Below are 57,671 nucleotides of genomic sequence, written 5' to 3' on the forward strand. Positions count from 1 at the left end.
ACCTCAGGTAGCCGAGCTGGCCTGCGTTGCGGTGCATCAGGATTACCGTCAGTCCGGACGTGGCGATGCCCTGTTGCGGGCGCTGGAAAAACGCGCACGCGAGCACAAGGTTGAACGCTTGTTTGTGCTGACCACCCAGACGGCACACTGGTTTGCCGAACGCGGGTTCGAGTCAGCCCCTGTGGCTGAGCTGCCTCCCGAACGGCAGAGTCTGTATAACTTTCAGCGTAATTCGAAAGTCTTTTTCAAAACACTTTGAACGGTCGCCAGCGGCCATTCGCAAGCAGGGGAAAACACCGTGACCTTTATGAACACCATCGCCCGGCGCTGGGACCAGGGCACCCAGGTTTGCATCGGGCTCGATCCCTTTATCAACCGGCTGCCCGCCCCATTCCAGCAACAGAGTGACGGCATTCTGGCGTTCAACAAGGCCATCGTGGATGCCACTTCTGATCTGGCCTGTTGCTACAAACCCCAGTTTGCCCATTTCGCGGCCGAGCAAGCCGAAGCTCAACTGAAGGCGACTATTGCCTATATCAAAGCCCGCCATCCGGACGTTCCGGTTATTCTGGATTCCAAGCGGGGCGACATCGGTTCTACCGCAGCCATGTATGCGCGGGAAGCGTTCGAGCATTACGGCGCCGATGCGGTAACGGTAAACCCCTATATGGGGTCCGATACCGTTCTGCCTTTTGCAGAACATGCCGACAAAGGCGTCATTCTGTTGTGCCGCACTTCGAACCCCTCAGCGGCCGAATTCCAGAACTTGCTGATCGACGGTGAACCGCTCTACATCCATGTGGCGCGGCGAGCCCAGCAACACTGGAACCAGAATGGCAATATCGCCCTGGTGGTTGGCGCCACGGCGCCGGAAGAGATGGCGCGCATTCGCCAGGCCGCTCCGGACCTGCCGTTTCTGGTACCCGGCATCGGTGCCCAGGGGGGCGACCTGCCCGGCACGGTACACAACGGGCAAACGGCTCCGGGGCGCGGCCTGATGATCAATGCCTCGCGCAGCATTCTCTACGCCAGTCAGGGCACCGACTTTGCCGAGGCGGCACGAGCCGAAGCGCTGAGCCTGCGCGATCAAATTCAGGCACTGTCCGCTGCTGGCTAGCATTCGAGTACCGGGGCTGGGTTGGCAGGCCGGCACTGGTCCGCGCCGGTTACCGGGTATGCCACTGTGGGGTCGGGCGGAATGCCGCCCACTCAACCCATCCATGGGGCCTAGACCGCATGATATGAATCCCCTCCATGGGATTCACCCTTCGGGCTCGCTGCGCTCATGCTAAAACGCTCCTGGCGTTTTAGTCCATGCTGCGGACTTCCCCACAGAGGCATACCCGGCACCCGGCACCCGGCACCCGGCACCCGGCACCCGGCGCTAGTCTCCTGAACTTGAATGATTTAGCAAACTACCCCAAAGCTTGGCCGTATCCAGAGCCTTCGGTGCACTGTCACCTCGTTTGCCACTCGCCAGATCCTCCAGTGCCCTTAAAATCCTATCGAGGTCATCGATGGTCATCATCGGATGAAAGCTAAGCCGAACCCAGCCGGGTTTTGCGGCCAGTTCGCCGCGATCCAGCTGGCCGGTAATGGCCTGGCTGGTTGCGCGGTCTATGCCCAGCAAATAATGTCCGTAGGTGCCTGCACAGGCACAGCCACCCCGGGCTTCAATGCCGTATTCACGGCTCAACCGCTGCACCGCCTGCTGGTAATGCAGGCCCTCGATGATGACTGAAAAGACACTGAGCCGGTCGCTCTGATCCCGGGCCAGGCACTGAACCCCAGCTATGCGGTCCAGCCCCTGCAAGAAATACTGATTTAACTCATGCTCACGCTGAGCGATGGCGCTCACGCCAATCTCATCTTTCAATTGCGCCGCCATCGCTGCTTTCAGGCTCTGCAGAATGCCCGGTGTTCCGCCCGACTCACGGGTTGCAATGTCCTGATAAAAGCGGTGCTCACCCCAGGGGTTGGTCCAGACCACGGTGCCACCGCCGGGCTGCTCCGGTATCCGGTTGTGATACAGCGCTGCGTTGAACACCAACACACCGCTGGCACCGGGCCCGCCCAAAAATTTGTGGGGTGAGAAAAACACGGCATCGAGTGGTTCATCGTCTGCGGGGTGCATATCGATGTCGACGTAGGGGGCCGCGCAGGCAAAATCGACAAAGCAATGGCCGCCCGCCTGATGCATTAGGCGCGCAATAGCGCGGTACGGTGCCGCCACGCCAGTCACATTGCTGGCCGCCGTGACAGAGGCCATAACGGGCTTACCGGCAGGCAGCTCGCGCAGCGACCCGGCCAGCCAGTCCAGATCCACATCCCCGGTTTGAGTCGGCGGTATGATCACAACCTCGGCCAGGGTTTCCAGCCAGAGAGTATGGTTACTGTGGTGCTCCATATGGGTTACATAGACCCGGGGCCGGTGGGTCAGCGTCGCCAGCACTGCTTCGCGGTGCGTTTCATGAACCCAGAGCCCCAGCATTCGCACCAACTTGGCCAGTGCCCCGGTCATGCCCGTGCCGGTAAACAACAGCACATCGTCATGGGCGGCCTTCACATGCCGACGCATGATCTGATGGGCTTCATCCAGTGCCCGGGTCATAAACCCGCCGGTGAGGCTGTCTTCGGTGTGGGTGTTGGCCATCATCGGGCCAGCGACCTCGATCAAGCGCTGCTCGATCGGGCGATAAAGCCGTCCACTGGCGGTCCAGTCGGCATAAAGCCGGTTACCGGGTATCGACAGAGTGTTGGTTCGCAAACGGGCCCAATCGGGGCTGGTCGTTATGGGGCGGGTACTGTGTGCGGTCATGGGGGTTCCCGTTAGTCATTACCCGACCAGTGTGACGCCTTGAGAGTCCCAATATATTTCATTTTTTGCGCTGAATAAGCTAAATTCAGAAAGCAATTTCTAATATTTAGTTAATTGGAGGTAAATATTGCCCGACACCATCGATATAGCGATTTTAAACCTGTTGCAACAGGATGCGACCCTGTCGGTGCAGGCCATCGCCGACAAGGTCAATCTAACCACCAGCCCCTGCTGGCGTCGTATTCAGGCACTGGAAGACCAGGGGTATATTCGCCGTCGGGTTGCGCTGCTAAACCGGCAACCGCTGGCGCTGGGCGTCGATGTGTTCGTTTTTATTCGTACTCGTGAACACAACGACACCTGGCTGACGGACTTTACCGAGGCGGTGCTGGCTATGCCCGAGGTGATGGAAGCCTACCGGATGAGCGGAGACGTGGATTATCTGCTCAGGGTGGTGGTTAGCGACATCGCCGCCTATGATCGCTTCTATAAGCGGCTGGTCAGCCGGGTGAAACTGGCGGATGTGAGCAGCAGTTTTGCAATGGAGCAATTGAAATACACCACCGCCTTACCCCTATAGCAGTCGCACAGGTTATTGAGTGTGACCTCGGGTAAGCGCCAGAAAGCCACCCAGCGAAATCAGCAAAACCGAAGCGCCGCCCAGAATGGCGACCGGGTACATCAGATTGCCGGCCAAATCGAGCTGGCTGTATTTGATGATCATGATCAGCGATTCGAGCACCAGCGCAATACACACCGTACCCAGAAACCGGGTAATGGTTCGGCGAATGTTGGTAAATACGTTCTCTTCCTGATCAGATTCCGTGTACTCCTTGCTGATACCCGCCCCGAGCTCGAACATGGCCAGCCCGATGATCAGCGAGTTGACCAGGTTGACGGTGATGGACATAAAACTGCGCTGACCGGTCATCACATCAGTGAAAAAATGGAACACACCGCTGATTACCAGTAACGCTGACAGACAATAAAACAAGACGGTAAATACACGAACCATCAACTGCTTACCAACATGACTCAGTGCCTTGAACCCCATGGGGTGAAAGGCACGCGGGACGTCACCAGGGTGCTTTTTCGCCGGCTCAGCGGGTTCATTCGGCGTGTTCAATTCTCGAATCTCATCCGGTGTTAAGTTCAAATCTAGGGTCTGGCTGGTCATACTGTTAAATCCCTTACTGACTGGGTAATTCGTGCGGATGATGCTATAGCAAGCCGGGGGCCGGGCAAGCAGCGTCAGGTAAAGCCGAGTGAGATTCAGGTAAAGGCAAGTGAAGCGTCGCACCCTGATGTGACCAGCTTCACATTAACAGGTGTTTCAGCCTACGGTTTGTCAGACTGTGAAAATTCAGTTGGGGTTCATGAAACAGGCAGATACTCTAGTCATTGCATTACGGGGCGAATCGCACTGCGCCAGGCGCATCCGACCGTAAAACCTAGACTACGGGAGCCATCAATCATGACGTGCCCGACTGGATACCGGCAAGCCATACTCATCACTTGCCTGATGACAGCAACCAGCATCGCCCAGGCCAAAGATGACTTTGTCTGGATATCCTATGGGGGTCAGCTGGGTTTTTTCGAATCGCCCTATGTGGGCGTCGGCTTTATGGCCGATACCTGGGGCGCTGAGCTGGGTCTTGTATTGCGGTCAGACTACTCCGGCAACGTGAACATGTACGAGCCACCACACAGCGACACTGACCGGGTCTCGAACAACGCGGTCGTGGGTTTCCCGCTGCACCTGTCCATATTGAAAGGCTACGCGCCCAACGACCGCATCGCGTTCTACACCTCGCTGGGCTTGCTGGCTTCAACCCGGTGCGACATTGATGAATCCAATGTCACCGGCTATGCCTACTGCGCCAATGAGCGCTCGGAGTTTGAACTGATTCCCGGCGTCAGCGCCCTGTTCACCCTGAATGAGTTCACCCTAGGCATGGGCTACCAGTATGGGATTGGCCCGCTGATCTCACTAGGAACGGATTTTTAAAACTCACTACCCGTAGTACTCCCACTTAAGTGGTATTGGCCCGCACCAGCTGCCGGGTATGCCTCTGTGGGGTCGGCGTGAACCCGTCCGTGGGGCCTAGACTTCGGCATCCATGCCTCAGACTTCCCCACAGAGGCATACCCGGCAGCCGGTACTAGTCTGTTGTGTAAATGCCTAAACTTGAGCTAGAACAACCCATTGGCACCATTGGCAACAAACTGAATCGCCAGCGCTGCCAGTATGACACCGAGCAAACGCTGAATGATTTCATCGCCGGTTTTACCGATGACCCTGCGGATCTGACTGGCCAGCAAACCCGCCGCCAGAGTAACCAGCAGCACCGAAATCACCGCCGCAATGACCCAGCCCTGATTGGCCGGAGAGTCCGCATCGGCCATTAACAACACCGTGATGGTTAGCGTGCCCGGGCCAGCCATCAGCGGAATGGCGAGCGGGTACACCGCTATGTCACCGACGCTGCGATCTGTGGGTTTGTCCGGCAGCGGGGCTGAGGTGATCATTCTGAAGGCTGTATTGAACAGCAGAATACCGCCGGCCACTCTCAGGGCATCCATGCTGATACCGAGCGTGGTTAGCAATCCTTCACCCACCCAGGCGAAGATCAGAATCACCGCTGCGGCGATCCCGGTCGCCTTCAGAATCACCCTGAGGCGTTGCCGAAAGGTTCGACCCAGGGTTAGTGAATAGAAGATCAGCGCCGCGCCAATCGGGTCAATCACCACGAAGTAGCTGGTAAAGGCATTGAGAAACAGCGTTGTATTCATACCCAGTCCAGGATCACCTTGCCGGACTGGCCGCTGCGCATAATGTCGAAGCCTTCCTGAAAATCGGCGACGGGCAAGGTGTGAGTAATCATCGGTTTCAGGTCCAGACCCGATTGAATCAGTCCGGCCATTTTATACCAGGTTTCAAACATCTCCCGACCGTATATGCCTTTCAGCTCAAGCCCCTTGAATATCACCTGACTCCAGTCAATGGCCATCTCTTCACCGGGAATACCCAGCAGCGCCACCTTGCCACCGTGGTTCATCGACGCCAGCATGGAACGAAAGGCACTGGGCACGCCCGACATTTCCAGGCCAACGTCAAACCCCTCGGTCATGCCGAGGCTGGCCATTACGTCTTTGAGGCTCTCGTTGGCCACGTTAACGGTACGGGTAGCCCCCATACGTTTTGCCAGTGCCAGACGGAAATCATTCACATCGGTGATCACAATGTTCCGGGCGCCAACATGACGGGCCACGGCGGCGGCCATCATGCCAATCGGCCCTGCGCCGGTAATCAGCACATCTTCCGCTACCAGGTTGAAACTCAGGGCGGTGTGTACCGCATTGCCGAACGGATCAAAAATAGCGGCCAGTTCGTCACTGACGTCGTCGGGCAACTTAAACGCATTGAACGCCGGTATCACCAGATACTCGGCAAAGGCCCCGGCACGGTTCACCCCGACGCCAACGGTATTGCGACACAGATGGCGACGCCCGGCACGGCAGTTTCGGCAATAGCCGCAGGTAATATGGCCTTCGCCACTGACCCGGTCGCCAATGGCAAAGCCGGTAACTTCCTCGCCCATGCCGACGACTTCGCCAACATACTCATGGCCGGTAACCAGTCCCAGAGGCACGGTGTTTTGCGACCACTGATCCCAGTTGTAAATGTGCACATCGGTGCCGCATATTGCGGTCTTGCGAATGCGAATCAGCAGGTCGTTGTGACCCACCTCGGGCTCATCGACCTCGGTCATCCAGATACCGGCTTCCGGGTACAATTTGGCAAGCGCTTTCATAACGAGGACTCCTTAAATAAGCGACAGTTCACGACCGACCTCGGTGAACGCAGCGATGGCAACATCCAATTGCTCCCGGGTAAGCCCGGCACTCATTTGAGTACGAATGCGCGCGGCACCCTGAGGCACCACAGGGTAACTGAAACCGATCACATACACACCGCGCTGCAGCAACTTGTCCGCCATGGTGCTGGCGACGGTCGCATCGCCAACCATCACCGGAATGATCGGATGATTGGCACCGGCGAGTGTGAAGCCTGCGGCTTCCATCTGTTCCCGAAAGTAGCGGGTGTTGTCCCAGAGTTGCCGGCGAAGGTCACCACCCTGCTCGATCATATCGAGCACTTCCAGGCTGGCAGCCGCAATACTCGGCGACAACGAATTGGAAAACAGATAAGGGCGTGAGCGCTGACGCAACCAGTCGACAATGGGTTTTGCCGCTGCCGTATAGCCGCCACTGGCACCCCCCAGGGCTTTGCCCAGAGTGCCGGTGATGATATCAACCCGATCCATCACCCCATGAAACTCGGGCGTTCCACGACCGTGCTCGCCCATAAAGCCCACCGCATGGCTGTCGTCGACCATAACCAGGGCGTCATATCGCTCCGCCAGATCGCAAATACCGGTCAGGTTGGCGACCACGCCATCCATCGAGAACACCCCATCTGTCACAATCAGGCGGTACCGTGCCGACTGACTTTGCTGCAGACAGTGCTCGAGCTCAGCCAGGTCATTGTTGCTGTAGCGAAACCGGCGTGCCTTGCACAGGCGCACGCCATCAATAATGGAGGCGTGGTTGAGCGCATCAGAAATGATGGCATCCTGGTCATTCAGCAAGGTTTCAAACAGCCCGGTATTGGCGTCGAAACAGCTGGAATACAAGATGGTGTCTTCCATGCCGAGAAAGTCGCTCAGGCGCTGTTCCAGTGCTTTGTGAACATCCTGGGTACCGCAAATGAACCGTACCGAGGCGACGCCGAACCCAAACTCATCGAGCCCCTGCTTAGCGGCGTCAACCAACGCCGGACTATTGGCCAACCCCAGGTAATTGTTGGCACAGAGGTTCAATACTGTCCCTCCGTCGGTCGTCACCTGCGCCCCCTGGGGGGAATGAATGATGCGCTCTGTTTTGTACAGACCCTGAGTTTTCAGATCGGCCAGGGCCTCAGGCAACTGTTGAATGAGTGATCGGGACATGAAACAACTCCGGTAATTGGTAAGGGAACATCCCAGCTCGATGATGCGGCCACCCTGGGGAAACGACTCAAAGGGATGCACATGGGCCGCTGGGTTGATTTGTCTGTAGGTTCTCAGACCCGCCTGCGAAAGGCGACCTGCCGCCCATGAATAGAACACACTGTTCCTTAATGCGCTTGTAAGCCTGCCGCTACAGCCGTAATACCCGGCACTTGAGACCTGATATCTGTATAAAAACCATAAAAATCTAATCTACCACTGTTCTATTTGACCTAAAGATTTGAATTCCATCACAAAAATCGCTTCAATAGCATCCGCTCCATGTCGTACACAATCGCGCATCGCCAGAACAATCCGACAGAACAAAGACTGCGTAGGATCGATACGACAAGAAACCCTGTAGATCAGTGACAAATCAGCGCATGCAGTAGCAATTGTCATGCGGGTCAACTAGCATTGAGTGCGTGAGTGACGTAACGATGGCGTGACATCTTACCCTTTTCAACCCGCCATGAAACTCACACACAGGAATCTTTGGCCGACTGAGATTGCGGTCATCGTGGGACAACGAGGGAACTATGGATCAAAAGCTGGAAGAGCTTGAACAGGCTATTGTTGAAGCCGAAGAAGCAAAACGCCAGTTCGTTAGAGAAAACCCTAATGGGACTGGGAGCAAAGAAGATCGTATGCGCTTGTACAATGATGTCGAACGCGCGCGTAAAGCTTTGCGTGACTACAAACGCATGAACCCCCATTTGCTGTAAATCGCCCTAATTGCCGTTCGGGCACTGCGCCTGCCCTCTGTGTTACTGCACAGCGGGCAGGCGGGCGCACATCAACGCCGCCATGACAGACAAGCCGCTCAACAGTAGGATGACCGCCAGCGGCGACCACAGATCACCGAGCAAACCAAACAGTCCGCCGATCAGCATGATCACACCTACCACGGTATTGCTGACCGCCACGTAGCTGGCCCGATTGGACTCTGTTGCCATATCGACCAGATAGGCTTTGCGGCCCAGTCGAACGCCCCCGTGACAGATCATGATAATCCCATACGCCAGACTCAGACCCGCCAGATGAGCCACGCCGGATAACCAGGCAGCACTCGCCCAGGCCAGTAAGCTTGCCAGCGCAGCCCCGCACGCAGCCACCGCCATAACGCTCTGACTGGAACGGTCACTGAAACGCCCCCAGACGCCCGACGACAACGAGGCTGCCAGCCCGCTAATGATGATCAGTGCACCCAAGCCAAGCCCGCCACCCTCAGACTGTTGGACCATCACCACATAAAATGGCGGCATCAGTGCAACACTGAGCAATGCCGACCGGGATAATACAAAAAACCGGAAGGTCGAATCGGTCCGTAATAGCCCCAATTGCTGCCAGGCAACGGACCAGCCATTACCTCCGCCTTCGGTTGCGCCTGGCGCCTCCTCAATGGCGGTAAACGCCAGCATGGCGAGCCACCAGAACAGCGTCGCCACCAGCAACAGCCCGAGCAGCAGGGCGGGCTTTTCACTCAGGTTTGGGACGCCGGTGAGCACCAGCCCGAACCCCAAGACAGCGAGGCCCGACACCGAGGCACTGTAACCCATCACCGTTCCGCGCCGGCTCTTGGAGACGGCTTTGCCCAGAACATCTTTCGCCGACACCGAACACAGACCTCGTGCCAGGCTATAAAACACCAGACCCAACAGCATCCAGATGCCTGCGACCAGCCCCTCACTGAACAGGGCGGCTACCGCCATGGTTAGCAAGGCCAGAGAGGACACCGCGGCTCCTACCAACCAGACGGGTTTGCGATAGGCCCGCCCGCGAACATAGGCCGCCACCAGCAACTGGGGAATCAGCACTCCCGCTTCGCGTATCGGCACCAGAAAGCCGATCAGAACCAGCGGCACGCCCAGAGCGCTCATTAACCACGGCAAAATGAGGCGGGCGCTGCTCAGCTCATCGGCTATCTTGCTGAAGGTATTGGCCACCAGGTAGGCAAAGAAATTGCGGGGCTGGTGCCGGCAGGCCGTTTCCGGAATGTCTTTGCATACCCTGGCGTCCTCTTCACCGACTACCTGCTCATAGGCCCAGCCCAGCGCACGTTTTACCGGGCGGCCTTCAGCCTGTTCGGAAGGCGTTGATTGCGCCATGTGTGGCCTCTCTCTCTACAACAAGGACAACAGCCAACCACGGCGTCGGCTGGCAAGGAACCGCCAACTCTATCGATTCACCGCCCTCCGGGCCAACCTTAACGGTATAAAGACGGGTGTTAGGCGTACTGGCAGGTCGGGTTGCAAGCATTGGCGTCGGCTGCGCTGGCATGGTTTAATACCCCCTGAAAGACCGTTGTGCTGCACTCTGACCGGGCGTGCAGTTGACTTCGTTAGCGCCAAGCTCGCTTAAAGCAACAGTAAAACAATAACTCACGACTACAACGACACATTGCAGCCGATGATCAAAACTATCCCTCGTGTTTGCCTTGTCCCGATAAAAAAGGATCACTCATGAAAAGCCTCGCGTTCGTGGTCAGGCTCTGTTGCCTGCTGAACCGATTCCTGGGCCAGGTATTTTCCTGGCTGACGCTGGGAATTGTACTGGTATGCTTCACCGTCGTTGTCATGCGATATGTCTTTTCGACTGGCTCGGTCCTGATGCAGGATCTGTATGTCTGGATGAATGGCGTCATGTTTATGGGAATCGCTGGCTACACCTTGCTCCGTGAAGGCCATGTGCGCGTCGACGTGTTTTACCGGACTGCCCCTATTAAACGAAAGGCTCTGGTTGACCTGTTTGGCTGCCTGGTGTTTCTGTTTCCCTTTATCATCACCATCAGTCTGTATGCCTACCCCTATGTCGCCCGGTCCTGGCGCTTCATGGAAGGCTCATCCAATTACGGGGGCATGCCGGGCCTTTATGTTGTTAAGTCGTTCATTATCGTCTTTGCCATTGTGGTCGCAATTCAGGCTTTGGCCATGATCGGGCGCAGCATTCTGGTATTGGCTAACCGACAGGAACTGGTACCTGAAGATTATCGTTACGGGGAGAACGTCTGATGGAAGTAACGTTGTTGGGCGAAATCCTCGCGCTCGTCATGTTCTTTGCCGTTATCGGTGTGCTAATGCTCGGTTTCCCGGTGGCATTTTCGCTGGCTGGCACCTCGCTGATATTCGCGGCCATTGCCCACTTTCTGGGCGCGCTTGATCTGTCGAACTTATCGAGTGTTGCACCACGCTACATGGGCATCATGCTGAACGAGGTACTGGTTGCGGTACCCTTGTTTATTTTTATGGGGATGATGCTGGAGCGTTCCGGCATTGCCGAAAAATTGCTGATTACCATGGGCCGACTGTTTGGCGACCTGCGCGGCGGTCTCGGCTTATCGGTGATTCTCGTGGGGGCTTTGCTCGCCGCCTCTACCGGTATTATTGGCGCCACAGTAGTTACCATGGGCTTGCTGTCCCTGCCTGCGATGCTGAAAGCCGGTTACGACCCCAAACTGGCAACCGGGGTTATTACCGCCTCTGGCACGCTCGGCCAGATCATTCCGCCCTCTACCGTTCTGATTTTCATGGGCGATATGCTCTCGGGCATCAACAGCCAGGTGCAAATGTCGCTGGGCAACTTTGCACCCACGCCGGTCTCCGTCGGCGACCTGTTTGCCGGTGCCTTCATACCCGGCATGATGCTGATGGGCATCTACATGCTGTACATGATCTTCAAGGCCGTGCGTCAACCCGACAGCTGTCCGGCCCTGGTCATGACGGCCGAAGAAAAGTCCCGGTTGCTGAAGGATGTGTTCACTACGCTGCTGCCTCCACTGGTACTGATCATTGCGGTGCTCGGTTCCATTCTGGGTGGCATTGCCACACCAACAGAATCGGCCTCGGTAGGCGCTATTGGTGCCATGGTACTGGCTGCTTTCCAACGCAAACTGACCTACAGCAATTTGCGTCAGGTTATGTACGCGACGGCGAATACCACCACCATGATCTTCATCATTCTGATCGGTGCGACCGTCTTCTCTCTGGTATTCCGAATGATGGGAGGTGAAGAACTGGTCAGCGACTTCCTTAACAGCCTGCCCGGTGGCCAGTTAGGCGCCATTCTGTTCGTGATGCTGCTGATGTTCCTGCTTGGTTTCATCCTGGATACCTTTGAAATCATCTTTCTGGTGTTGCCGATCACCGCACCCATTCTGCTGATGATGGGCGTAGAGCCTGTCTGGCTGGGGGTGATCGTCGCGGTCAATCTGCAAACCAGCTTCCTGACGCCACCCTTTGGTTTCGCGCTGTTTTATCTGAGAGGCGTCGCACCCGATTCTGTCTCGACCATGACCATTTACAAGGGCGCTGTTCCCTTTGTGTTCCTGCAACTGATCGTGATCGTGTTGCTGGTGGTCTTTCCACAACTGGTTACCTGGCTGCCGTCTCTGATCTATAACTAAAAGCCCGCCAATAAGCAGCTTCGGGTTATCGACGTCGATAACCCGCCCATAAAAAAACCCGGCACAGGCCGGGTTTTTTTGAGCCTGGGCTCGTATTACATCTGGAAGTACTTCTGACGGGCGGTCAGGAAGGCACCGTCAACCTGTTCGGTACGGGTGCGCAACAAAGCCAGTGCTTCGAAGTAGCTTTCAGTGGTCTTACGCACCAGGGCGTCATCGCTGTCGCGCAATTCACCCAGAACTTCCTTGGCGGCTTCGGCACCAGCCTGCAATACTTCTTCAGGGAAGTATTTAACCTGAACCCCATGCTGTTCCACCAGAGTGCGCAGAGCGATCGGGTCGTTGGCGTAGAAATCCGAGGCTACCTGGTCGTACTCGGCCTGACAGGCAAACTCGACAATTTGTTGCAGGTCGCGCGGCAATGCCTCGAACTTGGACTTGCTGACCACCGCTTCGGTCGCCAGGCCCGGCTCGATAAAGCTCGGCATGTAATAGTTCTTGGCAATCTGGTAGAAACCCAGTGCCAGGTCGTTGTAGGGGCCAACAAATTCAGCGGCATCCAGTGCACCGGATTGCAATGCCTGGTAAATCTCACCACCGGCCATGTTTACCACACTGGCGCCCAGCTTTTCCCATACCTGGCCGCCCAAACCCGGGGTCCGGAATTTCAAACCCTGAATATCTTCCAGGCTGTTGATTTCTTCGCGGAACCAGCCACCGGCCTGAGTACCGGTGTCACCCGACAAAAAGCCTTTTACGCCAAACTGATCGTAAATTTCATCCCAGATTTCCTGGCCACCCATGTAACGAACCCAGGCCGCCAGTTCGCGGGACGTCATGCCATACGGCACACCGGTAAAGAAGGACGTGGCCCGGCTCTTGTTCTGCCAGTAGTAGGCAGCGCCGTGGCTCATCTCGGCAGACCCTTCAATAACCGCATCAAACGCACCCAAAGGCGGCACCAGTTCACCAGCCGCATAGACCTGTACCGTCAATCGGCCATTGGACATGGCGGTAATACGATCAGCAAGGCGTTGCGCACCCACACCCAGACCCGGGAAGTTCTTCGGCCAGGTGGTTACCATACGCCAGGTAATGCGGTCTTCAGCCAGTGCCGGAGTGCCAATGGTGGTCGCTGCCGCCACGCTACCTGCGCCGATCAAGCCTTTTTTGATGACGTCACGTCTTTTCATGTTCAACTCTCCATCATGGGGTCAGGGAGGTACTCAACACGTGTCTGCTGACTGCTATCTTACCGGAGTGCGAATGCGAGTCAGAGCGACCGGGTTACCGACCTCAATGTTCCAGTTTTTTATTGTGGTTAGTCGGGGAAAACCGACACGGCCGTTTACCTCTATGGGAACGATCCGGCACCGTGTTATCCCGCATCGGAGTGAGCTTGCGAGCCGTTTATAATTTTAATGGCCTGCGACGACTCCAGAACGCCGGGCCTTAGAATACCCCGCAGCCTGCCATATCTCAATTCAGTTTAGCCCGCATTGCCCGGTTTCGCCTGCTCCTTTAGTGGTAACCCGTGAAAGTTGCCCAGCTCCGACTCGTTGAAGGTCACCAGCGGCCTTTGGACTTGCACCGACTTCAATAGCCAGCCAGTATGACGCTACCAGGCCGGGCTTAACCGCAACTGAATACTCTGCGAGCGGTTTCACCGATCCCGGTGACTGGTAAAGCGGTAACAACAATAAAAACAGGATGGACTGCCGATACAGCGTCAGGCGTTGTACAGCGAGCAGAGTCATCAGGCAATTGAGGGATACACATGTCGCTAACCCTAGCTGTTCCCGTTGACCGGGCTCCGGGAGAAACCCGGGTGCCAGTCACGCCCGATACCACCCGTAAACTGATCGATCTGGGGTTTACTGTCCTCATAGAACCCGGTGCCGGGGCCAGGGCACAATTTGCAGATGCCCTCTATGAACAGGCAGGCGCAGAACTGGAAGCCGACGTAACCCGGCTGTACCAACGCGCCGATGTCCTGTTAAAGATCAACGGTCCCCAGGCACAAGCAGAAGGTCTGTCTGGCAGTGAACTTGAAGCTCTGGGCAGCACACCGGAGAAGGCGAAAACCTGGATATCCTTTCTGGCACCCGGTCAAAACGCGCCACTGCTTGAACAATTCAACGGCCAGCACGCGACAGCCCTCTCTCTGGATGCCATACCCCGTATTTCCCGCGCCCAGAAAATGGATGTGCTCAGTTCCATGGCCAATATCGCTGGCTACCGGGCGGTGATTGAAGCAGCCAATCAGTTCGGTCGCTTCTTCACTGGTCAGATTACCGCCGCAGGCAAGATTCCCCCGGCCAAGGTTCTGGTCATCGGTGCCGGTGTTGCCGGGCTCGCCGCCATTGGCGCGGCGAAAAGCCTGGGCGCCATTGTGCGTGCCTTTGACACCCGTAAAGAGGTCAAGGAACAGGTAGAGTCCATGGGCGGTGAATTTCTCACCATTGAACTGGAAGAAGACGGGGCCGGCACGGGTGGCTACGCCAAGGAGATGTCCAAGGCTTTTATTGATGCCGAAATGGCCCTCTTTATGGAGCAGGCCAAAGAAGTGGATATCATCATCACCACCGCCCTGATTCCGGGCAAGCCGGCACCCAAGCTGATCACCGAGGCCATGGTCAAGGCCATGCAGCCCGGCAGCGTGGTGGTTGATCTGGCGGCGCCCAACGGTGGCAATTGTGAGTGCACGGTGAAAGACGAGGTGGTAAAGGCACACGATGTCACCGTCATCGGCTTTACTAACCTGGCCGCCCGGGCCGCCACCCAGGCCAGCCAACTGCTGGCGAACAACCTGTGGCGTCTGCTCGAACATTTGTGTCCGAACAAGGACGGCCAGCTGGTCATTGATCTGACCGATGAGATCACCCGCAGTTGCACCGTCGTGCATGGTGGCGATATCACCTGGCCACCCCCACCGCCCAAGCTTTCTGCGGCGCCCAAACCGGCGGCCCCATCGGCCCAAAAGATTCCGGAGACATCGCCACCGGCTCCCCGCAAAGCCCGGCCCATAGCTCTCTACTGGCTGATTGCCGGGGCTCTTATATTGAGCCTTGGCGCCGTTGCTCCGGCCGATTTTGTCAGCCACTTCACGGTGTTTGTGCTGGCGATTTTCATTGGCTGGCAAGTCATCTGGAACGTCAGCCATTCACTGCATACGCCGCTCATGAGTGTGACCAATGCGATCTCCGGCATCATCATTCTGGGCGCGCTGCTGCAAATCAGTGGCAGTGGCTCCTGGCTGGTCAGCGTGCTGGCGACCATCAGCGTGCTGGTTGCCAGCATTAACATAGCGGGCGGGTTCTATGTCACCCGACGCATGCTGAACATGTTCCGCAAAGGAGACCCGTCATGAACGGCCTGTTATCGATGGCCTATTTGCTGGCCGGGGTATTCTTCATTTTGTCACTGGGCGGGCTGAGCTCCCAGGAGACCGCTCGACGCGGCAACAACTACGGCATCGCCGGTATGGTGATCGCCATTGTTGCCACGGTGGCTTCTGCGGCCGTTGGGGCTTACTTTGTACTGGCGATTGCCGTCGCCATTGGTGCTGCCATAGGGCTCTGGCTGGCCTCAAGAGTGGAAATGACGGCCATGCCGCAACTGGTCGCCCTGCTGCACAGCTTTGTTGGCCTGGCCGCGGTACTGATTGGCTGGGCGGCTTATCTGGACCCCAGATCGCAGTTGGCGGGCGCTGAAAAGGTCATTCACAATACCGAGATCTACCTCGGCATCTTTATCGGCGCCATTACCCTCACAGGCTCCTGGGCAGCCTACGGCAAGCTGCAAGGCATTCTGTCGAGCAAACCGCTGGCGTTGCCGGGTCGTCATGTGATGAATGCCGCTGCGATCATTGTGTCGCTGGCCATGCTGATACTATTTGCACCCGATGGTCATGGCTCAGGCGATGCCACCATGCTCCTGCTGATGACGCTGATCGCGTTGCTGCTTGGTGCCCACCTGGTTGCCGCCATCGGCGGGGCAGACATGCCGGTGGTCATCTCGATGCTGAACAGCTATTCCGGCTGGGCCGCGGCGGCCACCGGCTTCATGCTGGGTAACGATCTGCTGATCATCACCGGTGCACTGGTCGGTTCTTCCGGTGCGATTCTCAGTTACATCATGTGCAAGGCGATGAACCGGTCGTTCATCAGTGTCATTCTGGGTGGCTTTGGTACCGACTCCGGCTCAAGCGCTGATGATGAGGAGTATGGTGAAGCGCGCAGCTCATCGGCCGATGAGGTGGCGAGCTGGCTGCGCGATGCCGATTCCGTGGTCATCGCCCCGGGCTTCGGCATGGCGGTCGCTCACGCCCAGCAGGCCGTCGCTGAGCTCACGTCCACCCTGCGCAAACAGGGCAAAACAGTCCGCTTTGCAATCCACCCGGTCGCAGGCCGTTTGCCGGGGCACATGAATGTGCTGCTGGCGGAAGCCAACGTGCCCTATGACATTGTGCTGGAGATGGATGAGATCAACGATGACCTGCCGAAAACCGACGTCGTACTGGTCATAGGTGCCAATGACATATGCAACCCGGACGCTCAGGAAAAACCAGGATCACCCATCGCTGGCATGCCAGTGCTGGAGGTCTGGCACGCGCACCAGGTAGTAATATTGAAGCGGTCGATGGCAACCGGTTATGCCGGCGTCAGCAACCCGCTGTTCTACCGCGACAACAGCAGCATGCTGTTTGGCGATGCCAAAGAAAGCGTGCAAGCTCTGGTCAGCAAGTTGTAAAAGTCCCTAACCGGAGCCGGTAGGCTCCGGGCTCAGGCCGCACCCTGTTTGCGAGCCAGCAGTTTGGTCAGCACCCGGGACACCTGGGTGCGCCCTTCGGCGTTGATCATCAGCGCCTTGGGCGTCAGCCCTTCCAGGTCGGGATTTGGTGTTGCCAGCCAGGCCTGAGCACCATCGACACTGCCAAGTGCGTTACAGGCATGCAACACCAGCTTGCTGATGTCATCCACCATGCTTTGTGCGGGCGGTTCTTCCGACAATTCCATCCCGACCAACTGCGCATCCGGTATGGCCTGTTGCACCTGCGATTTGGCGTACTCCAGCACATGGGTCACACTGGCGCCTTCCCGGCTGAAGTGAATAGAGAACTCACCACTTGGGTTCGACCCCAGTCCCTCAATGGTAAAATCCGACCCTGGCATCTGCCCGGCAACGGCGGCCGCATCTACCGCCGCCGAGTCCGGCAACTGAAATGTCAGTGTAAAATGGTGCAGCATGTCAGCCTTCTTATTATCGTGAGCATCCCTAAAGCATACCCAAACTCACCGGGCTTTGAAAAACTTTCACGGATGGCCCTTTCCAATCGTCTAAAACAGCGAGCACAGAGCGTTCACGCCCACCAACGCTGACCAAAATCAGGCGGCCTGCTACAATGCCATGATATTTGAGGCATCAGGTCGCTTCGACACGGTCCCGGGGTCATCAATTACCGGAACAAGAAGCCGTGCGGGCTACCCGGCCTACCTTTCCGGGGTCGGCATGAACCCATCCATGGGGCCTAGACCGTAGCATCCCTGCTACGGGCTACCCCGGAAAGGTAGGCCGGGCAGCCCGCACTCAGCCACTAAGCACACGCATCATTCAAAACCCACAACAGCATTGCTCGAAATAAGGATCACACCATGTCTGCCAACGACACTGTTGTCATCAGCGGCGCCGGTCTCTGGAACCCCGAAAATGTACTCACTAACACAGAGTTGGTGCAGGTACTGAACGAATACGCCGACAAGTTCAACGAGGAGCATGCCAGCGAAATAGAGGCGGGAACCCTGGAACCAGTCGCCAAGTCCGACCCGGATTTCATTACCAAAGCCAGTGGCATACGCCAGCGTTACGTCTATGTCAAAGATGGCATCATGGAAGTCGATCGCATGCGTCCACGTATTCAGGAGCGCCCCGATGACCAACTGAGTCACCAGGGTGAAATGGCCGTTGCCGCCGCCAGGAAGGCACTTGCCGCCGCCAATAAGAGCGCCGCTGATATTGATGCCGTGATTGTCAGCTGTGCCTACACCCAACGCTCCTACCCGGCCATTGCGATTGAAGTGCAGGCCGAACTCGGCATCGAGGGCTTCGGCTTCGACATGCTGGTAGCCTGCTCCGCCGCCACCTTCGCCCTGCACCGCGCCTACGAGATGGTCAAAGCAGGAACGGCCAGAGCGGTACTGGTCATCAATCCGGAACTGACCTCACCTCAGGTGAACTACCGCGATCGCGACAGCCACTTCATCTTCGGCGATGTTGCCACCGCCATGGTGGTCGAACGGGGTGACACGGCCGATGCCGAGCATGTTTACGACATACTGGGCATCAAGGCGAAAACGGTCTATTCGAACAATATCCGCTCCAATTTTGGTTTCGTTTCACACGCTTTCGATTCCGACCCATTTGGCCCCGACAAACTCTTCCACCAGGAAGGCCGCAAGGTCTTCAAGGAAGTCTGCCCGATGGCCGCTGATCACCTGGCAGCGCAAATTGAAGCCGTGGGTGCCGACATCGGTCAGGTTCGGCGCTGGTGGTTGCATCAGGCCAATATCAACATGAACCAGCTGATCACCAAGCGTCTGCTGGGCCATGTGGGCACACAGGACGAAGCACCGATCGTGCTCGACGAGTATGCAAACACCGCCTCAGCCGGTTCGATCATTGCCTTTAACCTTCATCATCAGGATCTCAAATCCGGTGATCTGGGGGTGATTTGCTCGTTTGGGGCGGGGTATTCGATTGGTAGCCTTGCTTTGCGCAAGCGATGAGTTTGGCAACATAGAAATAGTACATTACCGGGTAAGGTAAGCTCAGATCTAGTTGCTTGGTCTTAAGGTTTTAATTTGGCAACAGCCTAAGTGCCGGCTGCCGGGTAGGGCTGGACGGGGGAGTCCACTGCATGGATGCTGTGGTCTAGGCCCCATGGACGGGTTCACGCCGACCCCGGCAAGGCCTACCCGGTGGCTGGCACGAACCTAAGCCACTAGAGCCAACCCAGCCAGCGAACTTTTCCTCAGTAGAGCAACGTAAACAACTGTCGCTGGTATTTGACGGCCGTTGGGTCGCCTTTGCCCAGGCTATTGACGATGTCGAGGAAGGTTTTGCGGGCTTCACCGTCTTTAAAGGTTTTGTCTTTGCGCAGAATGCTCAGCAGGGTATCCAACGCGTCAGCGTGGCGGTTGATCTGGCTGTACTGAACCGCCAGTTCATAGGCCAGTTCCAGGTTATCCGGGTCGGCGTCCCGCTTACTTTGCAACTCCTGAATCTCCGGGGACTCAGCGGCTTGATGTAACAACGTCAGTCGGGATTTCAGCGCCGCGTATTCCGGCTCGGTTTGCTCCGTCATGGTCATTTTATCGAGAATGGCTTCGGCGTCTTCGGCACGGTGCAAAGCGACATAAACATCGGCCAGAGCGAACGCAATGGCGGTTTCGCCATCGCTCAGGGTGTAGGCTTCGCGCAGCAGAGGCAGCGCCTCATCGAGCTTGCCTTGAGCGTGCAGCGCCTGGGCCTGATCCAGCAGACTGTCCCAGGGCTTGGGCAGGTATTTCTCAAGGCGCTCCCGAATGGCGGATTCCGGCTCCGCACCCATAAACGCATCGACCGGCTGACCATTCACGATCAGCGCCACCGTAGGCAGGCTGCGAACCCCGAACTGGGCCACAATATTGGGTTGTTCATCAGCATTAACCTTGGCTAACAGAAACTGCCCCTGGTATTCAGCCGCGAGTTTTTCAAGAATCGGCATCAGTGCCTTGCACGGCGCACACCATTCAGCCCAGAAATCCATGACCACCAGGCGGCGCTGGGACTCCTCCACCATGACATGCTGGAAGTTCTGTTCGGTAACGACCACCACGTTGCCGGCATCTTGCCCGTATACTTCGTTCATAACACCCTCGTGTTCAAATCTGGCTTTATCACCCCATTATTGGGACATCACCGCATTTCGCAATACCGGGGTAGCCACGAGACCACCCGGGATGCCATGACAGCGGCGCGACCGACCGTTACAATCCCTGTCTTCACAGACTCCGCTGCCGGCGCTGACCGGTTTACCGTGGAATCTGAGCCTCATTTGAGTCCGGGCCGGTATCGCCATGCTATCCCATAGCCGGTTCACTATGCATCGTATCAGGAGCGCAGTATGAAACGTGGTGTTCTCATCGCCATCACCACCGGGGTCATCGTTGCCCTGGCCAGCGCAGGTCTGGTTGTAACCAGTGCCTCGAACCCCGGGGCGGAGAATCCGTCAAATATCATCGTCAGTGAACGGGAAGACCGGGTATTCCATCAGTATGAGCTCGAAAACGGACTCAAGGTGGTACTGGTATCCGATGAAGACGCCGAGGTTGCCGCAGCCGCACTGAACGTCAGCGTTGGCTCCTGGAGCAACCCGGCCGACTTGCCAGGTCTGGCGCATTTTCTCGAACACATGTTGTTTCTGGGTACCGAAAAGTACCCGAATGCCGATGAGTACCATCAGTTTATCGAACAAAACGGCGGCAACAACAATGCCTATACCGCCGATGAGAACACCCTCTACTACTTTGATATCGACGCCGAGCACCTTGAACCGGCACTGGACCGGCTGGCGCAGTTTTTCATCGCTCCCCTGTTCGATGCCAGCTACATTGAACGCGAAATCAACGCGGTGCAATCTGAGTTTACCGCCAGCTTGCAAGACGATAACCGGCGCCGTGAAGACGCCGTGCGCGAACTGATCAACCCCGAGCATCCGGCCGCCAACCTCGCCATCGGCAATGCCCAAACCCTCGATAACGACCAACTGCGCGAACGGATGCAGGCATTCTATCGTGAGCATTATGTTGCAAACCGCCTGTCGCTGGCCGTGGTTGGCCCTCAGGATATAGAGACACTGAAAGAGTGGGTCGATTCTCGCTTCAATCAGATACGCTCGGTCTCCTCCGAGCCGCTGCAGCTAGAAGTCCCCCAGTTCAGCACCAGCCAGCTGCCCATGCTGATCGAGGTAGAGCCGCGTCGTGAAAGCAGACTGCTCCAGTTCCGCTTCCCGGTCCCTGCAACCGTGGCCGAGCTCGACACCAAGCCTTACACCTACCTGGCGAGTCTGCTCGACCACCAGGGGCCTGGCACCCTGTTTGAAGCGCTGAAGGAGCGAGGTTGGGCAGACGGAATTTCGGCCCGTGCACCCGGCACCAGCCGCAATTCGGATACATTCAGCATCGCCTTGCAACTGACCCCTGAAGGCATGACCAACTGGCAAAGCGTGGCGACAATGATGTTCAGCTACCTGCAAACCATTGAGCAGGAGGGCTTGAACGAGTGGCGCTATGAAGAACTGCAGACCATCAACGAGATCAACTTCGAATTCGCGGAGCAGGTATCCCCCACCGCCACCGCGCAGCATCTGGCAACCCGGCTGATGCACTACCCGGCCGATCAGTTACTGGTAGGCCCGTATCGGCTGGCACAATTCGATGCCGAAGCCATTCAGCGCTGGTTGTCCTATCTGCAACCGGACAACGCCCTGGTCGTATTGATGGCACCGGACGTGGAGACAGACACCGTCAGCGAATGGTACGAAACCCCCTACAAAGCAACTCCGCTGTCGGGCTCGGTGGTCGCCGGATGGCGTGCGCCCGAGCAAGACAACAACCTGACGCTGCCTGAGGAAAATCTGTTCATACCGGAAGACCTGACCGTGCTGCCATTTGCCGGACGCCAGAGCGACCTGATCCACAACACGCCCCTGATCATTGAACAGGCGCCGGGCTTATCCGTTTGGTTTGAACAGGATGAATCCTTCAGAACGCCGAAGCTTGATATCACGGTCATGATGGAATCACCCGAAGCCAATGCCAGCGCCCGCAGCGCCATTGCAACGCAGTTACTCATCGACCTGGTTGACGACGGGATGACCGATTTCCGCTATGACGCGGGCCGGGCAGGCTCCGGTTATGGCCTGTCATCGTCGAAGCGTGGTCTGCAGATTCGGCTCTATGGCTACAGCGACCGGTTGCACGTATTGCTCGACACCCTGCTGGTGGAACTGACTGATCCTGGCGTCAGTCAGCCCCGGTTTGAACAGCTAAAATCCGATCTCCAGCGCCGACTGCGCAATACTCGCGAAGATCCGGTCCTGAACCAGATGGTGCGACGCCTGAACACGGCGCTGATCCGTGATTCCAGAACACCCGAAGCCCTGCTTGAAGCGCTTGAAGACCTGACGCTCGACGACGTGCTCGCGCACCGCGATACGCTGCTGAACAATCAGGCCATGACGATGCTGATTCACGGCAACCAGACCGAAGACGGTGCCCTGCAACTGGCCAATCGCATCAGCGCGATGATCCCGCCCAGTGCCGGTAACGACCCGGTAAGAGTCGACGTTGCCGCCCTGCCCAGCCGGCGTTACCGCCACGAAATGTCCATCGATCACAACGACAGTGCCCTGCTCGGCTACTACCAGGGTCAGGACAGCAGCCTGCGCGAGCGCGCTCTTTTTACCTTGCTGGGCCGCACCATGAGCGCTTCCTATTTTGCAGAAATGCGCACCGAGGAACAGCTGGGCTACATCGTTTTCAGCCAGAATTTCATGGCCGAAGATCTGCCTGGCCTGATCGTCTACATTCAATCACCCGACACCGACCCGGCCTTGTTGCAGCTGTTTTCAGACCGTTTCATGAACCGGTATCTGCAACAACTGCGCAGCCTCGACAGCGATGAGTTCAACCGTTACAAGGCAGGCCTGATCAACGATCTGACCACACCGGAGCAGAACCTCTATGAGCTTAGCCAGACTTACTGGCAGGCCATTATGGACGGGAATCCGAACTTCAATACGCGCCGGCGTCTCGCGTCGGCTGTTGAAGCAATCAGTCTCGATGGCTTTACCCGTTTCTTTGAAAACCAGATGCTCAGAGACGACGCAAAACGCCTGGTTTTGCATCAGGTCGGCCGGGGCATGGAAGAAGCCTACACAGAAAACGGGACTAACCTGGTGGGTTTTTACACGGCCGACAATGTACAAACCATTCAGGAAGCCAGCCGCTGGATTACACCAACTTTTAATAACCTGCCCGAGCGTTTGGATCCTGTCCAATAACGAGTGGCTGGCCTGGTTTTGTGCCGGGGGGCCAGGGTTGGCCACCCGGTTTCTTAATCAAATCTGCCCGGTATCCGGGCAGGACGCAAAGCTGGCCTTAACTGACCAGATCAGTCTCTTGCCAGCTATTCTGTCTGCGCGGCAACACCACCAACACTTCGGTCCCTTTTTCACCATCCAGCACATCCAGATTGCCACCCAGCATTTGTGCCAGCCGGCGCGCCACGACCAGCGACAAACCAGGCCCGACGTCGCGCCCCTCATCAATGACGCTGGTGTAATGGGTAAGCACATTGCTGAGCTGTTCCGCTCCAAGATGGCGACCTTCAGCGCTGACCCGAATGCGCAAGGCCTCGCCAATCTCTGCATCGATGTACCCGATCAGATGAACCTGAACCAGGCCCCCTTCGTTCATTCGCATCAGCGAATACACGACCCGGGTTAACAATGAGTGCAGCCAGTTTACGTCAGACACCAGCGGTAACTGATCTTCCTGATGTTCAAATTTGACCCGGGTCTTGTAGTTTTTCCCGTACCGCTGCCATTCTTCGCAAAACCCTTCCAGTACGGTGAGCAAGTTGATGTTCTCGGCGCGTGGCAATTCCGATTTCAACTCCAGACGAGCCAGCACCTTCAAATCATCCGCATAGCGCTGCATCAGCTCGGATTTTTCGCGAATACGCTCCAGCGCATCGGCCTGACTAGAGGTACATAATGACTGAACCTCGGCCATGGCCGTATTCAGGGCGTTGGCCATGTTCTTTAACGCCAGATCTTTCTCCTGCGCTGATGACAGTACCAGACGCCTCAGTTCGGCGCTTTGCTTGCCTTCATATTCGAATCGTTCGATCCGCAGATGGCTTTCCTGAAGCGTCCGCTTAACCCGGCTAACCTCCCGAAAGGCGTCATCAGCGTGACGCTGGCTACGATTCAGGGCCAGCAGCGACAGGCCCGCTGCCGCCAAGAGCAACCCCACAGGCACAGCTAAAACCGGCAACTCCAGTACCGGCATCGCGAAATACACCAGAGCCGCCAAACTGCCCAGCCACAACACTCCGCTGATGACCCAGAGGGTCGCCACCTGTGACGTTTTATTCACTGCCTTCTCCCAAACCATAACCATTTTAAGTGCCATCCTCGCCAAACCAAGTCGGGGACAGCCATCAGTTGCACGCAGTTTGCCATTAAATTCCGGGTTTGGCAGGTTTCTTAATGGCTCGCGGTTTACAGGCCTGGCCGTATAAATTGCCAATAGCCCGAATCAGGTGCCTGATTATCAACCTCCCTGACGTTGTTTTTGACGGATATTGGGCATAAACTTATTAAAAACTGACCACTTGGACAATAAAATGAATCCGTTACAGCGTGACGCTAAAACTGCGCTCGGGTTGATGGACCTCACCAGCCTGAACGACGACGATACCGATGCCCGCATCGAAGCCCTTTGCAAGCAAGCCAATACCCCCGTGGGTTCGCCAGCGGCTGTGTGCGTGTACCCGGCTTTTATAGCCACAGCGCGTAAAACCCTGGCCGCAGAAGGGCTGAAAGACGTTCTGATTGCCACCGTTACCAACTTTCCGGATGGCAGCGACGACATCGAGCGCGCCGTCTCAGAAACCCGTGCTGCCGTGGCAGCGGGGGCTCACGAAGTCGATGTGGTACTGCCTTACCGCTCGCTAATGGCTGGCAACAGCGAGGTTGCTCACGATTTGGTCGCCGCCTGCAAGGCGGCTTGCGGCGCCGGTTCTCTGCTTAAAGTCATCATCGAGAGTGGCGAGTTGAAAGAACCGCACCTCATTCGCCAGGCCAGTGACATCGCCATTGCAGCCGGGGCTGACTTTATTAAAACCAGCACCGGGAAAGTGGCTGTGAATGCCACGCTGGAAGCAGCCGACATCATGCTGCAGGCCATCCGCGACAGCGGCCGCCAGGTCGGTTTCAAGGCCGCCGGCGGAATCAAAACCACTGAAGATGCCCAGGCCTATCTGGCTCTGGCGGCACGCATCATGGGGCCGGGCTGGGTAAGCCCTGCCACCTTCCGTTTTGGTGCCAGCAGCCTGCTGAACAATCTGCTGGAAACACTCGACCAGGCGAGTTCGGGTTCAACCGAACCGGGTGGGTACTAAGATGTATCTGCCTCAGGAACTGATTCGCCGCAAACGCGATGGTGGCGCGCTCAATGACGATGAGATTCGCTGGTTCGTGAGCGGCATCAAGGATTCAAGCATCAGCGAAGGCCAGGTCAGTGCCTTTGCGATGGCGGTCTACTTCAATGGACTGACGCTCGATGAACGCGTCGCGCTGACGCTCGCCATGCGCGATTCCGGCGATGTCATGCACTGGCCAGACCTGAACGGCCCGGTACTCGACAAACACAGCACCGGTGGCGTCGGTGACCTGGTCAGCCTGATGCTTGGTCCCATGGTCTCTGCCTGCGGTGGCTATGTACCGATGATTTCCGGCCGGGGCCTCGGCCACACCGGCGGCACGCTCGACAAATTCGAATCCATACCCGGCTACAACACCTACCCCGACAACGACCTCTTTGATCGCGCCGTGCGTGAAGCCGGCGTCGCCATTATCGGCCAAACCGGCAACCTGGCACCCGCTGACAAGCGCTTCTATGGCATTCGGGACGTCACCGGCACGGTGGAAAGCATAGATCTGATCACCGCTTCCATCCTGTCGAAAAAGCTCGCCGAAGGGCTGGATGCGCTGGTGATGGACGTTAAAGTTGGCAGTGGTGCCTTTATGCCTACTCCGGAAAAAAGCCGGGCTCTGGCTGAAAGCATCGTACGTGTGGCAAACGGCGCAGGTGTGAAAACGACGGCCTTGCTGACCGATATGAACCAGGTTCTGGCGCTGTCGGCCGGTAATGCGGTGGAAATGTCAGAGGCAGTGGCGTACCTTCGCGGTGACCATCGCGATCCGGTAGTCCACGAGGTCACCATGGCCCTGTGTGCAGAGATGCTGGTATCCGGCCAACTGGCTGACAGCATCGAGGCCGCTCGCCGTCAGTTGCAGTTGGTGCTGGACTCCGGTGCAGCGCTTGAAGCATTTCAACGGATGGTAACGCTGCTCGGCGGTCCGTCCGACTTTACCGACCGGCCCGATGACTTTTTACCCAAAGCCCCCATTATTCAACCAGTCATCGCCACAAGGGATGGCATCGTACAACCCTTGCAGGTGCGCGATATTGGCCTGGCGGTGGTTGCGATGGGTGGCGGACGAACCCGCGCCGATCAGAAGATCGACGCCGCCGTTGGTCTGACCGACATTGTTCGGCCAGGCGTGACGGTTCGCGCCGGTGATGTGCTGGCCATGGCTCATGTTCGCAGCGAAGCGCAACTGGCCGACACCCGGCAACGGTTAACCCAGGCCATACCAATCGCCGAGCAGGCCGTAGCGGCTCAACCGGTGGTACACGACCGGATAGGCCCGGAAGATTTGGATTAACAGGGCCGGTTTCACGCAGCAAACCGACCTGACAGACCATCACAGGGCTTTGTCGCACAAAGCCCGGGAGGAAGACATGGGACGCGCTATCGTACTGGTACTGGATTCATTCGGCATTGGCGCCAGCGCCGACGCCGACCGCTTCGGCGACACCGGAGCCAACACCCTGGGCCACATCGCCCAGTGGTGCGCGCAAGGCAAGGCTGACAAGGGCCGCTCCGGCAAGCTGACCCTGCCCAACCTGACCCGACTGGGCCTGGTCAACGCCGCCACCGAAAGCAGCCAGGGCGCCGTGCCTGAAGGCATGACGCTTGCAGCCGAAACAGTCGGCAGCTACGGCTACGCCCGCGAACTGTCGAGCGGCAAAGACACACCCAGCGGCCACTGGGAAATTGCTGGCGTGCCGGTGCTCTATGACTGGGGCTATTTCAGCGAGCTGGAAAATTCCTTCCCACAGTCGTTACTGGATACTCTGATCGAACGCTGCGACCTGCCCGGCGTACTTGGCAATTGCCACGCCTCTGGAACCGAGATTCTGAAAAAACTGGGCGAAGAACACTGCAAAACCGGTAAGCCCATTGTTTACACCTCCGCCGACAGTGTGTTTCAGATTGCCTGTCACGAAGAGACCTTTGGTCTGGATCGTTTGTACGAGGTGTGTGAAGTCGCCCGCGAACTGGTCGACGAATACAACATTGGCCGGGTCATCGCCCGCCCCTTCATCGGCGACAGCGCCGACACCTTCCAGCGCACCGGCAACCGACATGACCTGGCGGTCGAGCCACCGGCACCGACCGTGCTGAAAAAACTGGCGGAAGAAGGCGGCGAAGTAATTTCCATCGGCAAGATCGCTGACATTTACGCCAATGTAGGTATCACCCAGAAATTCAAAGCCACCGGCCTACCGGCCCTGGTCGATGAAACGCTGACGCAAATGAGCAAAGCCGACGATCGCAGTCTGATATTCACCAACCTGGTGGATTTCGATTCATCCTACGGCCACCGCCGGGATGTTGCCGGCTACGCCGCCGCCCTGGAATACTTCGACTCGCGCCTGCCCGAAATTCTCGACCAGATGCAGGACGATGACATCCTGATCATGACCGCTGATCACGGCTGCGACCCGACCTGGCCAGGCACTGACCACACTCGCGAGCACATCCCGGTGCTGGTGTACGGAAAAACCCTGAAACCCGTCAATCTGGGCGAGCGGGAAACCTTTGCCGACATTGGCCAGACGTTGGCGGAGTTTTTCAAGGTAGGACGGATGGATTACGGCACCAGTTTTCTGAAATCGTTGACTGGGCAGGCTGCCTGACGGCGGTCGATTTCATTACTCCGGCTACGGAGTTTGATCTTGTTGTATTGCCAGGAGTCCGTATCAGCCACCGGTCACACCCCTCCGGGGTCGGCGTGAACCCATCTATGGGGCCTAGATCGCAGCATCCATGCTGCGAACTACCCCGGAGGGGTATGACCGGCACCTGATACTTAGCTTTATACGAATTCCAAAACTTGAGCGACTAGCCCAACCTCTGACGAACAGCTTCAAACAGACAAACGCCAGCGGCGACACTGACGTTCAGGCTACTCACCTGGCCAGCCATGGGCAGCTTGAACAGTCCATCGCATGTATCGCGGGTCAGACGACGTAACCCGGCGCTTTCAGCCCCCATCACTATGGCCACTGATCCGGTTAGGTCCGTTTGATAAATCGATGCTTCAGCTTCTCCTGCCGTGCCATAAACCCAAACTCCCTGCTGCTTAAGAGCCTCCAGCGTTCGCGCCAGGTTGGTCACAACGACGAACGGCACGGTATCCGCTGCGCCGCTGGCGATCTTGACGGCTGTGGGTGTGAGGCTAGCGGATTTATCCTTTGGTACGATGATGGCATCAGCCCCGGCGGCATCGCAGCTGCGCAAGCAAGCGCCGATGTTGTGCGGGTCGGTCACGCCGTCGAGTACCAGTAGTAAGGCTGGGCGGTCCAGACTGGCTACCAGTGATTCCAGATCACCTTCATCCAGCACCGGCGCAGCCAGCGTTTGCACCAGAACACCTTGATGGCGAGCGTCCTGCATCTCGTTACGGTTAAGCAGGCGGTCGAATTCCTCTCTCGCTAGCCAGCGAAAGCGAGCACCCTGGCCCTTGGCCAGATCCAGCAGGCGTTGAATACGCTGGTCTTGGCGACCTTTCAGAAACACGATTTCCCGCACCCGGTCCGGGTGTTGCTCCAGGGCACTCTGGCAGGCATGAATGCCATATACCCAGGACGTTGCGTCACTCATGGTTATTCTTCCCGAAAATCAAACTAACCCAGAAACAGGAAAGCCCGGCGAATCGCCAGGCTTTCCAGACCAAACAACCGTGTTACTCGCTGCTTTTGCGACGACGCGGACGCGACTTGCGCTTACCGCCCGACTTGGCCGACTTCTTACCTTTTTTGGCGTCGTCACCGGCTCCGGTTTTCTGATCCGGCCGTGCCTTGGCTTTCGAGCCTTTGGCAGAACCGGGACGGGACGGTTTCTGGACCCAGTCGCCCGACAATTCAAAGTCGATCTTGCGGTCATCGAGATCAACCCGCATGACTTTAACCTGCAACCGGTCGCCCAGGCCGTAACTGACCCGGGTGCGTTCGCCCACCAGGCAATGCGCCACTTCGTTAAACTGGTAGTAATCGCTGGCCAGTGAACTGATGTGCACCAAGCCATCGACATAGACTTCATCCAGCTGAACAAACAAGCCAAAGTTGGTGACGGACGATACCGTCCCCATAAACTCGTCGCCCACATGGTCTTTCATGTATTCGCACTTGAGCCAGGCCACCACATCCCAGGTTGCCTCGTCGGCACGGCGTTCGGTCAGTGAGCAGTGTTCACCCAACTCGACCATGGCCTGCAAATCGTAGGGATAAATGTCTTTCTGGTTCAGTTTGGACGCACCCTTTACCCGGCGCACCAGAGGGGTACGCTTCCCGGACCGGATAACACTGCGAATCGCCCGATGCGTGAGCAGGTCCGGATAGCGGCGAATCGGCGAGGTAAAGTGAGTATAGGCATCAAACGCAAGGCCGAAGTGGCCCAGGTTATCCGGCTGATACACCGCCTGATTCATCGACCGCAACAACATGGTCTGAATGAGCTGGAAATCTTCCCGGCCTTTCAACTGGTTCAACAACATCTGGTAATCTTTGGCGTGGGGTTTCTCCCCGCCTTTCAGGTCCAACCCCAGTTGACCCAGATACTTGCGCAGGTTTTCCAGACGCTCCGGCGACGGCGTGTCGTGCACCCGATACAACGCCGGAATCTCGAGTTCCTGCATGAAATCCGCCGCACATACGTTGGCGATCAGCATGCACTCTTCGATCAGACGGTGTGCGTCATTACGCTCACTCGGCACAATGCGTTCGATCTTGCGATCGGCATCGAACACTATTTTGGTTTCGACCGTTTCAAAGTCGATCGCACCGCGCTTGCGGCGCTGGAAGCGAAAAATCTTGTACAGCTCGCGCAAAGTAGTGAGGTTTTTCAACACCGCCTCACCGTATTCCTGCAGCATGGTTTCACGCGCCTCGGCGGCGGTTTCCGGCTCCAGCAGTGGCGCGACCTTGTTGTAAGTCAGGCGGGCATGGGAATTGATGAGGCCTTCCATGAAGCGGTAGCTGTCGATGTTCCCGGTAGCCGACACGGTGATTTCACAGACCAGCGTCAGACGATCAACATTGGGGTTCAGTGAACACAAACCGTTCGACAAAATCTCCGGCAGCATCGGGATCACACGTTCAGGGAAATACACCGAGGTCGAGCGTTTGCGAGCTTCGTCATCCAGTGGCGAGCGAATGGCGACGTAGTTGGAGACATCGGCAATGGCAACGAATAAGCGCCAGCCACCACCACGCACCGACTCGGCAAGTACCGCGTCGTCAAAATCACGGGCGGTTTCGTCATCGATGGTGACGAACGCCTTGTCGCGCAGGTCGATTCGATTGCTCTTGTGCGCTTCATCAACCTGATCGCTCATGCCCTCTATGTGGTCCAGCACTTCACGTGGCCATTCGTGCGGTATATCGTGGGTACGCAGGGCAATATCGATTTCCATGCCCGGTGCCATGTGCTCGCCCAGAACCTGTGAAACACGGCCGACCGGCTGACGCCGGAACTGGGGCTGTTCGAGCACGTCGACCACAACGATGTCGCCGGGCTGGGCATCACCTTCATTGCCGGCCGGGATCAGCACATCAATGCTGACGCGGCGGTTCTCCGGTTCAACCCGGCCTATGCCACCGTCGTTGAAATACCGGCCCACGATTTCCCGGGTATTGTGCTCAAGCACTTCGGTAATAATGGCTTCAACACGACCACGGTGGTCGGTACCGCCCTTGCGGACGAGCACGACGTCGCCATCGAAGCAGCAACGCATCTGGCGGTGGTTCAGTACGTAGTCTTTGCCACCCTGGTCGTGGATCAGAAAGCCAAAGCCATCGGGGTGGCCCTGGACGCGCCCTTTCACCAGATCCATCTTGTCGATCAGGCCAAAGGCGCCTTTGCGCGAGCACAGCAACTGGCCATCGCGGACCATGGCAATCAGACGACGACGCAGTGCTTCAATATCGCGTTCGTCGTCGGCCAGTCCCAGCTCATCGCACAGTTCGGGGTGTGTCGCGGGGCCCTGGCGATTTTCCAGGTGCTCCAGAATAAATTCCCGACTGGGAATGGGGTTTTCGTATTTCTCAGCTTCCCGTTCAAGATTCGGGTCAGCGGGTTTCCGTCGGCTGATAGGTCGTAATCCTTGTTGATTAAAATTTGATCATATAATGCCTGTGTCAACCTCGGGTTTATGGGGCCGTTTAATAGGCCAATAGGCTATGGTTGACTAATGCGCGCACAGTATAACGCATTGTTGGGTATCTGAATAAGTTTGTCTGCAGACGGCTGTAACGGCATGGCTACGGGCAATTAAGAGAGGTTGACTTGGGTTCTGTGGCAATCGTCCGCGGTAGATACCGGTGATGCCTACGCGGGGTCGGCGTGAATCCTTCCGTGGAGCCTAGACCGCAGCATCCCTGCTGCGGACTACCCCGCGTAGGCAACACCGGCACCCACCGCTCGCTATGTGCAAAATCCGAAGCTCAACTGACTGAATAAAGTTTCGGCGGACCAACGAAACGGTGCGTGGCTGGCTGTTTCAAGGCATGGGTATAGCCAAAATTGGGGAGGTGCGAGACCTAATTGCCTGACTGGGGGAGGCATCTGGATTTAGACTTCAAGATTGCACTGTGTAAGCAGCAGATGTCGGTGATGCCTCTTCGGGGGAGTCCGCAGCATGGATGCTGCGGCCTAGGCTCCATGGACGGATTCACGCCGACCCCGCAGAGGCATCACCGGTAACCGCTGCGGACCAAAGCCATTGAACCAGCCCGCAGTTGGGTTTACTGAATATCGAACGAGTGGCGAAGTACGATGGTTTCAATTCGGTCCGGGCCGGTTGAAACGATATCGATGGGCGCGCCGATGGCTTTTTCCAGGTAGGCGATGTAATCCCGGGCACGCTGTGGCAGCTGACTCAGGTCACTGGCGCCTACGGTGGATTCGTCCCAGCCTGGCAGCTCTTCGTAGACCGGGGTTACCCGGGCAAAGGCTTCTGCAGACTCCGGCCATTCCACATCGTTGCCAGCTTCGTCACGGTAGCCCACGCATACCTTGACGGTTTTCAAGCCGTCCAGGACATCCAGCTTGGTCAGGCAGATGGCGTTGATGCTGTTGATGCGAATGCTGTGCTTGACCAACACGGCATCGAACCAGCCGCAGCGCCGTGCACGGCCTGTGGTCGTACCGAATTCATTGCCTTTCTTGGCCAGGTATTTGCCATCGTCGTCGAACAGTTCCGTCGGGAACGGGCCCGAGCCAACACGGGTGGTGTAAGCTTTGGTGATACCCATGATCTGGTCGAGATACAGGGGACCCACGCCCGAGCCAGTGGCAACGCCGCCCGCCGTGGTGTTGGAGGACGTCACGTATGGATAGGTGCCGTGGTCGATATCCAGCAGTGAACCCTGAGCGCCTTCGAACATGATGTCGCCACCCTGCTCACGAATGCTGTGAATCAGGCCGACCGAATTGACGGTGATGTCGCGAATGCTCTGTGCCTGTTCAATCACTTCGGCCAGGGTTTGGTCGACGTCGATGGCTTCTACACCATAGTAGTTGGCCAGCACAAAGTTGTGATAATCCATCAACTCACGCACCTTGTCGGCAAAGCCGGGCTGGAATACGTCACCCAGGCGAACGCCACGACGGCTGACCTTGTCTTCATAGGCTGGGCCGATGCCACGGCCCGTAGTGCCGATTTTCGCTTCACCACGACGGCTTTCACGAGCCTGGTCCAGGGCAATGTGTACCGGCAAAATTAATGGGCAGCCGTGACTGACGCGCAGTCGCTCGCGTACCGGAACGCCGCGCTCTTCGAGCATGGCCATTTCCTTCAGCAGCGCCTCAATGGAGAGCACCACACCATTGCCGATGATGCAGTTGACGCCCTGGCGCAAAATGCCCGACGGAATCAGGTGCAAGGCGGTTTTAACACCGTCGATCACCAGGGTATGGCCAGCATTGTGCCCGCCCTGAAAGCGCACCACAGCCGACGCTTTTTCCGTCAGCAGGTCGACGATCTTACCTTTGCCTTCGTCACCCCACTGGGTGCCGAGTACGACAACATTCTTACCCATCGTTTTTTGCCTGTAGTTGATAAAATGGTTGGTTAATCGGTTAGCTGACTCAGACTAACGGCTTTATCTGCCACTCGCCCTGTTCCAGCACGAGCTCCCGGTCACAGCCCAGCTCTTCCGGGACGACCTGATCGGTAAAAACCTGAATCACTCGCTCGCCTGAGGCACGCAACTGGCTGATCCGTTCAATCAGTACCGGGTCGGAGACGGCTGGTGCCCGAATCCCCGCGGCTTCTTTCCAGCGGCCGCGCGTCTGGCTGGCCAGAATTTTTAAATCGCTGGAGAAGCCCGTCGCCGGACGCGCCCGGCCGAATACCTTGCCGGTCGAGTCGTAGCGACCACCCTTCGCAACAGCCTGGCCAAAACCGGGAACAAAAGCCGAAAACACCAGGCCGGTGTGGTAATTGAAATCCCGCAGCTCGGCCAGATCCAGGTGAATTTGCTGCTCAGGAAAGCGGGCTTTCAAGGCCTCGGCGATGCGGGTCAGCGTGTCCAGCGCTGTTAGCACGCCTTCGGGCGCACCGGCAAAGCGCTCCGGCCAGCCTGCCAGTTTGTCCATTGAACCGGCGCATTTCGGCAGCAGGGCAAACCAGCGTTTGAAATCATCGTTCAGCGGTGCGGTTTCGAGCCAGGTATTCAGTTCTGGCAGCGAACGGTGGCGCAACAGCCGGAACAGCTGGGTGGCGTTGTCGCCCTCCAGCCCAGACGCCTCGATCAGCGCCTGGTAAATACCGATGTGACCCAGGTCAAGCGTTACATTGACCAGGCCGGCCCGGGCCAGCGAGGTGAGCATCAGCGAAACAATCTCAATGTCACTGTCGATGCCGGAATACCCATAAAGCTCAGCGCCAATTTGAATGGGGCTGCGCGATGACAACAGGTGAGTGGCCTTAGTGTGCAACACATTGCTCGAATAACAGTAACGGGCCACACCAGCACGCGGCAGACTGTGGGCATCCATACGCGCCACCTGCTGGGTATTGTCGGCACTCAGCCCCATCAGCCGGCCACTGGTCTGGTCGGTGATCTTGTAGGTCAGCAAGTCCAGGTCATGGCCCACCCCGGTGAGCAGCGACTCCAGGTATTCGGCGCTCGGCGGAATAACCAGATCATAGCCCCAGGTACGGTACTCATCGAGTAAAAGTCGGCGCAAGGCCTCAATTCGTGCGGCTTCCGGCGGCAAGACTTCTTCAATACCGTCGGGCAACAGCCAGCGTTCTGCTATGGTCATGCCGGAACACGTTCCCATTCAGTCAATCAGGGTTTTACCGGGCGCTGCTATCACATCCAGGGCCCAACTTTTGTCGGACCGGGTGACCATTTGCCAACGCCAGGCACAAAAAAACCGGGCACATGGCCCGGTTAACGGATTCTACACTTGCAATGGCTGGCCCCCAACCCTTTTTTGAACTATTTCAAAGAGTGGGCGCCGTTAGCCTCGCAATTACTCATCCGTGGTCGGAACGCCGCCCTTCGATTGCAGGTAGCGGAAGAAATCGTTGTCCGGCTCCAGCAAAAGAATGTCGCCACCACTGCCAAAGCTATCTTCATAAGCGCGCAGGCTACGGTAAAAACCGTAGAATTCCGAATTGGCTGAATAGGCGGTTGAGTAGATGCGTGATGCTTCAGCATCGCCTTCACCCCGAATCTGTTCAGCTTCACGGAACGCATTGGCGGTGATTACTGTTTCCTGGCGGTCTGCAGAGGCCCGTATTTCTTCAGCCTCCCGCTCACCGTTAGAACGGAACAAACGGGCTTCCTGCTCTCGATCCGAGCGCATCCGGCTGAAAACGTCGGCCGATACTTCCTGCGGCAGGTCGATGGCCTTAACCCGAATATCAATAACCCGGATACCCAATCCACTGCGAGCAAAGCTGTCGACATCGGCCGTCACTTCCCGCAGCAGCCGATCGCGCTCACCTTCATCTTCAATTTCAGTGCCGGTCGACAGCGGTTCATCTTCTGCCCGTCCGGATACCACCTCGCGCAGGGTGCGTCGGCCAAAGGCGTCACGCAGGGCAGAGTTGATGCGGTTGGCCAGAATGGTGTTGGCGCGGAAGAAATCGCCACCACTGGTGGCGGTGTAAAATTCGCGCACGTCGTCAATTTGCCATTGAACGTAAGCGTCGACTTCCAGGCCCTTTTGCTCACTGGTGATGAACCGTTCGGAATCACTGTCGAGCGTGATAATCCGACGCTCAAATTTGCGAACCACCTCAATGAACGGCACCTTGAAATTTAAGCCAGGTGCAACGTCTGCGGCTACGACTTCACCAAACCGGAGTTTGATGGCGCGTTCTTTCTCAGACACCACGTAGACGCTTTGCAGGCCTACAAAGACAACCAGAGCGAGCGCGGCGAGTAGAACTAGATTACGAGTACTCATGTTTCAGGCTCCTCAGTTTGTGCGCCGGCGGTCGATTTCACGCAGAATCTGATCGGTCAGATTGCGCACTTCGCTGCTCGACAAGTTGTTCATATTTGACCCACCTGGATTCAATACCTGCTGGCCTGACCCGCTGCTGGTGCTGCCCAAGGAACCACTGGCATTATTGCGCAGTTGATCCAGCGGCAAATACATCATGTTGTTGCCACCTTCGACATCCACCAATACTTTATTGGTGTTTGCGTAGATGCGTGAGATCGACTCCAGATAGAGACGTTCGCGCGTCACCTCCGGCGCTTCGCTGTAGGCACCCAGAATGTTGGTGAAACGGTCGGCTTCACCGGTAGCATTCGCGACGACCTGCTCGCGATAGGCCTGAGCTTCTTCCAACTGCCGACGCGCACGACCCTGAGCCACTGGTAAAATCTGGTTGGCATAGGCCTGGGCTTCGTTGATCAAGCGCTGTTGATCTTCCCGCGCGGTAATCACGTCATCAAACGCTGCCTGCACCTGTTGTGGTGGCGAGGTATCGTTAATGTTCAACTGAGCCAGCTCGATGCCCACATCATAGAGATTCAGGTAATTCTGCAAACGCTGGCGAACCGACACTTGAATCTGGTCACGACCCACCGTCAGTGCCTGCTCCAGAGTGGCAGACCCAATAACGTGACGCAAAGCAGACTCAGCAGCGTTGGCCAAGCTGGTTTCCGGCTGCTGCACGTTCAGCGCAAATTTCTCCGCATCGGCAGCCCGGTATTCCACCGTCATGGTGACCGATACAATGTTCTCATCGCCGGTCAACATACTTTCCTGGAGCCGATAGCTGCGCACTTCGGTAACGTTCACTTTCTGATCAATCTGATCGATGAATGGCACCTTAAAGTGCAGACCAGGCAACTCGATGGTGCTGAACTCACCGAGACGCAAAATAACGGCCCGCTCGGATTCATCGACGGTGTAGATGGAGTCATAAGCCGCATAGGCCAGTACCACGACCAGCAAAATGCCCAATATGGCTCCAAAGCTGGCACCAGAACCACCAGAGCCGCCGGAACTGCCGCCGCCCTTGTTCTTGCCGCCACCGAGCCACTTGTTCAGTTTCTCGTTGACCTGCTTGAAGATTTCATCGAGATCCGGAGGGCCATCATTGCCTTTACGGCGCCGGTTCCCCCAGGGATCCTGATCGTTATTGTTGTTGCCATTTGGTGGTTCATTCCACGCCATGGTCGTCTCCGTTTTCAAATGATAAAGGATTGGGTTGATGGCATCGGCTCAGCGCCGATGGCCGTCACAACTCAAAAAATTCCCGGGGTTCGCTGACTCCGAACCGCTCCGCATCAAGCCCGTTTTTCTTCAGCAGCTGCCGCAAGTCTTTCTTCTGGATGCGTATATCCAGAATCGACAGCCCCTCGGCATCGTAATCCTCAGACAGTACCGCATTGTACTGATAGAGTGCAGCCCTTAAAGCCGATTCGTCCGGTTTCAGGCTGATTTTACGTGCAATGACCTCGTCACCTAAACATTCGGCGATCGCCTGTTGAATCAACGCCAGGCCCTGTCCGGTCTGCGCTGATACCCAGACTCGCACCGGACGCCCCTGGTCATTGCGTTCAATGGCGGGTTCAAAGTCGTCGAGCAGGTCAATTTTATTGAATATTTCCAGTCGGGGCAGGCCCAGCGAGCCAATTTCTTCGAGCACCAGTTCAACCTGCTCCATATTCTCTATACGGTCTTCATCGGCACAATCGACCACATGCAACAGCAAATCAGCGTCTGCCGTTTCCTGCAAGGTTGCCTTGAACGCCTGAACCAGCTTGTGCGGCAGGTGCCGGATAAAACCCACCGTATCGGCCAGAACGACTTCGCCCATATCGGGGATGCTTAACCGGCGCAGTGTGGGGTCGAGCGTCGCGAACAGCTGATCTGCGGCGTAAACCTCTGCCTGAGTCAGGGCGTTAAACAGCGTCGACTTGCCAGCATTGGTGTAACCCACCAGCGAGATGGTCGGGGTGTCCGACCGGGTTCGCGCGCGGCGACCCTGGTCGCGTTGTTTCTCAACCTTTTCAAGTCGGCGATGAATGGTGCTGATGCGCACTTGCAGCAGACGGCGGTCGGTTTCTAGCTGGGTTTCACCCGGCCCACGCAGCCCGATACCGCCCTTCTGACGTTCGAGGTGGGTCCATCCTCGCACCAGGCGGGTACTCTGGTACTGGAGCTGAGCCAGTTCAACCTGAAGTTTGCCCTCGTGGGTACGCGCCCGCTGGGCGAAAATATCGAGGATGAGGCCGGTGCGGTCGAGCACCCGGCATTCCACCGCGCGCTCAACGTTACGCTCTTGCGAGGGCGACAGGCTGTGATTAAACAGCACCACGTCCGCATCGCTGGCCTTTACCGCGGCTTTTATTTCTTCCAGCTTGCCCGACCCGACAAAATATTTCGGGTGTGGCGCCGAACGGGAACCGCCCAGACTGGCCACAGCAGTGGCACCGGCAGAGGTCACCAGTTCTTCAAATTCCTGGGGGTCTTCCCGGTTGGCAGATTCGGGAAAATCGACGTGGACCAATACGGCCCGGTCCCCGCCTTCGACACGTTCAAAAAACAATCAGACTCTCCGATACCCGATCATAGACCGGGCTGACCTGCAGAACAGCGCCATCACTCGATGGTGACTTCTTCGCTTTCGTGAGGAATTTTAACATTGCGTGCTGGCACCACGGTGGAGATGGCGTGCTTGTAGACCATCTGGCTCACAGTGTTTTTCAGCAGGATGACAAACTGGTCGAAGCTCTCAATCTGCCCTTGCAGCTTGATGCCATTTACCAGAAAGATGGAAACTGGAATACGTTCTTTCCGCAGCGCATTGAGGAAAGGGTCTTGTAACGAATGCCCCTTTGACATGTCGAACTCCTTTTAACGAAGGATTATAGTAATCGTTTATGGGCATTCCGACAGTGCCGAACGTCATTGGACATTCGGGCACCCGGCCTGCCGTTGATGGATTGCTCCAGCGTCACCATCGATACGGCTACCTGACAGGATAGTCCGCCTACCCGATTAAGAAAACGGGCAGACTACTGTCTTACTACGCAGGTAAGCGTATCCTGGGTCGACAAAAAGTCTGGGTTGTCGCGAATTGGCCGGCCAGAGCCCGCCAGATCACTTCACAATCCGCAAGATAATGTGGAATTGTAGGCGAATTTCAAGCTGATGTGGATGCAATTCGTTTACTAAAGTCCCGATTTACGCAAGATTTGCCACGCCTGGTCAATAATGCGTCGATCCCCATCGGCCCCGGCAGGGTCGAGCACGGCCAGTTCAGGCCACTTGCGCAACCAGGTCAATTGTCGTTTGGCCAGTTGTCGGGTGGCGGCAACGCCGGTTTCGATCATGGTCGGGTAGTCGATCTGTCCGTCAAGGTAGTGCCACATCTGGCGATAACCCACGGCCCGAATGCTGGGTAGATCCGGGTGCAAATCCCCTCTCGCCATCAGGGCCCTCACTTCCTGCTCAAAACCCTGATCGAGCATCAGTTGAAACCGCCGGGCTATCCGTTCATGCAACACGGCCCGGTCTGCAGGAACCACCGCCAGTTGAATCAGGTGCCAGGGGAAAGCCCCGGTCGCGTCGTGCGCCAGACGACCCTTGCCGTCGTTCACCGATTCAGCCCAGTAGGCTGAAATTGGCCGGCCGCTGACCCGATACACTTCCAGAGCCCGCGTCACACGTTGCGGGTTTTGCCGATCGATGCGCGCAAACGCAACCGGATCGACGGTTTCCAGCTCGCGCAGCAGCGATGCCAGCCCCTCGGTTTCCAACTGCACCTGCAGTGCCTGCCGTACCGCATCATCGGCCGGCGGCATGTCAGCCAGCGGCTCCACCAGGGCTTTGAAGTAGAGCATGGTGCCACCGGTCAGCAGGGGAATCCGGCCGCGCTGCTGAATGTCACTCATGGCAGCCAGAGCGTCGGTTCGAAACCGGGCCGCGCTATAGCTGTCGGCCGGGTCGCAGATATCGATCAGGTGATGGGGCGCCCGCTGCAGGGTGGCCGCATCGGGCTTGGCGGTGCCGATGTCCATGCCGCGAAACACCTGGGCCGAGTCGACGCTGATGATTTCGCATTGTCCGGCTTCCACCAGCGACAACGCCAGGTCGGTCTTGCCCGCCGCCGTTGGGCCCATCAGGAAAATCGCCGTTGGCTTTTCAGCCAGTGCTTGCGGGCTCACCTAACGCCCTCTCATAAACAACTTGTCCAGCTCGTCGAGCGACAACTGAGTCCAGGTCGGGCGGCCATGGTTGCACTGACCACTGCGCTCGGTACGTTCCATATCACGCAACAGGGCGTTCATTTCGGGAATGGTCAGCTTGCGATTGGCGCGTACCGAGCCATGGCACGCCATGCTGGAGAGAATTTCGTCGCGCCGGGCAACAATGGCATCGGAGGTTTCGTGCTCGATAAAATCGGCCAGAACCGACCGAACCAGCGGTTCCACATCCGCCTGCTGCAGATAAACAGGCGTCTGCCGAACAATCAGCGCATCTGGCCCCAGACGCTCAATCACCAGCCCGAAGTTTACCAGTAAATGCGCAAATTCTTCGGCGGCATCGGCCTCGCGCTCACTAACAGAGAGTTTCTGAGGCACCAGCACCGGCTGCGCCTGCAGGCCTTGCTGGTCGTACTGGCGTTTCATGCGTTCATAGGTAATGCGTTCATGAGCGGCATGCATGTCCACCACAATCAGCCCATGCTGGCTTTGCGACAGGATGAAGATGCCGTGCAACTGGGCAACCGCGAACCCCAGCGGCGGCATATCGCCGTCAGCCTCGGGCAGGGACTGGGTAGGCCGGTCCCAACCCTGGGTTTCGGGGCGCTCAGTCGCCACCTCCGACGAGGGGTATAACGCCTGGTAAAAGCCGACCTGATCGGCCACAGAAACCGGCTGTTCCCCTCCCGGGTAAGTTCGCTCATAACCTCCGCCGGGTGCTGAGGTGGGGGGTGACATGTCCATACGCTGCTGGGCGCCAAACTCGCCCGCCATAGCGCCGGTGGCCTGAGGCCGCAACGCCTGGGGCGATGCTGACTGCGCCCGGGACGGATCGGATTCGGCATCGGGCCGAACCTGCGCCAGCGCCCGGTGCAGTTGCCGAAACAGAAAATCATGCACCAGCCGCTGATCGCGAAAGCGGACTTCGTGTTTGGTGGGGTGCACGTTGACGTCCACCCCGCTCGGGTCGAGCTGCAAATACAACACGAAACAGGGCTGTCGGCCGTGGTAGAGCACATCCCGGTAAGCTTGCTTTACCGCATGCGATATCACCTTGTCGCGCACCACCCGGCCGTTCACAAAGAAGTACTGCATGTCGGCCATCGATCGGGAATACGTCGGCAAACCGACCCAGCCCGTCAGGTGCAAACCCGCCGCTTCGGCATCGATCACCAGGGCATTGTTCATAAAGTCGGGGCTGAGCAGTTGCGCGACCCGGCGTTCCTGCTCGGCCTGGGTCGTGGCCGGGCGCAAGGCGTGAATGGTCCGGTTGTTGTGACGCAGGCTAAAACCCACATCAAAACGGGCCAGCGCCTGACGCTTCACCACTTCTTCGAGGTGGTTGTATTCGGTTTTCTCCGTGCGCATGAACTTGCGCCGGGCCGGGGTATTGAAAAACAGATCGCGCACTTCGACGGTTGTGCCATCGGTATGGGCCGCGGGGAGAATCTCGGTGTTCATATCCTGGCCGTGCGTGTTCACTTGCCAGGCTTCGGCTTGCTCGGCTGGCTTCGACGTCAGCATCAGGCGCGATACCGAGGCAATACTCGCCAGTGCCTCGCCACGAAAGCCCAGTGAGGCGACGGCTTCCAGTTCATCGAGATTGTGAATCTTCGAGGTGGCGTGTCGATTCAGCGCCATGGCCAGGTCGTCCCGGACAATACCCGAGCCGTTATCGCGGATGCGCATCAGCTTCACGCCACCCTGCTCGATTTCGACATCCACGCGGGTAGCACCAGCATCCAGGCTGTTCTCAACCAATTCTTTCACCACCGAAGCGGGCCGTTCCACTACCTCCCCCGCCGCTATCTGGTTCGCCAGCCGGGGAGAGAGTGTTAATATTCGACGCATGCCATAACCTTCAATTACTCAAGTTCCGGGGCTCTGTTTTGCACGATTGCCGGATGTTCCGTGCCAGCGCTAATCGTTCAATTTCCAATGCCACCCCTAACCCTGTGGAATCAGAATCACCTGACCAATGCGAATGGAAGAACCGTTCAGTTGGTTCACTTCACGCAATCGGCTCACCGAGGTGTTATTGCGCGAGGCAATGCCCGACAGGGTATCGCCACTGACCACCACATAGCGACGCAAGGTGCCCGCTTCACGCTTTTGCCAGGCCACCCAGGTACCCGGAGGCGGGTTACTTTCGAACCATTGGGTCACTCCCTGGCGAATGGCCGTTGCCAGTTGCCGGCGATAATTTGCTGAGCCAAGATTCGCCTCTTCGGTCGGGTTGGAAATAAAGCCGGTTTCAACCAGCACCGACGGTACATCCGGCGATTTCAGAACCGCAAAACCGGCTTGTTCAACGCTGCTCTTATGCATTCGGGCCACTTGTTTCATGCGCCCCAGAATGTCGCTGCCCACATCCAGACTCGACCTCAGTGTTGCTGTCATCGACAAGTCAACCAGCACTGAGCGCAGTATTTCGTCTTTGTCTTCCAGGCTAATGCCGTTCACACCGCCAATCACATCGGCCGCATTCTCCTGGTTGGCCAGATACCCGGCCATGGCCGAGGTGGCGCCACTCGACGACAACGCAAAAACCGATGCTCCCGAGGCCTGCGGGCTGGTGAAGGCGTCGGCATGAATGGATATAAAGAGGTCCGCGCGTTTTTCGCGAGCTAGCTCGCGCCGGCGTTGCAGCGATAAATAGTAATCACCGGTACGCATCAGCACCGGTTCATAACCCCGCAGCTCGTCCAGTTGATCGTAAAGTTCCCGGGCAATGGCGAGCACCACGTCTTTTTCCCGCGTGCCGCTCGGGCCAATGGCGCCCGGGTCTTCACCGCCGTGACCGGCATCAATCGCCACGACGATGTTGCGCTGCTGGTTCGACAGATCATCGGCACTGCGACTGACCTGGCGTTCGCTCGGCTCCATGGACAGGCCCGGTGGCCGCTCCAGATCGAGCACCAGGCGATGCCCGTACTGCTCGTTCGGCCGTAAAACAAAGCTGCGCGGGCTCAGTTGGGTGGATAAGTCGAGCACCACGCGCAACTCTCCGCCCTCTCGCTGGGCACTGCGAATGCGGGACACGCCGCTGTTTTCCAGCGACAGACTTTCCAGGTTGGTATCAAGAGACACATCACTGATATCAACGACCACCCGGCTCGGATTGGACAACACGAATACCCGGTGTTCGACCGGACCGCTGAGGTCAAAGACCAGGCGAGTATTATCCGGCGCGGGCCAGATACGAGCGTCTTCAATTTCTGTGGCCCGGACCCCGCCAGCAGCACTGACCAGCCCCACAAGCACCAGCAAAGGTGCCGCAAAGCTTACAAACCATTGTTTCATTAACCGTCCCATCAATAAGTACATCGTGCTCGCCGCAACCCCATTACAACGCCTGTCCGGCCAGTTGCTGACTCAGTTGATCGACGATTTGCTGACCGGCTGTTGTAGCCCCGTCAAATCTGAGCAATCGACCGCCGCTGCCATCAGCGGCCCCGGCATCGCTGAAATGTACCACGACATCGGCGTCTGGCAACACGCCAGCCCCGCGCTCCGGCCATTCCACCAGCCACAGGGTGTCTGGCAGCAGGTAGTCACGCAGGCCCATAAATTCCAGCTCTTCAGCGTCGGCCAGGCGGTAGAGATCGAAGTGAACCACGGTTATACCGTCGCAGTCGTAGGGCTCAAGCAGCGTGTAGGTCGGGCTCTTGACCCTACCCGGCCAACCACAAGCCTGAATCACCGCGCGGCTCAGGGTGGTTTTGCCCATACCCAGGGTACCATCAAGATAAACGATGCCCCCTTTTGCGGTACGCACTGCGTTTGCCAGGCTGCGACCTACTGCATCCATGGCAACTTCACTGACAGTGATTGATAACACGATGTTCTGCTTCTCCCCGGCTGGCCAAATCACACCTAAACACACAAAGTGTAACATCAAGCTGCCACCGGTGCGGAGCCCATGGGTTGTCTAACGCCCTGGATGGCCGCACACTTTACACCCTGCTTCCAAACTGGCCCTTGCTGCATGCCCGCTGATACTCAAGCCATTCCCAGCCTCGATCTGGTTCATCTGACACAACGGATCAAGTCTGAAGCAGCCGCCCTGGGGTTTCAGGCGGCCCACATTGGCACCGGCAATACCGAAGCGCACCGGGCGAGCTATCTGGCCTGGCTGGAGGCGGGCTATCACGGCACTATGGAGTGGATGACCCGCAATCTGGATAAGCGTTTCAACGCGGCTGAGCTTCACTCCGGTTCACTGCGTTCCATTTCCGTGCGCATGGACTACCGGCCCGAGGGCGACATGCAAGCTGTGCTTGATGACCCAAACCAGGCCTACATCTCGCGCTATGCACTCGGCCGCGACTATCACAAACTGATGCGCAAGCGCCTGACCCAACTGGGCAAAACCATTGAAACCTGGGTCGGAGAACACGGCTTCAGAGCCTTTGTAGACAGCGCACCGGTTCTGGAGCGCCAGCTGGCGCAACAAAGTGGCATGGGCTGGCTGGGTAAAAACACCCTATTGCTGAACCAGCAGGCTGGCAGCTATTTCTTTCTGGGCGAGCTGTTTACCAACCTGCCATTACCACTGGACGCCCCCTTTGAAAGCCAGCACTGCGGCAGCTGCAATCGCTGCCTGACCGACTGCCCGACCGATGCCTTTGTGGGGCCGGGCGTACTGGATGCCCGTAAATGCATCAGTTACCTGACCATCGAACACAGCGGCCTGATCCCGGTTGAACTGCGCAGCAAAATGGGCAACCGCATTTATGGCTGTGACGATTGCCAGATCGTCTGCCCGTTCAACAGTTTCAGCGAACCGACCCGGGAAGCCGATTTTCAGCCTCGCCACTCACTGGACAACATCAGCCTTCTAACTCTGTTCACCTGGGACGAAGCCACCTTTCTGAGCAACACCGAGGGCTCTGCCATTCGCCGCATCGGCTTTGAGCAGTGGCAGCGCAACCTGGCCGTTGCCCTTGGCAATGCGCCGACCAGCGAGGCCATTATCGGGGCCCTGCAACGTCGCTACCCGGACGCCAGCCCGCTGGTTCAAGAGCATATTCGCTGGGCACTGGAGCAACATGGTCGGGTCGGAACGGTCTAGGGGGTTTACCTGACACTAGTTAGCCTCCGGCGATGCCCCTAACCGGTGTTCCATCAGATCATTCCGGTGCGGCGCCAGGGCGCAGAAATCACGACGAAGGTCTGCGAGCTGGCTCTCGGGCACCGTCACCTCCATCGTCACTCCAGTGGTGTATTCGATTCCCCCGGGAAGTAGCTGGTAGCGCTCCAGTAACCGGCGCAGTTCACTTTCCAGTGCGAATGGGCAGGCAAACACCCAGGGGTGCTGGGTTTCAACCGGCACCCACTCGGCCTGGTCCAACGCCTGGGAAATGGCGCCACCGTAGGCGCGAACCAGGCCACCCGCCCCCAGTTTGACGCCTCCGAAATAGCGCACCACCACCGCTAGCACGTTCACCAGCCGCTTGTGGCTGATCACATTGAAGATGGGTTTGCCAGCCGTGCCCGAGGGTTCACCGTCGTCACTCATACCGCTGTCGCCATCAACATAGAACGCAAAGCAGATATGCCGGGCATCGGAATACTGGCTACGCAACTCTGCCAGACGGGCCTGCACGGCAGCCCGGTCGGTCACCGGCTCCACCCAGGCCAGAAACCGGCTCTTTCGGACTTCAAGTTCCGCAAAAACAGGCGCTTTTAACGTGCAATTCAACCAAACCACCAACTGCGATCATTGCTGACCAGATCGAATATTTTCCGGTGACCAAAAGACCCAGGATGCAGGCGGTCGCCCTGATTCAGTTCGCGCCGGTATTGGACGTCGTCCTGAAGCGAGGTAAACAGGTCAACATAGGGGACCCGGGCCCGGGCGCAGAGTTCACGAAAGCCACCATTAATGCGCTTTATCCGGGCATTTTGCGCCGGATCGTAAACCGCGGGCGGCCCTACCAGGAGCGGCTTGTAATGCCCATGCACCTGCTTCAGCAGCGTGCTCAGATTCTGCCATGAGGTTTTGGCTGGCAGCGGGTCTGCGCCCCCCACCCCCACAGCATCCATCAGCCCAAACGCCAGAATCAGCCGGTTATCAGCACCGAGGGGCATCCTTGGCTCCAGCTCACTCAGCCGCCCAATTACAGCCTCGCTATTCTGGCCAACGATACCCAGGTTGTAGTAATTCAATGGCCCATGGCCTGCGCGAACGCTGTCGATCAGCGGGCCAGCCCAGCCCCGGTGTCCAGGGTCACCCTCGCCGCTGGCGATGCCATCGCCAAGCACACAAATATTAAGGTCTGTCAGCAATACGGAGCTCATACCATCTCTACTGCGGTGATCGTTCAGCCAGTATATCGGCAAACGACTCGGTCTTCTCCAGTCACCTGCGTCACATTAGCCGGTTCAGGCAGCGCCAATTCCTGCTTTCACCTTTTCGCCGCTGATCTGGCTGGTTATAGTGTTGGCTGTCTCCGGCTATCCAGACTCGAGTGCGCCATGAAAATAAAAACGTTATCCCTGCTTACCCTCACTGCTGCTATTGGCTCGGTTCAAGCTGAAAATCTGAAACCCGCTAACTGGGTGCTGCTGCCTGCCATTGGCTCAAGCCCCGAAACCGGCTTTCAATACGGCGCTTATGTGATGCGCCAGTTTGAACAAATCAGCCTGAACCAGCCTCAGGACCGTCTGGAACTGTTGCTGCAAGGCACCGCCAAAGGCCAGTTCCAGGCTTATATCTGGCCCGATTTTTATGTATCCGGTGGTGACTGGAACCTTTATGGCACCCTGGGCGGCAAATACTGGCCAACGCCCTATTACGAGCAAGGTAACGATACCGGTTTCGACGATGACGAGGAGATCTATGACCTCACGACCATTGAAACCGAGTTCGGCGCAGCCTATCGGGTGACACCCACCCTGCGAGTCGGGGGCCTTGTGTTCGCCGACAATGAATCAATAGAAGACGATGCCAGCGACCCGCTACTGAGCAGCGACCAGCGCGGATTTGAAGGCGGCTTTTACAGTGGCCTCGGGCTGACGGCGCGCTGGGATACCCGTAACGACAGAGACTGGCCGACGGCAGGCTCACAGGCGAGCTTCACCGGCCGCCAGTATTTCGAATTCCTTGGCAGCGACGATAATTTCGGCACCATAGAAACCGATGTCGGCCACTACATTGCCCTGGGCGATGACGTCATCGCACTCGGTGCCAACTACGATTTTGGTTGCGAGACCACCCCCTTCAGCCGCCTACCTCGCCCGGCCGGTGCCCGCACCCTGCGCGGTGCCGATGGCAACCTCTGGGTCGATCACCACTTGCTCGGTCTGCAATCGGAATACCGGATGACACTCACCCAGCGCTGGGCGGTGACCGGTTTTCTCGATACCGCCCAGGTGGCCAGTGAATTAAGCGAGTTCGGCGCGGACCGTTTCCACACCAGCATCGGCGGCGGCATTCGTTATTCCACCATCGCCGATTCCCGCTTTAACATTCGCGCCGATTTTGGTCTGGTCGACATGGAAAGCTTTGGGTTTGCGATCAGCGTGGGTGAAGCGTTTTAATGCCCAACCCACGTACCGACCGGTTCCATATTCCACGTGCCACGGAGCCCCGGGACCGGTTACCCGAAGAAGCACCACCGGAGCCACTGGCAAACTGGCGGCTGGCGCTGAATGACATTATTTTTGGCGCCGAATCGAAGGCCGGCAAGCTGTTCGATGTGGTGCTGATTCTGGCGATTATAATCAGCGTTGTGGCAGTGATGCTCGAAACCGTGAGTGCTGTGGTAGTCCACTACCGACCCCTGCTCATCGGCATCGAGTGGGTTTTCACGCTGTTGTTCACGATCGAGTACGGGCTGCGACTGGTCAGCGTGCGCCACCCGATGAAATACGCGACCAGCTTCTACGGCATAGTCGATTTGCTGTCGATCATTCCAACCTATCTGAGCTTGCTGATACCAGGCGCCAATACCTTGCTGGTGATTCGCATTCTGCGAATACTGCGAGTGTTCAGGGTGCTCAAACTGATTCATTACGTCAGCGAAGCTGAAATGCTGATGCAAGCCTTACGGGCAGGGAAACGCAAGATCCTGGTGTTTCTCTACAGTGTCGTCACCATGGTCGTTGTGTTCGGTGCGTTCATGTACCTGATCGAAGGGCCGGAAGCCGGGTTTACATCCATTCCCAAAAGCATCTACTGGGCGATTGTAACCCTCACCACCGTCGGCTATGGCGACATAACCCCAGTCACGCCGATCGGCCAATTTCTATCTACTGCCGTTATGATTACCGGCTACGCCATCATCGCCGTACCCACAGGCATCTACACAGCAGAACTAGCCTCGCAACTGCGCATTCAACGCGACAATCGCAGTTGCCCGGGCTGCGGAAAAACCGGCCACGAAGCCGATGCGGAATTTTGTCGGTTTTGCGGGGAAGAGATGGTGGACAAAGAGTAAAGGTGACTGGGAGGTTGCCTTTACTGCCCGTTGAATTGGATTTGGCGGCTGTGGGCCGCGACAGGCGCCGGGTGCTCTTTGGGAGGGACGCTGCAAGTACGTCCGTGTAAGCTCGGCGGTCCGCATCCATGCGGACCCACGCCCACCCAAAGAGCACCCGACACCTTTCGCTGGTCATCCTGGGTTTAACTATTTATCGCTAGTTCACTCTACTTTTTCGTACGGCAAACCTACGTAATTCTCCGCAATCACCGTCAGCCCTGCTTCCGACCCGGTAAAGTAATCCAGCTCAGCCAACTGCATTTTCTGATTGAACGTGTTCTCATCAAACTTGTGCATCATCGACGTCATCCACCAGGAAAAACGCTCGGCTTTCCAGATGCGGCGCAAGGCGATGTCGGAGTATTTGTCGAGCAATTCTGGCTTGCCATCGTGATAGGCGGCAATCATGGCATGGTACAGGGTATACACATCGCTGGCGGCGAGGTTCAGCCCTTTGGCGCCTGTGGGAGGCACAATGTGCGCCGCATCGCCGACCAGGAACATGCGACCGAATTTCATCGGCTCGGCCACAAAACTGCGCAGTGGTGCGATGCTTTTTTCGATGGATGGGCCGGTAACCAAACGGGCAGCTACATCTTCGGGCAGGCGACGTTTCAACTCTTCCCAGAACCGCTCGTCAGACCAGTCTTCCACCTTCTCATCCAACTCTACCTGGATGTAATAACGGCTGCGGGTGCTGGAGCGCATGGAACATAGGGCGAAACCACGTTCGTGGTTGGCGTAAATCAGTTCTTCATCGACCGGCGGTGTATCGGACAACACACCCAGCCAACCGAACGGATAAATACGCTCGTGCGTTTTCAGCACATCTTTCGGAGCGGTTTTGCGGGAGATGCCATGGTAGCCATCGCACCCGGCTATGTAGTCACATTCGAGGGTGACTTTCTCACCGTTTTTGACGAAAGTGACCGTGGGGGTATCGGTATCGATGCCATGAAGAGCAACGTCTTCGGCTTCGTATACAGACTGGGCACCCGCTGCTTTGCGCGCGTCCATCAGGTCTTTGGTGACTTCGGTCTGGCCGTACACCATCACGGTTTTGCCACCGGAGTATTGTTTCAGATCAACCCGGGCCAGTCGGTTGTCGAACGACAGGTGAAAGCCCTCATGCACCTGGCCTTCACGATCCATCCGCTCATCAACGCCGGCTTCGCGCAGCAAATCGACCATGCCCTGCTCCAGAACACCGGCACGAATGCGGCCCAGAACATATTCTTCACTGCGCTGCTCGATGATCACGTTGTCGATGCCCTTGCGGTGCAGCAACTGGCCGAGCAACAGGCCCGAGGGGCCAGCGCCAATAATCGCGACTTGGGTCTTCATGTTCTGTACTCCTGTCGATGAGATGCATAGCAGGCATGCGGGCACTGCAGCCCGGTTGCCTTAGTGGCTGCCTTTTCTTGTGCTGGTATTTTTAGTCGATACAGGGGGCAAAAGAAGGAACAAAACCGGGTTTTTCTTGTACTTTTGATGGATAGCAGCACAATTAACCGTCAATTTACCGGAAGCCACCGCTCATGGCCGAACCGAAGCCCATTCCCGTCTTCAAGCTCTATGGCGAACAAACCGCCTGGCTGACACCGGATCTGCTGCATTGCGAGGCCATTGCGGACCGCAGCCGGCTGCACGACTGGGTGATCAAACCGCATCGGCACCGGGGCCTGTACCAACTGTTGTATCTGAATGCGGGTGATGCGGTGCTGCAACAGGACGCCCAGCAATACCACCTGGAAGCTGGCAGCCTGGTAATCGTGCCCGAGATGTCGATTCACGGCTTTGCGTTCGGGCCCAAGGCCGCGGGCTATGTACTGACCCTGGCACACCCGCTGGTGCACAAGCTGGCGCAATCGCTACCCGAGCTGAACGCCTTTTTCAGCGAGTTCGTGCGCCACCGCATTTCGGTTTCGCAACGGCGCAGCGACATTGAGCGCTTGTTCGAAATCATCAATCAGGAATACCAGCGCGATGGCCTGGGCCGGCAGGTGTTGCTGGAATCCCTGCTCAGCAGCCTGTTCGTCTGGCTACTGCGTCAGGCCCGACCCCGAGACACACACGACACCCCGGCAACCCAGGATCATTTCGGACGTTTCACCGACCTGATCGAAGCGAATTTCAGGGAGCCCCGGGGCGTGGCCGACTATGCAAACGACATCGGCATCACCGCCAACCATTTAAACGCGATCTGCCGCCAGGCGGTCAACAAGCCGGCCCTGGCGCTGATTCACGAACGCCAGATTCTGGAAGCCAAACGGAGGCTGGTCTACAGCGCTCTGACCATCAACCAGATTGCCGATGAGCTTGGCTTTTCTGATCCGGCGTATTTTTCCAGATTCTTTAAACGACTCACTGGTGTAACACCAAAAGGGTTTCGGACTCAGGCGGGAACATAATTAACTCAAGTTTCGGAGTTCGCGGTAGGCTTTGCTGCCAGTCGTCCGCACCGGCCACCAAGTAGGGCTATAGAGGGTCGGGCGGGATGCCGCCCACTCAACCCATCCATGGGGCCTGGACCGCAGCATCCTTGCTGCGGACCACCCTCGATAGCCCTACCTGGCACCCGGTGCTCACCCTTAGCTAGCGAACTCCGAAACTTGAGTTAATTATCTGGCAGAATCTTACTCAAACCCTGGGCCAGGGTCGCACGGGAAAGCTCACCGGCGTGGGTGTCTTGCAGGGTGCCGTCGGCATCGTAAAACAAGGTGGTTGGCAGGCCTCTGCTTTGAATGATGGCCGGTAGCTCGGCGCGCAGGTCGTAATAGCTGTGGCGCAGGTTCAGGCCCTGCTCGCTCAGGAATTCCAGCCCCCGGGCCGGGCTCTCGGCCTGGTTGACGAAGATAAAGGTGATGTCCGGGTACTCTTGCTGCGCGGCTTCCAGCACCGGCATTTCCCGGACACAGGGGCCGCACCAGGTGGCCCAGAGGTTAACCACTCTCGGGCCGCCGGCACCCACGACTGCCAGGTTATGCGGCTCTCCTTGCAAGTCCACCAGTTCAAGCTCCGGCACATCCACATTGGGGTAACCCACCATCTGCACGCCACCCCAGATGCCGAGCCAGGCGACCACGCCGGCGCTGACGGCAATGGCTAGAGGCTTACGCACATCGGCATGGCGCCAATACCAGAACAGGGCCATCAGCACCGTACCCGCCAGACCAAACCAGGGGTCAAAGCCGCCGTCACGAATGTCGACCATGCCCAGCCAGTCGTCCCGGTAGAATTCGAAATAACGGATGATAAAGCCCAGGCGCGCCACAACGACCGTGACCAGGAAAATATCGCCCAACTTCGAGATCACCGAACTGCGGGTGCGCCGACCCACCAGGCTACCGACCAGAATCGCGATGCCAAACGCCAGCATCAGCATGATGTAGCCAATGGGCAAACTGAAAGGGCCGATAATTACAGAGGTCATGGTGGTGTGAGTGTCCTGTTGGTAAGAGAGAGTGACAGGACACTCCCGGAAATCGAGGGGTCTGTCAATATTCTGCGTTGTGAAACAGGTGCTGCACATCGTCCAGAAAGTTAAGCATATCCAGCATTTTTTCGAATTGCTCGATGTCGGCCCCTTCAATCGCTGTGGTCATTTGCGGCACAAACTGAACCTCATCGACCTCGAATTCGATGCCGTCGAACGCACTCTTAAGCGCATCGCGGGTTTTGGCGTATTCGGTGTGGGGGGCGAATACCGTGATCACGCCGTCTTCGGCTTCAATGTCAGAGACATCGACATCCGCCTCGGCCAGGGCTTCCAGTACGGCATCCTCGTCCGGTCCGGAGAAACTGAAAATCGCATCGTGGTCGAACAAATGGCTGACGGCGCCCGAAGCACCGAGTTTGGCTTTTACTTTGTTGAAACAGGTGCGTACATCGCCATAGGTCCGGTTCGGGTTATCGGTCAGGCAATCGACAATGATCATGGTGTTGCCCGGCCCAAAACCCTCGTAACGGGCCACCGCGAAGTCTTCACCGCCGCCGCCGGCGGCCTTGGTAATGGCTTTATCGATCACGTGTGCTGGCACCTGGTCTTTCTTGGCGCGCTCCAGCAGGGACGCGAGCGCCAGGTTACCGGTCGGCTCGGTGCCACCGGATTTGGCACACATGTAAATCTCACGGCTGTAACGGCTGTAGACTTTGGCTTTCATGTCCGACGTCTTGGCCATGGATTCTTTGCGGTTCTGGTAGGCTCTGCCCATGGGATAATACCGGGTTGGTTAATCGATGGACGGCGATTCTAGTCGTATTTGAGGGTTTTCACTAGCCAGAGTGGCGAAGGTAGTGTCAGGTCGGGGCATCCGCTGTCTCGCCCAGCGTTTTAACCATACCAACCATCACAACCTCGTAACCCAGTCGCAGATTGAGCTCAACCATGGTTTGATTGGCGGTGAATACATTGGTTCTGAGCTCGGTGATGCCCCGAGCCAGGCACCAGTCCTCGCCCCGCTTTTTAAGCCCGGACGCTACACTCTGTTTGCGGTGTTCAGGGTGAACCCATAGCCCGACTAACTGAGCGTGCGGCTTATCCTCTTTGGGTTTGGCCTGAACCCAGTGAAAGGCGACGATGTCGTCGGCTTCGTTGCACATCAATCCGACAAAGTTGATGCTGCCATCGCTGCCGTTCAGTCGGCTGGCGACCTTTTGCAGCATCTGCTCAGAGTAATGGTGAGCGGAGTCCCACTCCAATGGTGCGGCACAATGCAGGCGTGCCACCTCGGCGACATCTGCCTGAGCGTCAGGGTCTAGCTGCCGATACTCGAGACCTTGCATAAGCCGTATTTTTCCCTGCCTTCAATTAAAATATCCCTCATCACCAGTGCAATGAGCACGTCAACAAACGAAATCAGTATCAACGAATTTCATTGAATCCGGAAGGGCCAGACAGGGATGACCATCCCTGTCTGGCCAGAGGCGTAGCAAGCTTGGCCCGCTAATCCGAAACGGGGGTAACAACCGGCAGTTCCGGGTGTTCTTGCACCAGGCCGTAAGTGTTGCCGCCCAGATGCAAGCGGTACCCTGAAGGCCCGGCTACCGGCAGGTAGTAGTTCAGCGTAATGTCGACGGATTCACCCGGGGCCAACGCTTGCCAGGCCGGCAAGCTGAAGCCGACGCGGTGGAAGGTTGCGTCCAACCCGCCGATGTTATTGCCGGCTGCGTTACTGCCATCTTCAAGCACCGTCAGACCGGCGCCACTCTGGTCTGAGATGGTGCTGGATGTGGAGGTCGGCATGTTGAAGCTGACGTCGGTGCCGCCCGGGATCTCGACATCCGTTTGGTTGGTCAGCGTCAGCGTCGGGTTGATCGGGTAGTTGTTATCGCCCACTTTAAAGCCACTGATCTCAACGGTAACGTTAATGACCTCGCTCGGGGGTGCCAGGTTGCCAGCCAGTTCGGTGTCGTAGCCTCCGGCACCGGCGAAGGCGTTGTAGGCGATGTCTGTCAGGGTCGTACCCATGTAGTACTCGCCATTATCGCCCCGCTGCGGGTGCCAGCCGTAGTCGCCCGCCAGCTCCCAGAACATGATACCGCCAACGCCCTGATCAATGACGTACTGCACCTTGGCATTCATTGACTGGTCATCTTCGGTACTGAGGAAAACCCGAGTCTGGGGATTCCATAACCAGGGAGCTTCGGCCAGGCTATCGTAATGACGCTCATAGGTACCGCTCAGAGACATTTGCGGATCAAACCCGTAATCGCTGACGTAACGACCAACGATGCCCGCCTCCAGGTTCTTGGCGTGCCACATGGGGTTGGAGCCCGCCCCCAGCTCGTTGCCTTGTTCGTCTTTGTCGTGCCAGAGGTTGTCGATGCCGGTCGCACCGTAACCACAGGGGCTGTTGACGCCCGTGCCGGTCGGGCAGCCGGTCTGGTCAGGCAGTTCGGCCGTGCCCCACAATCCATTGGTTCCACCCTGAACGTTCTGAAAACCACGGGTGTAATAGGGAACGCCAATATTAATGCGCCCGGCACTCATGGCACCCCGGAAATACGCCACCGCCCAGTCGGTGTTGAGGTAGCCTATGCCGCCATACTGCGAGGTCCCATACACGTTGGCTGCGGCGAGCTCTGCGTCTTCACCGGTGTCGTACAGTGCAGCGTTATGGCCGACGTATTCATTCCAGGCGCCATGCAGGTCGTAGGTCATGATGTTGACGTAATCCAGGTACGGCGTGACATCGAAGTCTTCCATGCCGCGCAGCAGATAGCCTGAGCTGGGGGCGGCAATGGTCAGCAGGTAATGCTGGCCGTCTACGGCGCTGGCCTGGTCCAGTTTTTCCCGCAGTGTTTTCATCAGCACCCGATAGGAGCGCCACAAATCACCACGCAGACTGTCGGCGTAATCAAAATCCAGCGGATTGCCGGCACCAGTCATGGAGGTTGGGTATTCGTAGTCGATGTCGACACCGTCGAAACCATAGGTACGGATAAAATCGACCGCTGAGTTGGCGAAGGTTTCAATGCCTGCGTAGTTGACACTGCCGTCGGCATTGGTGGTCATGGTGTAGAAACCGCCGTTGTCGACGCGTTGACCGGTGCTGTCGAAATACCCACCGGTTTCGGCCCAGCCGCCGACCGATATCAGCGTTTTAACGTGCGGGTACTGCGCCTTGTATTGGTTCAACAGGTTGAAGTGACCCTGGTAGTCCAGGCTCGGGTCCATCTCCGCGCCGGACACTTCGGGCCAGGTCAGGCCGGTGGCCGGGTTGCTCGGGTCGCTGGTGTCGCCAACCGACAGTTCGTTCTGATCGTTGATGTGTGCGAAGGCGTAATTGATGTGGGTAAGCTTCTGCCAGGGAATATCATTGGCAAGATAGGCTGGCTGACCGTTCTTGCCCGTGCGCCAGGAGGTGAAGTAACCGATTATCCGACGCTGGTGAGTGTCGCCCAGCGCTTCGCGGCCGTTGTCATCATAGACCGTGCAATAAGGCACTTCGACGCCCGCCGTCTGGTACAGCCCTTCAGGCCGGCAACCACGGGCTATCGGGTCTTCACCGATGCTGAGCCTGATCGCTGTGCTGTCGGTTGTGGCGCCAGCATCGTCGGTAGCACGGGCAAAAACACTAACGTTGCCCGCTTCGGCTATCCAGTCGAACCGATAAGGGTCACTGTTATCAATACCGATAGGGGTCCCGTCGACAAAAAACTCCACGCCGGTGACAACACCGTCACTGTCGCTCGCCTCTGCGATGAAACTGACGGTATCGCCAGGCTGAATATTGTCACCCGCAGAAGGGCTCGTCAGGCTGACGCTGGGTGGCTGATTCTGATCGGTGGTTTCACAGCTGCCCAGCGCCGTCCACTCCTGGTACTGATCGCTGTGGTCGGCCGGGTTCTGGTTTTGCGTCCACCAGTTGGCTTCATAGGCGATGTCATCGTAGTGCACCTGGTCTCCGCCATTGAAGGCTGTGCCGGCGTCCCAGTCGGGCAGGCCGCTGCAATCGTAGGCCGCTGCCGAGCCAGCCAGCACCAGGCCGCCCAGCAACGCGCTCAGAGCAATATGAGTTTTCATGATTGATCCATTCTTATTCTGTCGTGAAAAAGGCAGGGAGCCCTCTTCCTGCTGAAGAGGGCTCATGAAGAAGCACAGGGTGTTACTGGCGCGGATGCCCCAGCCCTGAATTCATGGAATTCAGAATGTGGCCGTTGTCCGCATCAATTTCCCAGGCAAAGAGACCACCCAGGTTGTTTTGCAGGACGTAGTTGCCCTTGGCTTCAACGGAGCGCTGGGTATCGAAAGTCAGCAGTTTTCCGTCGGCATAGTTCCAGGCGTAACTGCCCTGGGCAATGTCATCCCAGAAGACCTGATAGCCGTTGATACCGGAACCAGATGGGCCGCCCATCACCTCGGCTTCAATCTCCTTGTAATCCTGAATGCCCGCTTCCCAGCTGCCTTCAATGGCTCCGCCACCGGTGCCTGTGAAGGGGTAATCGGGCTGGCCACCGCTGACGCCTTTCCAGCCACGACCGTACATGGCAACCCCCAGGCTCAGCTTCTGCGGCGGCACATTTTCACTGAGCATGTACTGCACGGCTTCGTGGGCGCTGAAGCCTTGCATGGCGGCATCGGGTGCCGGGTACAGGCCGGTCTGGTGGCCCAGCACGTTATTCCAGGCGCCGTAGTAGTCGTAGGTCATCAGGTTGATGTGATCCATCACCTGGGCGGCATCTGCCCAGCCGTCGCCGATGGCCTGTAATTTCTCAACACCACCGCTCATGGCTGCGGTCAGCTGATATTGACGGCCCGTTTCGGCCTCCAGCTCATCCAGTGCGACGCGCAATTCCTGCATCAGGGTCACGAAACCCTGGCCGTCGGCAGCGCTGCCAAGAGCGGGGTTGGCGCCACCACCACCGGGAAATTCCCAGTCGATGTCGATGCCATCGAAGAAGTCATACTGGCGAATGAAGCCGATCATCGACTCAATAAAGATGGCGCGTGCGGCCGGGTCTGTTCCAATATCATAAAGCGGATCCGACAGCGTCCAGCCGCCAACGGAGGGCAGGATGGTAATATCGGGGTGCGCCTGTTTCAGACGGTACAACTGAGCAAAGGTACCGCGGACCGGCTGGTCCCAGCGGTCATTCGGATAGGATTTTTCCAGTGCGGCAAACTTGTCGTGCACCACCACTTCGTAATCCTGCTTGCCACTGCACTGGCTCTGCAGCGCGCTGTAACCACTCGGATTGGCGTCGGCCAGCGACTGGTTCGGCCCGCAAATCGGAATAAAGCCGTAATAAAGATGCGTGATGTTTTCAGCCGGTATATCCGCTGGCTGATAATCGCGACCGTAAATGCCCCATTCGACGAAATAAGCGCCCACCTGTTTGCCACTTTCGCCGGTGTCATAGGGCTGGTTGTTTTGCTCCAGCGGGTGCGGCCAGCCAGTCATGTCGAGGTCGGCCGGGTCCCAGCTGCCGGAGTCATCATCGTCATCGCCGCTGCCGGCGACGGTAACCGTGGTTGCACCA

48 protein-coding genes (2 of these 48 only partly in view) are annotated in these 57,671 nt (G+C 57.5%); 18 read left to right on the forward strand and 30 right to left on the reverse strand.

All coding sequences use genetic code 11. The annotated features are described in order from the left end of the window. Nucleotides 1-259, forward strand: the 3' portion of a protein-coding gene (argA, locus tag ABJT94_RS05445; RefSeq protein WP_348477144.1) for an amino-acid N-acetyltransferase. 1,013 nt of this gene lie to the left of the window's left edge; the window shows 259 of its 1,272 coding nt (coding positions 1,014-1,272); its start codon lies beyond the left edge, outside the window; it ends in the stop codon at nt 257-259. A 48-nt stretch (nt 260-307) separates the two neighbouring features. After that, on the forward strand, nt 308-1,117 hold the full coding sequence (gene pyrF / locus ABJT94_RS05450; protein WP_348477274.1) for an orotidine-5'-phosphate decarboxylase: 810 nt from the start codon (nt 308-310) through the stop codon (nt 1,115-1,117). 267 nt (nt 1,118-1,384) lie between these two features. On the opposite strand, the gene ABJT94_RS05455 is transcribed toward pyrF, so the two are convergent. Then, on the reverse strand, nt 1,385-2,818 hold the full coding sequence (locus ABJT94_RS05455) for an aminotransferase class V-fold PLP-dependent enzyme (protein ID WP_348477143.1): 1,434 nt from the start codon (nt 2,816-2,818) through the stop codon (nt 1,385-1,387). 127 nt (nt 2,819-2,945) lie between these two features. Here ABJT94_RS05455 and ABJT94_RS05460 point away from each other — a divergent pair, with 127 nt between their 5' ends. Beyond that, the gene (locus ABJT94_RS05460) at nt 2,946-3,398 is read left to right on the forward strand and encodes an Lrp/AsnC family transcriptional regulator (RefSeq protein WP_348477141.1); all 453 of its coding nucleotides are present in this window, start codon (nt 2,946-2,948) and stop codon (nt 3,396-3,398) included. A 12-nt stretch (nt 3,399-3,410) separates the two neighbouring features. On the opposite strand, the gene ABJT94_RS05465 is transcribed toward ABJT94_RS05460, so the two are convergent. Then, nucleotides 3,411-3,995 carry a hypothetical protein gene (locus ABJT94_RS05465; protein ID WP_348477140.1) on the reverse strand — a complete coding sequence of 195 codons (585 nt, stop codon included), beginning with the start codon at nt 3,993-3,995 and terminating at the stop codon, nt 3,411-3,413. A 297-nt stretch (nt 3,996-4,292) separates the two neighbouring features. Between ABJT94_RS05465 and ABJT94_RS05470 the strand changes: the two genes are divergently transcribed. Next, complete coding sequence (locus ABJT94_RS05470; protein WP_348477139.1) at nt 4,293-4,826, forward strand: hypothetical protein; 534 nt, start codon at nt 4,293-4,295, stop codon at nt 4,824-4,826. A gap of 185 nt (nt 4,827-5,011) precedes the next feature. On the opposite strand, the gene ABJT94_RS05475 is transcribed toward ABJT94_RS05470, so the two are convergent. Genes ABJT94_RS05475 through ABJT94_RS05485 form a run of 3 tightly spaced genes read right to left on the reverse strand, consistent with a single transcriptional unit; the run spans nt 5,012 to nt 7,830 of the window. Next, nucleotides 5,012-5,611: a MarC family protein gene (locus tag ABJT94_RS05475; RefSeq protein ID WP_348477138.1), complete on the reverse strand. Its 600-nt coding sequence runs from the start codon at nt 5,609-5,611 to the stop codon at nt 5,012-5,014. Then, on the reverse strand, nt 5,608-6,633 hold the full coding sequence (gene tdh / locus ABJT94_RS05480) for an L-threonine 3-dehydrogenase (protein ID WP_348477136.1): 1,026 nt from the start codon (nt 6,631-6,633) through the stop codon (nt 5,608-5,610). Before tdh ends, ABJT94_RS05475 begins: the two co-directional genes overlap by 4 nt. A 12-nt stretch (nt 6,634-6,645) precedes the next feature. Beyond that, nucleotides 6,646-7,830 carry a glycine C-acetyltransferase gene (locus ABJT94_RS05485; protein ID WP_348477134.1) on the reverse strand — a complete coding sequence of 395 codons (1,185 nt, stop codon included), beginning with the start codon at nt 7,828-7,830 and terminating at the stop codon, nt 6,646-6,648. Nucleotides 7,831-8,408: 578 nt separating this feature from the next. Here ABJT94_RS05485 and ABJT94_RS05490 point away from each other — a divergent pair. Then, nucleotides 8,409-8,594 (forward strand): hypothetical protein, encoded by a 186-nt coding sequence (locus tag ABJT94_RS05490; RefSeq protein ID WP_348477133.1) that lies wholly within the window; start codon nt 8,409-8,411, stop codon nt 8,592-8,594. 42 nt (nt 8,595-8,636) lie between these two features. On the opposite strand, the gene ABJT94_RS05495 is transcribed toward ABJT94_RS05490, so the two are convergent. Next, a complete protein-coding gene (locus ABJT94_RS05495) occupies nt 8,637-9,977 on the reverse strand; it encodes an MFS transporter (protein ID WP_348477132.1) in 1,341 nt (446 codons plus the stop codon). A 354-nt stretch (nt 9,978-10,331) separates the two neighbouring features. Here ABJT94_RS05495 and ABJT94_RS05500 point away from each other — a divergent pair, with 354 nt between their 5' ends. Further along, complete coding sequence (locus tag ABJT94_RS05500) at nt 10,332-10,880, forward strand: TRAP transporter small permease subunit (protein WP_348477130.1); 549 nt, start codon at nt 10,332-10,334, stop codon at nt 10,878-10,880. Then, on the forward strand, nt 10,880-12,271 hold the full coding sequence (locus ABJT94_RS05505) for a TRAP transporter large permease subunit (protein WP_348477129.1): 1,392 nt from the start codon (nt 10,880-10,882) through the stop codon (nt 12,269-12,271). Before ABJT94_RS05500 ends, ABJT94_RS05505 begins: the two co-directional genes overlap by 1 nt. 95 nt (nt 12,272-12,366) lie before the next feature. On the opposite strand, the gene ABJT94_RS05510 is transcribed toward ABJT94_RS05505, so the two are convergent. Beyond that, the gene (locus tag ABJT94_RS05510; protein ID WP_348477128.1) at nt 12,367-13,464 is read right to left on the reverse strand and encodes a TRAP transporter substrate-binding protein; all 1,098 of its coding nucleotides are present in this window, start codon (nt 13,462-13,464) and stop codon (nt 12,367-12,369) included. Nucleotides 13,465-14,048: 584 nt separating this feature from the next. Here ABJT94_RS05510 and ABJT94_RS05515 point away from each other — a divergent pair. Both ABJT94_RS05515 and pntB read left to right on the forward strand, forming a co-directional pair. Next, complete coding sequence (locus ABJT94_RS05515) at nt 14,049-15,641, forward strand: Re/Si-specific NAD(P)(+) transhydrogenase subunit alpha (protein WP_348477126.1); 1,593 nt, start codon at nt 14,049-14,051, stop codon at nt 15,639-15,641. Then, nucleotides 15,638-17,023 carry a Re/Si-specific NAD(P)(+) transhydrogenase subunit beta gene (pntB, locus tag ABJT94_RS05520; protein WP_348477124.1) on the forward strand — a complete coding sequence of 462 codons (1,386 nt, stop codon included), beginning with the start codon at nt 15,638-15,640 and terminating at the stop codon, nt 17,021-17,023. The genes ABJT94_RS05515 and pntB overlap by 4 nt, the downstream gene beginning before the upstream one ends. A gap of 32 nt (nt 17,024-17,055) precedes the next feature. Here pntB and ABJT94_RS05525 read toward each other — a convergent pair whose 3' ends face one another. Continuing rightward, on the reverse strand, nt 17,056-17,520 hold the full coding sequence (locus tag ABJT94_RS05525) for an MbcA/ParS/Xre antitoxin family protein (RefSeq protein ID WP_348477123.1): 465 nt from the start codon (nt 17,518-17,520) through the stop codon (nt 17,056-17,058). A 405-nt stretch (nt 17,521-17,925) separates the two neighbouring features. On the opposite strand from ABJT94_RS05525, the gene ABJT94_RS05530 reads away from it, so the two are divergent. Then, on the forward strand, nt 17,926-19,056 hold the full coding sequence (locus ABJT94_RS05530; protein WP_348477122.1) for a beta-ketoacyl-ACP synthase III: 1,131 nt from the start codon (nt 17,926-17,928) through the stop codon (nt 19,054-19,056). Between the two features lie 245 nt (nt 19,057-19,301). On the opposite strand, the gene trxA is transcribed toward ABJT94_RS05530, so the two are convergent. Continuing rightward, nucleotides 19,302-20,180 carry a thioredoxin gene (gene trxA, locus ABJT94_RS05535; RefSeq protein WP_348477120.1) on the reverse strand — a complete coding sequence of 293 codons (879 nt, stop codon included), beginning with the start codon at nt 20,178-20,180 and terminating at the stop codon, nt 19,302-19,304. Nucleotides 20,181-20,435: 255 nt separating this feature from the next. Between trxA and ABJT94_RS05540 the strand changes: the two genes are divergently transcribed. Next, nucleotides 20,436-23,375 carry an insulinase family protein gene (locus ABJT94_RS05540; protein ID WP_348477118.1) on the forward strand — a complete coding sequence of 980 codons (2,940 nt, stop codon included), beginning with the start codon at nt 20,436-20,438 and terminating at the stop codon, nt 23,373-23,375. A gap of 97 nt (nt 23,376-23,472) precedes the next feature. Here the strand turns inward: ABJT94_RS05540 and ABJT94_RS05545 are convergent, their stop codons facing one another. Then, entirely contained in the window at nt 23,473-24,474 is a 1,002-nt protein-coding gene (locus ABJT94_RS05545) for an ATP-binding protein (RefSeq protein WP_348477117.1), read from the reverse strand. Between the two features lie 250 nt (nt 24,475-24,724). Here ABJT94_RS05545 and deoC point away from each other — a divergent pair, with 250 nt between their 5' ends. The 3 genes from deoC (at nt 24,725) to ABJT94_RS05560 (ending at nt 28,149) form a co-directional block, all read left to right on the forward strand. After that, nucleotides 24,725-25,501, forward strand: coding sequence for a deoxyribose-phosphate aldolase (gene deoC / locus ABJT94_RS05550; RefSeq protein ID WP_348477115.1), 777 nt, complete (start codon nt 24,725-24,727; stop codon nt 25,499-25,501). Between the two features lies 1 nt (nt 25,502). Next, nucleotides 25,503-26,831: a thymidine phosphorylase gene (gene deoA / locus ABJT94_RS05555; protein WP_348477113.1), complete on the forward strand. Its 1,329-nt coding sequence runs from the start codon at nt 25,503-25,505 to the stop codon at nt 26,829-26,831. Nucleotides 26,832-26,907: 76 nt separating this feature from the next. Then, nucleotides 26,908-28,149, forward strand: coding sequence for a phosphopentomutase (locus ABJT94_RS05560; protein ID WP_348477111.1), 1,242 nt, complete (start codon nt 26,908-26,910; stop codon nt 28,147-28,149). Nucleotides 28,150-28,354: 205 nt separating this feature from the next. Here the strand turns inward: ABJT94_RS05560 and rlmB are convergent, their stop codons facing one another. From rlmB to tsaE, 12 genes are all read right to left on the reverse strand, one after another. Continuing rightward, complete coding sequence (gene rlmB, locus ABJT94_RS05565; RefSeq protein WP_348477109.1) at nt 28,355-29,116, reverse strand: 23S rRNA (guanosine(2251)-2'-O)-methyltransferase RlmB; 762 nt, start codon at nt 29,114-29,116, stop codon at nt 28,355-28,357. 82 nt (nt 29,117-29,198) lie between these two features. After that, nucleotides 29,199-31,604 carry a ribonuclease R gene (gene rnr / locus ABJT94_RS05570; RefSeq protein WP_348477272.1) on the reverse strand — a complete coding sequence of 802 codons (2,406 nt, stop codon included), beginning with the start codon at nt 31,602-31,604 and terminating at the stop codon, nt 29,199-29,201. A gap of 652 nt (nt 31,605-32,256) precedes the next feature. Further along, entirely contained in the window at nt 32,257-33,552 is a 1,296-nt protein-coding gene (locus ABJT94_RS05575) for an adenylosuccinate synthase (protein ID WP_348477108.1), read from the reverse strand. Nucleotides 33,553-33,601: 49 nt separating this feature from the next. Beyond that, complete coding sequence (locus tag ABJT94_RS05580; protein WP_348477107.1) at nt 33,602-34,783, reverse strand: ATP phosphoribosyltransferase regulatory subunit; 1,182 nt, start codon at nt 34,781-34,783, stop codon at nt 33,602-33,604. Nucleotides 34,784-34,996: 213 nt separating this feature from the next. Then, nucleotides 34,997-35,938 carry a protease modulator HflC gene (gene hflC / locus ABJT94_RS05585; protein WP_348477106.1) on the reverse strand — a complete coding sequence of 314 codons (942 nt, stop codon included), beginning with the start codon at nt 35,936-35,938 and terminating at the stop codon, nt 34,997-34,999. A gap of 12 nt (nt 35,939-35,950) precedes the next feature. Then, the gene (gene hflK / locus ABJT94_RS05590) at nt 35,951-37,162 is read right to left on the reverse strand and encodes an FtsH protease activity modulator HflK (RefSeq protein WP_348477105.1); all 1,212 of its coding nucleotides are present in this window, start codon (nt 37,160-37,162) and stop codon (nt 35,951-35,953) included. Nucleotides 37,163-37,226: 64 nt separating this feature from the next. Further along, complete coding sequence (gene hflX, locus ABJT94_RS05595; RefSeq protein WP_348477103.1) at nt 37,227-38,540, reverse strand: ribosome rescue GTPase HflX; 1,314 nt, start codon at nt 38,538-38,540, stop codon at nt 37,227-37,229. 53 nt (nt 38,541-38,593) lie between these two features. Next, nucleotides 38,594-38,836, reverse strand: a complete 243-nt coding sequence (hfq, locus tag ABJT94_RS05600) for an RNA chaperone Hfq (RefSeq protein WP_028669518.1) — start codon at nt 38,834-38,836, stop codon at nt 38,594-38,596. 329 nt (nt 38,837-39,165) lie between these two features. Then, nucleotides 39,166-40,161, reverse strand: a complete 996-nt coding sequence (miaA, locus tag ABJT94_RS05605; RefSeq protein ID WP_348477101.1) for a tRNA (adenosine(37)-N6)-dimethylallyltransferase MiaA — start codon at nt 40,159-40,161, stop codon at nt 39,166-39,168. After that, a complete protein-coding gene (gene mutL / locus ABJT94_RS05610) occupies nt 40,162-42,051 on the reverse strand; it encodes a DNA mismatch repair endonuclease MutL (protein ID WP_348477100.1) in 1,890 nt (629 codons plus the stop codon). A gap of 96 nt (nt 42,052-42,147) precedes the next feature. After that, nucleotides 42,148-43,503 carry an N-acetylmuramoyl-L-alanine amidase gene (locus ABJT94_RS05615; RefSeq protein WP_348477099.1) on the reverse strand — a complete coding sequence of 452 codons (1,356 nt, stop codon included), beginning with the start codon at nt 43,501-43,503 and terminating at the stop codon, nt 42,148-42,150. A 43-nt stretch (nt 43,504-43,546) separates the two neighbouring features. Then, nucleotides 43,547-44,041 carry a tRNA (adenosine(37)-N6)-threonylcarbamoyltransferase complex ATPase subunit type 1 TsaE gene (gene tsaE, locus ABJT94_RS05620; protein ID WP_348477098.1) on the reverse strand — a complete coding sequence of 165 codons (495 nt, stop codon included), beginning with the start codon at nt 44,039-44,041 and terminating at the stop codon, nt 43,547-43,549. A 147-nt stretch (nt 44,042-44,188) separates the two neighbouring features. Between tsaE and queG the strand changes: the two genes are divergently transcribed. After that, the gene (gene queG, locus ABJT94_RS05625; protein ID WP_348477096.1) at nt 44,189-45,274 is read left to right on the forward strand and encodes a tRNA epoxyqueuosine(34) reductase QueG; all 1,086 of its coding nucleotides are present in this window, start codon (nt 44,189-44,191) and stop codon (nt 45,272-45,274) included. 15 nt (nt 45,275-45,289) lie between these two features. Here queG and ABJT94_RS05630 read toward each other — a convergent pair whose 3' ends face one another. Together ABJT94_RS05630 and ABJT94_RS05635 are read right to left on the reverse strand one after the other, a co-directional pair. Further along, the gene (locus ABJT94_RS05630) at nt 45,290-45,904 is read right to left on the reverse strand and encodes a YigZ family protein (RefSeq protein WP_348477095.1); all 615 of its coding nucleotides are present in this window, start codon (nt 45,902-45,904) and stop codon (nt 45,290-45,292) included. Continuing rightward, nucleotides 45,901-46,503, reverse strand: a complete 603-nt coding sequence (locus ABJT94_RS05635) for a GDSL-type esterase/lipase family protein (RefSeq protein WP_348477094.1) — start codon at nt 46,501-46,503, stop codon at nt 45,901-45,903. Before ABJT94_RS05635 ends, ABJT94_RS05630 begins: the two co-directional genes overlap by 4 nt. A 177-nt stretch (nt 46,504-46,680) precedes the next feature. Between ABJT94_RS05635 and ABJT94_RS05640 the strand changes: the two genes are divergently transcribed. Both ABJT94_RS05640 and ABJT94_RS05645 read left to right on the forward strand, forming a co-directional pair. Next, nucleotides 46,681-47,745, forward strand: a complete 1,065-nt coding sequence (locus ABJT94_RS05640) for a BamA/TamA family outer membrane protein (RefSeq protein ID WP_348477092.1) — start codon at nt 46,681-46,683, stop codon at nt 47,743-47,745. After that, on the forward strand, nt 47,745-48,644 hold the full coding sequence (locus tag ABJT94_RS05645; protein ID WP_348477091.1) for an ion transporter: 900 nt from the start codon (nt 47,745-47,747) through the stop codon (nt 48,642-48,644). The genes ABJT94_RS05640 and ABJT94_RS05645 overlap by 1 nt, the downstream gene beginning before the upstream one ends. Before the next feature lie 204 nt (nt 48,645-48,848). On the opposite strand, the gene pobA is transcribed toward ABJT94_RS05645, so the two are convergent. Then, complete coding sequence (gene pobA / locus ABJT94_RS05650) at nt 48,849-50,030, reverse strand: 4-hydroxybenzoate 3-monooxygenase (RefSeq protein WP_348477089.1); 1,182 nt, start codon at nt 50,028-50,030, stop codon at nt 48,849-48,851. 194 nt (nt 50,031-50,224) lie between these two features. Here pobA and ABJT94_RS05655 point away from each other — a divergent pair, with 194 nt between their 5' ends. After that, the gene (locus tag ABJT94_RS05655) at nt 50,225-51,097 is read left to right on the forward strand and encodes a helix-turn-helix domain-containing protein (RefSeq protein ID WP_348477088.1); all 873 of its coding nucleotides are present in this window, start codon (nt 50,225-50,227) and stop codon (nt 51,095-51,097) included. 206 nt (nt 51,098-51,303) lie between these two features. On the opposite strand, the gene ABJT94_RS05660 is transcribed toward ABJT94_RS05655, so the two are convergent. The 5 genes from ABJT94_RS05660 to ABJT94_RS05680 form a co-directional block, all read right to left on the reverse strand. Continuing rightward, on the reverse strand, nt 51,304-52,119 hold the full coding sequence (locus ABJT94_RS05660) for a TlpA disulfide reductase family protein (RefSeq protein WP_348477087.1): 816 nt from the start codon (nt 52,117-52,119) through the stop codon (nt 51,304-51,306). Between the two features lie 64 nt (nt 52,120-52,183). Beyond that, nucleotides 52,184-52,900 (reverse strand): YebC/PmpR family DNA-binding transcriptional regulator, encoded by a 717-nt coding sequence (locus tag ABJT94_RS05665; protein WP_348477086.1) that lies wholly within the window; start codon nt 52,898-52,900, stop codon nt 52,184-52,186. An 85-nt stretch (nt 52,901-52,985) separates the two neighbouring features. Beyond that, a complete protein-coding gene (locus tag ABJT94_RS05670) occupies nt 52,986-53,471 on the reverse strand; it encodes a GNAT family N-acetyltransferase (protein ID WP_348477085.1) in 486 nt (161 codons plus the stop codon). 160 nt (nt 53,472-53,631) lie between these two features. After that, nucleotides 53,632-56,214, reverse strand: a complete 2,583-nt coding sequence (locus tag ABJT94_RS05675; RefSeq protein ID WP_348477084.1) for a glycosyl hydrolase family 18 protein — start codon at nt 56,212-56,214, stop codon at nt 53,632-53,634. Between the two features lie 82 nt (nt 56,215-56,296). Next, nucleotides 56,297-57,671, reverse strand: the 3' portion of a protein-coding gene (locus tag ABJT94_RS05680; protein WP_348477083.1) for a glycosyl hydrolase family 18 protein. Its footprint extends 317 nt past the window's final position; the window shows 1,375 of its 1,692 coding nt (coding positions 318-1,692); its start codon lies beyond the right edge, outside the window — the gene reads right to left on this strand; it ends in the stop codon at nt 56,297-56,299.

The sequence above is a fragment of the Saccharospirillum sp. genome (genome assembly GCF_039982735.1).
GTDB lineage: Bacteria > Pseudomonadota > Gammaproteobacteria > Pseudomonadales > Natronospirillaceae > Saccharospirillum.

Coding starts and splice junctions, on each gene's coding strand:
- deoC (WP_348477115.1), top strand. CDS start 24,725: ATGAATCCGTTACAGCGTGACGCTAAAACTGCGCTCGGGTTGATGGAC.
- ABJT94_RS05670 (WP_348477085.1), bottom strand. CDS start 53,471: ATGCAAGGTCTCGAGTATCGGCAGCTAGACCCTGACGCTCAGGCAGAT.
- ABJT94_RS05525 (WP_348477123.1), bottom strand. CDS start 17,520: ATGCTGCACCATTTTACACTGACATTTCAGTTGCCGGACTCGGCGGCG.
- ABJT94_RS05560 (WP_348477111.1), top strand. CDS start 26,908: ATGGGACGCGCTATCGTACTGGTACTGGATTCATTCGGCATTGGCGCC.
- hflK (WP_348477105.1), bottom strand. CDS start 37,162: ATGGCGTGGAATGAACCACCAAATGGCAACAACAATAACGATCAGGAT.
- ABJT94_RS05490 (WP_348477133.1), top strand. CDS start 8,409: ATGGATCAAAAGCTGGAAGAGCTTGAACAGGCTATTGTTGAAGCCGAA.
- hfq (WP_028669518.1), bottom strand. CDS start 38,836: ATGTCAAAGGGGCATTCGTTACAAGACCCTTTCCTCAATGCGCTGCGG.
- ABJT94_RS05530 (WP_348477122.1), top strand. CDS start 17,926: ATGTCTGCCAACGACACTGTTGTCATCAGCGGCGCCGGTCTCTGGAAC.
- deoA (WP_348477113.1), top strand. CDS start 25,503: ATGTATCTGCCTCAGGAACTGATTCGCCGCAAACGCGATGGTGGCGCG.
- rlmB (WP_348477109.1), bottom strand. CDS start 29,116: ATGAGTGACGCAACGTCCTGGGTATATGGCATTCATGCCTGCCAGAGT.
- ABJT94_RS05515 (WP_348477126.1), top strand. CDS start 14,049: ATGTCGCTAACCCTAGCTGTTCCCGTTGACCGGGCTCCGGGAGAAACC.
- ABJT94_RS05660 (WP_348477087.1), bottom strand. CDS start 52,119: ATGACCTCTGTAATTATCGGCCCTTTCAGTTTGCCCATTGGCTACATC.
- ABJT94_RS05470 (WP_348477139.1), top strand. CDS start 4,293: ATGACGTGCCCGACTGGATACCGGCAAGCCATACTCATCACTTGCCTG.
- ABJT94_RS05675 (WP_348477084.1), bottom strand. CDS start 56,214: ATGAAAACTCATATTGCTCTGAGCGCGTTGCTGGGCGGCCTGGTGCTG.
- queG (WP_348477096.1), top strand. CDS start 44,189: ATGCCCGCTGATACTCAAGCCATTCCCAGCCTCGATCTGGTTCATCTG.
- ABJT94_RS05485 (WP_348477134.1), bottom strand. CDS start 7,830: ATGTCCCGATCACTCATTCAACAGTTGCCTGAGGCCCTGGCCGATCTG.
- hflC (WP_348477106.1), bottom strand. CDS start 35,938: ATGAGTACTCGTAATCTAGTTCTACTCGCCGCGCTCGCTCTGGTTGTC.
- tdh (WP_348477136.1), bottom strand. CDS start 6,633: ATGAAAGCGCTTGCCAAATTGTACCCGGAAGCCGGTATCTGGATGACC.
- ABJT94_RS05615 (WP_348477099.1), bottom strand. CDS start 43,503: ATGAAACAATGGTTTGTAAGCTTTGCGGCACCTTTGCTGGTGCTTGTG.
- ABJT94_RS05580 (WP_348477107.1), bottom strand. CDS start 34,783: ATGACCATAGCAGAACGCTGGCTGTTGCCCGACGGTATTGAAGAAGTC.
- pobA (WP_348477089.1), bottom strand. CDS start 50,030: ATGAAGACCCAAGTCGCGATTATTGGCGCTGGCCCCTCGGGCCTGTTG.
- ABJT94_RS05645 (WP_348477091.1), top strand. CDS start 47,745: ATGCCCAACCCACGTACCGACCGGTTCCATATTCCACGTGCCACGGAG.
- ABJT94_RS05510 (WP_348477128.1), bottom strand. CDS start 13,464: ATGAAAAGACGTGACGTCATCAAAAAAGGCTTGATCGGCGCAGGTAGC.
- ABJT94_RS05475 (WP_348477138.1), bottom strand. CDS start 5,611: ATGAATACAACGCTGTTTCTCAATGCCTTTACCAGCTACTTCGTGGTG.
- ABJT94_RS05665 (WP_348477086.1), bottom strand. CDS start 52,900: ATGGGCAGAGCCTACCAGAACCGCAAAGAATCCATGGCCAAGACGTCG.
- ABJT94_RS05540 (WP_348477118.1), top strand. CDS start 20,436: ATGAAACGTGGTGTTCTCATCGCCATCACCACCGGGGTCATCGTTGCC.
- ABJT94_RS05505 (WP_348477129.1), top strand. CDS start 10,880: ATGGAAGTAACGTTGTTGGGCGAAATCCTCGCGCTCGTCATGTTCTTT.
- mutL (WP_348477100.1), bottom strand. CDS start 42,051: ATGCGTCGAATATTAACACTCTCTCCCCGGCTGGCGAACCAGATAGCG.
- ABJT94_RS05465 (WP_348477140.1), bottom strand. CDS start 3,995: ATGACCAGCCAGACCCTAGATTTGAACTTAACACCGGATGAGATTCGA.
- ABJT94_RS05655 (WP_348477088.1), top strand. CDS start 50,225: ATGGCCGAACCGAAGCCCATTCCCGTCTTCAAGCTCTATGGCGAACAA.
- ABJT94_RS05500 (WP_348477130.1), top strand. CDS start 10,332: ATGAAAAGCCTCGCGTTCGTGGTCAGGCTCTGTTGCCTGCTGAACCGA.
- ABJT94_RS05575 (WP_348477108.1), bottom strand. CDS start 33,552: ATGGGTAAGAATGTTGTCGTACTCGGCACCCAGTGGGGTGACGAAGGC.
- trxA (WP_348477120.1), bottom strand. CDS start 20,180: ATGAACGAAGTATACGGGCAAGATGCCGGCAACGTGGTGGTCGTTACC.
- ABJT94_RS05640 (WP_348477092.1), top strand. CDS start 46,681: ATGAAAATAAAAACGTTATCCCTGCTTACCCTCACTGCTGCTATTGGC.
- pntB (WP_348477124.1), top strand. CDS start 15,638: ATGAACGGCCTGTTATCGATGGCCTATTTGCTGGCCGGGGTATTCTTC.
- pyrF (WP_348477274.1), top strand. CDS start 308: ATGAACACCATCGCCCGGCGCTGGGACCAGGGCACCCAGGTTTGCATC.
- ABJT94_RS05495 (WP_348477132.1), bottom strand. CDS start 9,977: ATGGCGCAATCAACGCCTTCCGAACAGGCTGAAGGCCGCCCGGTAAAA.
- ABJT94_RS05635 (WP_348477094.1), bottom strand. CDS start 46,503: ATGAGCTCCGTATTGCTGACAGACCTTAATATTTGTGTGCTTGGCGAT.
- ABJT94_RS05455 (WP_348477143.1), bottom strand. CDS start 2,818: ATGACCGCACACAGTACCCGCCCCATAACGACCAGCCCCGATTGGGCC.